Raw genomic sequence first — 54,640 nt, 5'->3', positions numbered from 1 at the left:
GGCTCCAGGCGCCGCCGTGCCGGGCCCGCAGCCGCAAGCGCCCCCGCCCGCCGGGACGGCCGCCATCCCCTCCGGTTCCAGCACCGCATCGGGCGGGATGACCCCGCATCAGCCGTCCACGGCCGGCCCGGAGGCCGCCGCCGCGCCGGATCAGGCAGGGACGGGCCTGCCTGGTTCGGCCGCCACAGCCAGCACGGAATCGGAACCGCGGGAAACACCGTCAGCTGAACCGCAGCCCTCCGCGGCGCCGTCCCCCGCGGCCGGCCCGGACAGGGCCCCCGCAGCCCAGGGGACCGTCACGGCCTACTTCGTGCTGTTGGACGACGGCGGCAACAACGGAGTGCGGTTCGGCTGCAATGACAGCCTGATTGGGGTGGACCAGGCACGGCCGGCGGGCAAGGATCCGTTGCCGGCCGCCATGAATGCCCTTCTGGGGGCTGGCAGCGGAGCCGCTGTTTCGGCATCGGAGGTCCCGCCCGGCGGCGAAATTTACAACGCACTGGCGGGATCGCGGCTCAGGTTCCTGTCCGGCAGCTTCGACGGCACCGCCGTGACCGTCTATCTCTCGGGGGCAGTGAGCCTGGGCGGCGTGTGCGATATTCCGCGCCTGGAAGCCCAACTCACCCAAACGGCACTGGCCGCGGTGGGTGCCGTCAGGGCTCAGGTCTACCTCAATGGGCGGCCGCTGGCAGAGGTACTGCGGCTGGAAGGTGCCGGCGCAGGATGAGGTGGCGCCCAGTACTTCCTGGAACAACAAGTGTTGCTTTTCAGGCAACGCTCAGTTGTATCCTGAGCGTGTGAGCCACGAAACAATGGACGCGGCAGCCGCGTCCCTTCCAGCCGAAGCCATTGACGCCATCGAGCGGGCGGCCACCTCGGCCCACCGCCATGAAGAGCTGTTTTCCGAGCGTGCCGCCAACATCCGGCAGTCGGCGGTGCGTGACGTCTTCGACATCTCGCTGCGCCCCGGCCTGGTGTCCCTGGCCGGCGGAAGTCCCTACCTGCAGTCGCTCCCCCTTGACCGCCTGGCGGAAACAGCGTCCCGGATCATCGCCGAGGATGGGCTCACCGCCCTGCAGTACGGCGCCGGCCAGGGCACGGAGGAGCTTCGCGCGCAGATCTGCGAGGTCATGGCGGCCGAAGGGATCACGGATGCGGCGCCGCAGAATGTGGTGATCACGGCCGGCTCCCAGTCAGCACAGGACGTCGCCACCAAGCTGTTCTGCAACCCCGGCGACGTTGCCCTGGTGGAGGACCCCACGTACGTCGGGGCCCTGAACACGTTTGAGGCGTACCAGGTGCAGGTGGAGACCGTGGCCATGGACCAGGACGGCCTGGTCCCCGAGCTCCTCGAAGCCCGTATCGCCGCCCTCCAGCTGGCTGGCAAAAGCATCAAGTTCCTGTACACCATCCCCAGCTTCAACAACCCTTCCGGCATTACCCTCGCCGCGGACCGGCGCCAGGCGATCGTGGATATATGCCGAAACGCGAATATTCTCATCATCGAGGACAACCCGTACGGCCTGCTGCGGTTCGACGGCGAGCCGCTGGCCCCGCTGCGCGCTGCCAACCCGGACGACGTCATCTACATGGGTTCGTTCTCAAAGATCTTCGCGCCTGGCCTGCGGATCGGCTGGGCGCTGGTGCCGGAGCACCTGCAGCGGCGGTATTACCTCGCGGCGGAGGCCGTCACCCTTTGCCCGCCGGCCCTGAACCAGATGCTCGTCTCCGCCTACCTGCGCGACTACGACTGGAAGGGCCAGATCTCCACTTACCGCGGCCTGTATGCCGAACGGTGCCGGGCCATGCTGGCGGCGCTGTCCGAGTACATGCCGGAGGGCACCTCCTGGACCAGCCCGGAGGGGGGCTTTTTCGTTTGGGTAACGCTGCCCGAAGGCGTGGACACCTACCCCCTGTTGCACAAGGCGATCGACGCCGGGGTGGTCTTCATTCCGGGAGCCGCCTTCACGCCGTCGGACGAGCCTTCCAACAAACTGCGCCTCGCGTTCAGCGCCGTCCCGCCGGATGCCATCCGCGAAGGGGTGCGCCGCCTGGCGCCGGTACTGCAGGAAGCGATGGCCGCGCGGTAGCGTTGGGCACATTAGTGCCGTCAGGAACCAAGCAAAGGAGCATTTCATGAGCGGAACCATCGTTGTAGGCGTCGACGGGAGCGGTACGGCCAAGAAGGCCGCGGAGTCGGCCCGGGACCTGGCAGCAGCGCTGGGCGCCACGCTCCACGTCGTCTCGGCCTTCGACAGCGACCGCACGGAAGTCTTCGGCAGTGGCAGTGACCAGTGGATCGTGTCCGACGCGGACGGGGCCGAGCACGTGGCCCGGACGGTGGCCGAGTCCCTGGGCGGGCAGATCAAGGTGACCTACTCGGCTGCGCGCGGCCGCCCGGCAGACGCCCTCATCAAGGAAGCCCTCCGCATGGACGCGAAGATCATCGTGGTGGGGAACCGGCGCATGCAGGGCATCGGCCGGGTGCTGGGCAGCGTGGCCAACAGCGTGGCGCACAACGCCCCCTGCGATGTGTACATCGCGAACACGTACGACGCCGACTAGGAGTTGCGCCCGACACTCCCCGTGGTGGCACAGATCGCTGCGGGGGGTGGGCGTTCTCACGCCCGGAACACGCTTTCAGCTATGGGCGAAACGATAAAATTGAGGGAGCCCCCAAAGGTGCGGACGACGACAACCCACCACTAGAGGGGACCCCTTGATCACTCTTCAGCGCCGCCAGCTCGTAGGCCACGACATCCTCCTGGCCCGCCACGGAAACCACATCTGCTCCATGCGCGTGGACCGCGGCAACGGCAAGGTAGTTGCACTGCTGGATGATGGCACCACCGACTCGGCGCCGAACCTGATCGCACCGGACCTCAACCTCCCCCGCACGATCCGAAGCGTCGTGCGCGAGGACTGGAAGCTGCTCTCCATCATGACGGGCGCCGCCACGGCCTGGGCCGCACTCATGGTGGGCGCCGCCGTCGTTATCGCATCCTCCATGGGCGACTCCGCAGCCGTAGAGATGATGTACGCCTACCCGGCCTACTAGCAGTTCCGGCGGCACCACCGCCTTAGGGCACCAGCCAAAGCCTCAGCAGCCACCAGATTCCGGCCATCACCACACCGCCGAAGAGCGAGCCTGCCACCACCTGCGCAAGGGTATGGGCGCGCAGGACCACCCGCGACCAGCCGACCGCCGGGATAAGCAGCAGCAGCGATGTCCACGCGGCCCCGAGCATCAGGACCGCGACGACTGCCGAACAGGAGATGGCGGCAGCGTGCCCGCTGATCTTCCAGAATGGGCTGACGGCTGCCAGCACCACCACTCCCCCCACCACGGCCAGCACCATGGCGATGACGCTCGCCGGCGCGCCGGTTGCCGCCAGGACCAGCAATCCCGCAAGGATGGATGCCAGCGCCATGAGCAGCACAGGAAGGCGCTGGCGACGGTCGCTGACGTGGTGGTCCGTGACCTTTCCCAGCCGGACAAGGAGCAGCAGCAGGAGCAGCGGCAGCACGCAGACAAACAGGGCGGCCAGCGCCCCGTAGGCCATGGTGGCGGGAAAGCCGTCCTGGACCAGCGGGCTGATCAGCAGCTGGACGGTCACCACCACCGGCGGCTGGAACGCCTCGGTCAGCCACCGGGCGGTTTTGTTCTTCACCCGGATGGCGCGGCCGGACCCCGCCACGCCAGTCCCTGCCTCCGCCCCCGCCTCAGTCAAGGAGCAGCGCGGGTTCTTCCAGGATGGCCGCGACGTCGGCCATGAACCTGGCCGACAGGTCGCCGTCCACCACGCGGTGGTCGAAGGAGCCGCCCAGGGTGGTGATCCAGCGCGGGATGACCTCTCCGTCCAGGACCCACGGCTTCTGCTTGATGGTGCCGAAGGCGACGATGGCCACCTCGCCCGGGTTGATGATGGGCGTGCCGGTATCGATCCCCAGGGCGCCGATGTTGGTGATGGTCAACGTGCCGCCCTGCATCTCGGCCGGCTGCGTCTTTCCCGCACGTGCCGTGGTGGCCAGGTTGTTCAGTGCCAGCGCAAGTTCCTTCAGGGACAGGTCCTGCGCATCCTTGATGTTGGGCACCATCAGGCCGCGGGGCGTTGCCGCGGCAATGCCCAGGTTCATGAAGTGCTTGACCTGGATCTCGGCAGCCCCGCTGCCGTCACTGCTTTCAACCCACGAGGCATTGACGCTGGGGTTCCGGGCGGCCGCCCAGATGACAGCCTTGGCCAGGATGAGGAGCGGCGAGACCCTGATGCCTTCGAAGTCCCGTGAGGCCTTGAGCCGCTTGACGAATTCCATGGTCCGGCTGGCATCCACATCCACGAAGATGCTGACGTGGGGGGCTGCGAAGGCCGAGTCCACCATGGCCTTCGCGGTAGCCTTGCGCACGCCCTTGACCGGGATACTCTCGATCCGCTGGTCCTGCGGCTTTCCGGCCTTGCCCCAGAAGCCGTCCGCCTTGTCCAGTTCGGCGTCGCGCTGGGCCTGGTAGCTCACCAGGTCCTCGCGGGTTACCTCGCCCCGGGAGCCGGTGGCCACGACGTCGGCGAGGTCGATGCCGAGGTCCCGGGCGATCTTGCGGACGGGAGGTTTGGCGAGAACGCGGTTGACCAGCCCGGTAATGGTGCCACCCAGCGTGGGCCGGGTGTCCACGACGGCGGCCTGGCCCGTCTGGGCCGTGGCGGCGGCCGGGCGGCCGGTCACCTCTGCCGGGGTATGCGGCTGCACCGGCTCCACTTCGGGAGCGTTGACCGTGAGCGCGTCGGCTGGCTTGGCCGCCTGCACCGTCCGGGTGACGCGCGGGCGCCGTTTGACGGCGTCGGCCTTGGGTCCCGAACCCACCAGCGGACCACCGGCCGGGGCACTGCCCTGCGCGCCGGCGTCGTTCGTGCCGTTGTCCTGGGCGTCGTCGGGAAGCTTGCCATACAGGGGCTGTACGGGCGCAACTGCTTGTTCCGGCTGTGCCGGAGCTTCCGGCGCCCGGACGTCAGCGGGCGTGGGGTCGCCGGCGACGTCATCGCTGACGCTGATGATGGCCGTCCCGACGTCGATGGTCACCCCTTCCGGCACGAGAAGTTCGGTGACGGTTCCGGCGAACGGTGACGGGAGCTCGACGATCGACTTTGCGGTTTCAATTTCGCACAGGACGTCGTTGATGGCGACGGCGTCGCCCGGTTTGACCTTCCAGGAAACAACTTCCGCTTCCGTGAGGCCTTCGCCGACGTCCGGCAGGTTGAATTTATTCAGCGTCATGGTGTCCTCAGTAGGAGAGGGCGCGGTCCAGCGCCTCCAGGATGCGGTCGATGTCCGGAAGATAGTCTTCCTCCACCTTGGCAACGGGGTAGGGCATGTGGAAGCCGCCCACCCGGATGACGGGGGCTTCGAGGGAATGGAAGGCACGCTCGCTGATGCGGGCCGCGATCTCGCCGCCGATGCCGCCGAAGGTGGGGGCCTCGTGGGCCACGATCAACCGGCCGGTCTTTTCGACGGATGCGGTGACGGTGTCGAAATCCAGCGGCGAAATGGAGCGAAGGTCGATGACTTCCACGCTGTGGCCGTCTTCCCGGGCGGCGTTGGCGGCCGCAAGTGCCACGGGAACCAGGGGACCGTAGGCCACGATGGTGGCATCGGTTCCCTCTCGCAGGATGTGTGCCTTGAAGGGATCACCGGAGGGGCCGGGAGCTGCGGTGTCCACGTCGCCTTTGAGCCAGTAGCGGCGCTTGGGCTCGAAGATGATCACCGGATCCTGGCACTGCACGGCCTGCTGGACCATCCAGTAGGCGTCGTGCGGGTTGGACGGGGTGATGATGCGCAGCCCGGCCGTGTGGGCAAACAGTGCCTCTGGTGATTCTGAGTGGTGTTCCACCGAGCCGATGCCGCCGCCGTAGGGAATACGGATGACCACCGGGACAGTGAGGTTGCCGTGGCTGCGGGCATGCATCTTGGCCAGCTGGGTGGTGATCTGGTTGAAGCCTGGGAACACAAAGCCGTCGAACTGGATCTCGCAGACCGGGCTGTACCCCCGCAGGGCCAGGCCGATCGCGGTGCCGATGATGCCGGACTCAGCCAGCGGGGTGTCCACCACCCGGTCGGGGCCGAATTCGCCGATGAGCCCGTCGGTGACGCGGTAGACGCCGCCCAGGGGGCCGATGTCCTCGCCCATCAGCAGCGACTTGGGGTTGGCGGCCAGGGTGGCGCGAAGGCCCTCGTTGATGGCCTTGGCGATGGTCATGGTGGTCATCAGTGGCCTGCCTTTGCTGCTGCACCGTGCTGGTCGGACGGTTCGTCGCCTCCGGCGAATCCTGCGCTGTATTCCTCGAACCACGCCAGTTCCTCAGCCACCAGAGGGTGCGCTTCAGCGTAGACGTTGGCGAATGCGGCCCTGATGTCCGGGTCCACAAGGTCATGGGCGGTGCGGCGCACGTACGCGGCGAGCTCGTCACCGTCGGCCTTGACCTGGGCAAAGTAGGCGTCGTCGGCCAGGCCTTCGGCGCGGAGGTACTTCTCAAGGCGCACCAGCGGGTCCTTGGCGCGCCAGGCGTCCTCCTCGTCGGATCCGCGGTATTTGGTGGGATCGTCGGCAGTGGTGTGAGCACCCACCCGGTAGGTGAACGCCTCAATGAGGACCGGTCCCTTACCCTGGCGGGCATGCTCCAGCGCCCACTCGGTGACGGCGTGCACGGCGATAACGTCGTTGCCGTCCACCCGGATCCCGGGGAAGCCGTAGCCCTTGGCACGGTTGGACAGCGGTACGCGGGTCTGCACGTTGGTGGGGACCGAGATGGCCCAGTGGTTGTTTTGGCAGAAGAACACCACGGGCGCGTTGTACGACGAGGCGAAGACCATGGACTCGTGGACGTCGCCCTCGGAGCTGGCACCGTCACCGAAGTAGGCGATGACCGCAGCGTCCGGCTGGTTTCCTGCGTTGCCCGCGGCGGCAGCGAGTTTCTGGTCCCGCTGGATGCCCATCGCATAGCCGACCGCATGCAGCGTCTGCGCGGCCAGGACCAGCGTGTAGAGGTGGAAGTTCGTGTCCTTGGGGTTCCAACCTCCGTTGGACACGCCGCGGAACTGGCGGAGCAGTTCGGCGAGGTCCACGTCGCGGGTCAGCGCCACGCCGTGCTCGCGGTAGGTGGGGAAAATGTAGTCCTGCGGCTGGCTGGCCCGGCCGGAACCGATCTGGGCGGCCTCCTGGCCCGTAAGCGGGACCCAGAGTGCAAGCTGGCCCTGCCGCTGCAGGGCTGTTGCCTCAACGTCGAAACGCCGGATCCTGGCCATATCCGCGTACAGTCCACGCAGGTCTTCAGGGGTGAGCTTGTCCGCGTAGCTGCTGTACACAGGGTCTGCGCCGAGTTTTCCGTCGGGGCCCAGCAACTGAACCATCTGTGCCGGGGGTTGGCCCATGACGGCTTCCGCGTCAGCTTCCCGCTGGTCGTCAACCGCTGTTCCGTCGAACTCGGTGGAAGGCAGATGTGTGCCCATACCGTCTCCTTGCTTCCCGCATGCGGATGCATTGCAATGTCGCTGGGATATATGCCTCACAAGGAATACATTCCCGAAACGGCATATACAATGGCTTACTGATCCTAACTTTATCTTCAGTAGGTTGGCGCAGGCCTACTTGTTAAGTGCTAGGAACCCCGGGGCGCCTTTGTATAGTTCGCACACAGCTCCAGCAACCGGGTATTGGCTTCCTCCTCGCCGATGCTGACCCGGACGCCTTCCCCCGGGAATGCCCGGACCGACAAGGCGCGGGCTCCTGCCTTCTCTGCAAAGTCAGCACTGGCCTCCCCCAGATCCAGCCACACAAAATTTCCTTGCGCATCGGGGACAGCCCAGCCGAGGTCCCGCAGTGCGCCCACTACGCGGTCCCGCTCGTCCACCAGGCTTTGTACCCTTCCTACAACCTGGTCGAAATTCTGCAGCGAAACAATCGCGGCTGATTCGGCTATTTGCGACACCGCGAAAGGGGTGGCAGCCACTCTAAGGTGCTGCGTCAGTGCGGGGTTGGCAACGCTGTAACCCACCCGGAGGCCAGCCAGCCCGTGGGCCTTGGAGAAGGTCCGCAGCACCACCACGTTGGGGTATTTGCGGTACAGGGCGATGCCATCCACGGCGTCAGTGTCCCGGACGAACTCCTGGTAAGCCTCGTCGATGACCACCACCACGTTGGACGGCACTGTCCGGATGAAGGCCTCGGTTTCGGCGGTGGTCAGGGCAGGCCCGGTGGGGTTGTTGGGCGTGCACAGGAGGATCACCTTGGTCCGTGCGCTGACCGCCGCCGCCATGGCCTCGAGGTCGTGGCGCCCGTCGGCGGTGACCGGGACGCGAACGCTTTCAGCCCCGGCGAGGCCTACGCTGATGGGGTAGGCCTCGAAGGAACGCCAGGCGTAAATGACTTCGTCGGCCTTGCCGTCGTCGTTCTGGCCGGCAAAGGCAGCCAGGATCTGGTTGAGGGCGCCCAGGCTGCCCGCCCCTGTGACGATGTCCGCCGCGGGAACCTGCAGGAATTCCGCGAGCGCCGCCCGGAGCCTGCTGCTGAGCGGGTCCGGGTAACGGTTGAAGTCTGTTTGCTGTGCGATGGCTTCCAGGACCGCCGGCAGCGGCGGCAGGGGATTCTCATTCGAGGACAGTTTGTAACTGGCCAGTCCGTCGACGGCGGCGGGCGGCTTTCCGGCAGCGTAGCGGGGCAGCCTGCCCACCACCGGTCGCGGATCGATGCCGCCGGCCGTGGTTTCAGAGGAAGTCATGAAAACTAGCCTACTGCTGCGGATGTTCACGGCTTCGGGGCAGGAACCCGGGGTGCCGGCCGGCCCGCTGAACCCACGGGACCCGGTCCGACACCCCTTCATCTCGCCTTACGCCGGCTGCCCGACATTCAGGGCGGTACTGTCGGCCTTGCTTCCAGCCAGCTGGGGCGCCCACGCATCTGCCCCCTGCAGGTACGCTCCGGCAGCGAAATCCTCCGCGAGGCGGGGATCCAGCTGCGGCCGGTCAGGGGTTGCCCGTGATCCGGGGCCATTGTTGTTGAACTCGGAGAACCGGGCCTCCCGCCACGAAAAGCCGCTCATGTCCGTCCACGGCGTTCCGGAGATGTGCGCTCCCAGCCACGAGTCTCGGACCAGCACCTGGGCGATGGCCTCCGGATCTCCGCCCGGATGCCATGGCCGGCCCAGGTGGACGGATCCGGACGCCGCATCCGAGACGAACCGGCACTCGGTGAACAGGTAACCGTGCTTGATCCCGATATTGACGCTGCCGGCGGAGACGTATCCGTTGTTGGTGCTGGACCCGCGGTCCAGGGAGCGGATCCGGCAACCGGAGAACACGGCAGTTCCCCGGCCAAAGATAAAGTCCACGTCACCTTCAACGTAGGAGTCCGCGAAGTAGGAGCGCGCCTGCACACCGCGTGCGGGGGAATCCACCAGCAGCGTGTCCTGGTTGCCCAGGCAGCGGATATTGCGTAGGACGGCCCGGTCCCCGGCCAGGAACAGTGCCACGGCCTGCCGGTTCTTCATTTCGGGGTTGGCAGCTTCGTCGAAGTCGTTGCTGAACGTCAGGTTCACTGCCATGAAATCCGGGCCGTCAATCCGCACGCTGGTGCTTCCGCCGGTGCCATAAGGTCCCGTGCCATCGGGCTTCGGGGTGCCGGACGCATTGTTGTAGACCAGCACCACGTCTTCCGGCGCCTGCCCGCGTCCGATGAACGACACCCTCGGTTTGTTGGCCGGTACCCGGATCAGCTCACGGTACGTCCCGGGCGCAATCCTGATTTCCGTGCGCCGGCCGCTGTTCGCCGGCGCTGCATCGACGGCGGCCTGGACAGTGGCGAACTGTCCGCCGTTCCCTACGGTGAGGACCAGGGGTTTGTCCACCGGGCGTTCGCTGGGCCAATAGATGGCTGAGAGCGGGTCCAGTGTCCCGCCGGGCTCCCGGAACCATCCCGGGGGTGCTGCCGGCTGTGCCTGAAGTCCTGCGACAACAAGCTGTGCCACTGCCAAGGCACCCTGCGCCTGGAAGTGGGTGTTGTCCGTGACGCCGTTCGGGTACTGCGGGTACTGGCCGGGGGCGGCATGCAGGAAGTGCGAGGTGGTTCCCTCCGGCCCGAGCTTCTGCCAGAGCTCCTTCGAGGATGCCGTCAGGTCAACCAGGGGAACTCCGCGGGAGGCAGCGAGTTCCTTGATCGCCTGGGGATAGGCGCCATGGGTGTCCTGTGCAACGCCCAGGGCACTGAAGCGGCGCCGTTCCACGGGGGTGACCAGGACGGCTTTGGCGCCTGCGGCGGATGCGGCGTCGAGGTACCGGCCCAGATACTCCTTGAACGTGGTTTGCGGATCGGTGCCGCGTGACGGATCCTCCACCTTTTCGTCGTTGTGGCCGAAGGAGATGAGCAGATAGTCGCCCGGTTGCAGCGCCTCCGCCACCTCGCCCAGCATGCCGGCGTCGGCATAGCTTTTCGAGGAGGCGCCGGACCAGGCGTAGTCGAACACCGTCGCCTGCGGCCCGAGCAGCAGCGGCAGGGCCTGGCCCCAGCCGGCGCGGGGACGTTCAGAGTGCTGGTAGGCGGAGGAGGTGGAATCCCCCACTACGAAAATCACCGGTTTCCTGTTGGGCTGCGCCCGGGCGGGGCGGCCGGCTGCGTGTGCGGCCGGCGTCGTTCCGGCCAGGACTGCCGCAGCCGTAAGGGCGCCGGTTGCAGCCGAAGCGAGCACGGTGCGCCGGCTGGGCGTGTATCCCCGCATCAACGCTTCTCCCCTGCTGTGTAGATGGGACCCACGTTGTTCTTCAGCAGGGCCGGCACCGCCTGCGCCGGGTGAACCTTGGTCCGCAAGGCGGGAGTCCACGATCCGTCCGCCACCAGCTGCTTATCAGCGGTTGCGGCGGCGTTGTAGGCGGCCAGGAGATCTACGCGCTTTCCGTTGACCGTGTTGTCCACAGTGGTGATGGCTTGGCCCTTGAAGTGCCTGATCAGCGAGGACGCCGGAATGTCCTGGGGCAGGGTGAAGGCATTGGCCTCGGCATAAATGTGTGATTCGACGCCCGCGCCAAAGGTGTACGTGTAGGGCGTCGGCGAGCCGGCCGACGTCGTGAAGTGGTTGTTGTAGACATCCACCTGGCCGTAGCGGACCCTCGGGGCGCGCTGGCCGACGTCCTCGAAGGAGTTGTGGTGGATGGTGACGCGCAGCTTGCCCACGTCGCCGCGGCTGGTCGAGTCGGTGGATCCGATCAGCAGGAGCTTGTCATGGTCGGAGAAGCGGTTGTAGGACATGGTGACCAGGTCTGAGCCGTTGGTGACGTCCACTGCTCCGTCATGGACCTGGTACGGGCGTCCGAAGTACGAGGGCTGGTTGATGTCCAGGTTGGGGGCGTCAGTGAAGTGTGAGTGGTCAACCCAGACATTCGTTGATCCGTTGATGACTTGGAGGAGGTCGTATTCGCTGTTCCAGTTGCCGTGGTCGCCGTCAGTGGGGTCCCAGGAGGGGAAGCAGTCAGCCGAATCCCGGACGGTGAGGTTCCTGAAGATCACGTTGTTGGACCGGTTGATGCGCAGGGCCGCGCCGGTAATGCTGCTGTCCGGGGCGGCTCCGACGATGGTGGTGTTGCTGGGGATGTCCCACCGGATGACCGCTGCCTGGTTGGCGGCGGCCTTGCGCCGGGCATTTTCCTGCTCCCCGGCCGGTTCCTGGCCAGTCCCGTACCGGACGGGGTCGTAGTCGTAGAGGTACTGCTCGAGGGAGAAGCCCGTTCCTGCCGCATAGTCCTCGCAGTTCAGAGCCCGGCCATCCGCCGTTGAGTTTGCCGGGATATCCCCGTGCACCCGGATGATCCGGGGTTCGGCTCCGGTCGCCGCGAGCGCCGCCACCAGTTCAGCCCGGTTGTGGACATCGAAGACCCTGTCCGCCGTGGCGTCGGCACCGCCCGTAGTCCCGGTACCGGCCGATGCCCAGCCATCCCGGCTTTGGAGCACCTGGCGTTCAAGCGGCACCTGGGCGGTCTGGGCAGTTGCGGACGATTGTGATGAGGGTGGTGTGGCATTGGCCTGGACCGGCAGGCAGATGGCGGCCGCTGTGGCCACGGCAGCCGCCGCTGCCATAGGACGTGTGATGCGCATGTGCTCTCTTCCTCCATTGGAATGAACCGCGCTTTCGCTGCCGACGTCACTGTGCGGCATGTCAGAAAGCGGTTTCTCTAGTGTGTGAAACCGCTTTCTGATCTGTCAATAGGGTTGACAGAATTGAATAATCCTGAAGTCAGGCCACCAGCGCGTCCGGGGGCAAGGTTTGCCATGATGTCCCAAGGCTGTTGTGGAAGCATGGGGCCATGGGTTCCTTCATTCTTCGGGTCATCTTCAACGCAGCCGCCCTGTGGGTAGCAAGCTGGATTCTGCCCGGCATGGACATCACCAGCACTGCAACCTCCGATGCCGTGGCACGGACCGGTATCTCGCAGGACACCGAGACCATCGGGATAGTTCTGGCTTACCTGTTCATCGGCCTCATTTTCGGCGTGGTGAACGCCTTGGTGCGGCCGCTGGTGAGCCTCCTCGCCCTCCCGATCACTATCCTGACGCTGGGGTTGTTCGCGATCGTCATCAACGCCGCCATGCTCTACCTCACAGCTTGGATCAGCGATTACACGCCCGTGCACCTCACCATCGATTCCTTCTTCTGGACGGCCATCCTGGCCGCGATCATCATCTCCCTGGTGTCGCTGGTGGCCGGGCTGGTGCCGGGCAGCCGCCGCTGAAGTTCCCCGCTACCGCTCACGGGCGACCTTGCTGAAAGGTTGCTTTGGGGGCGGCGCCATGCGGCCGTCCACCCAAGTACCGGAAGAGGCTGAAACAGGTATCCGGCAGGTGCCGTGCCCCGGCCGGTTGCCGAAACTCCAGTACCCGCTACCCATGACCGCCCGCAGTCACCGCTCCTAGGCTGCCAACGGGGCCGGCGACAGGCCCCGTGGCTGTCAGTTCCGGATACCGGGGGGCAAAGAATGAAGGCATCGAGAATCCTGGCCGCTGCCTGCCTGCTGCTGGCGTGGCAGGCAGGCCCGGCCCACGCAGATTCCGGAGCGGTGCCGTCGCCCCAGGAGTCAGCCGTCCTGGGCAACGACATTTCCTGGCCCCAATGCGGCGGCCAGCTTCCGGCACCGCCTGCATTTGCCGTGGTGGGCATCAACGGCGGCCGGCCGACGACGGCGAACCCCTGCCTCGCGGAGCAGCTGGCCTGGGCCGACCGCAGCTCCGAGGCAGCGGCGGGAGTCAAGTCTGCCGTCTACGTCAACACCGCCACCACAGGGCCGGTGGGTTCCCTGTGGTGGCCTGCAAACAACACTGTGATGGGCGCGGACATCGGCAACCCCTACGGGATGTGCGATGGCACCGCTTCCCCCGCATGCGCCTACGTCCATGGCTATGCGATGGCGTACATCGACGCCGGAAGCCTCGCCGGGGCAGGAGTCGGTGCGTCCGGCCGCATGTGGTGGCTGGATGTGGAGACCGGGAACAGCTGGCTGTCCGACAAGCCCGCCAACACCGCGGAGCTGGAGGGCATGACCGCCTACCTGCAGGGCGCCGGGGTGGAAGTGGGCATATATTCCACCGGCTACCAGTTCGCCGAAATTGTGGGTGAGGTGGGCCCCCACAGCAACCTCTACACCCTGAAGAGCTGGCTGGCGGGTGCTGAATCCACTTCCACCGCGGCGGATCTTTGCGGGGCCGCTCCCCTCACCTCCGGCGGCGTCGTCGCACTCACGCAGTTCACCGCCGGCAACCTCGATTACAACTTCCGTTGCCCGGTAGCCCAGCCGGCGCCTCCACCACCACCGGCGCTCGCTCCGCCGGCAGCCCCGCAGCCTCCCCCCGCGCCCGCGAAGACCCGCTCCATCCGCTACGCCGAGATACCCGCCGCCCAGATCGCTTGAACGCCGGCTAGCGCCCGCCAAGGTGGCGCTCGTGGGTGCGGGGATCCGGCGGCGAAAGGGTAGTGGAGGGGCCCTTGGCCCGCGTCAGGGAATAGCGCGTGGCCGTTGCCGCTCCCCCGGCACCGAGCACACCGCCCAGGACCGCCGTGGAGTGCACGAGGGACGGATCATCGCTCGCTGCCACCAGCCGGGCGGCGTCCTGGTACCCGCCCAGGCGGTGCCCGGGGCCAAGGCCCTTGTCCCCGCCGGGTTCAATCGGGGTGTCCACCGATACGGTCACCCGGTTGCGGGTTTCGGGGTTGGCGGCACCGTCACTACCGGGAACCCAGTCCGCCTGATGCTCAAGGTGCAGCGACTCCACGTCCTCACGGGTACTGATCCCCGCCACCGGAGACCCGGCGGTGAGGACGTACTTCACGTCATACTGCTCCAACACCCGGGGATCGGCGGCCACGTTCATGGCATGGATGCCGCCCTGGCTGTAACCCACAGCAACCACGGAAGCGCCCTTTTCTGCTCCGGCTTCCTCGAGCGCCGCGAGGACAGCCTCATTCACCTCCCGGGAGTTGTACAGCATGGACTCCACGATGCCCGCCTCATCAAAGGGGTTGTCCCCGCCGGCATCCTTTCCGGCAGACTGGGTCCCCGGAACAATGACCACGTAGGCCTTTTCGCCGCCGTTATCCACTTCCAGGACCTCCATGGCTCCGGTGCCGCGGACCTCCACTTCCTGTAGCCGCGCCAACAACCCGGCAGGCGACGTGTCAAGGTCCACCTGGATTGCTTCCTGCTTCCGCAGCGTGATCTGCCGCGGAATGAACCCTGCTACCAAAGCCATCGAGGCATCCCGGATCCAGGGTGCATGTTCGTTCACAGCCTGCACCTGGGGTGCCGCCAACTTCAGCATGGCAATGACGTTCTCGGTGACCCGCCGGTCCGGAACGCCGGTAGCGGCCATCGTGCCCCACGAAAGACCGGTCTCCGTCATGGCGGCGAACCCGAGTGCTTTCCCCATGTTGGCCCGCCACTCAGCATCCTGGTAATCCCGCATGCAGGCACGGACCTGGCTGCTGATCCGCTGCAGCTCCACCCGGCTGGACTGGACCCGCCACTGGCCGTCCCGCACGGCCGCGATATGCCCGGAAGCGGACCAGGGCGGCTGCCGGTCAGCCCAGCAGAGCTGGTCCAGGATCCGCCCGGCCTCCTGTTCCACTGCGGCCAGGTCCCCGGCCAGGGCCTCGAGCTTTTCGGCGCCGGCAGTCAGCTCCTCAAGCTGGACCGCGATGCCGCCGCTGCCACCCCGAATGCTCAGGTGGCCGTCCCGCGATGCGCCGGACAGCCTGACGGGCTCCGGATAGGCCTCATCCGCCAAATCCATCAGGGCACCCTGCAAGCACTGGCTGCCGCCGCCACACTGTCCTCAGCGTGCCTCGCGACGGCAGCCCTCGCCACCTCCAGGGCATCGACAGCGTGGCGCAGTGCAGCGCCCTGCCTGCCCACCGTGTCCCGGTACGCCCGCCCGGCCGGCGATTGCCAGTCGAGCATCTGGATGTCCCGCAGACCGGCCAGGGCTTCCTCGACGCGCGCTCCGCACTGTGCAAGACGGTTCACGAGGGGCAACAAATCAGCGGCAACGTGCTCGGCGGCGCCCGCCAGTCCGTCCCCAAGGATGTTTCCCATGTGACCTCTTTCCCGGGGCATCCCGGATCTGTTGCGTACCTGCTGACGGTGCCACGCTACGGAATACGGCGCACTAGCCTAAGTGCCGCCGTCGGCCATGTGGATAAGTAACGTAAGCGGCCCACTTAAGGCGCCACCGGAGTTCATGAAAGAATCAGCACATGCCTGAAACTGCCGCCACAGCTGATACCCGCACGCCCTCAGGACGCCTGGCCCTTGCCGCGTCCACGGAAAAAATCGCCCTGGGCCCCCTGGACGGCCGGTACCAGCCGGCAGTGGCCCCGCTGGTCGACTACCTGTCCGAGGCAGCGCTCAACCGGGACCGCGTGGCCGTCGAAGTTGAATGGCTGATCCACCTGACCAGCAACAACGTCCTGCCCGGCGCCGGCCCGCTGTCGGCCGAACAGCAGCAGCAGCTGCGCGCCGTCGTCACCGAATTCGACGCCGCATCCGTGTCAGAACTGGCCGAAATCGAAGCCGTGACGGTGCACGACGTGAAGGCCGTGGAGTACTACATCGGCCGCCGCCTCCCCGCCATCGGCATCGAAAACCTGACCGCCATGGTCCACTTCGGCTGCACGTCCGAGGACATCAACAACCTTTCTTACGCGCTTGGCGTCAAGGGGGCTGTGGAGGACGTGTGGCTGCCCGCAGCCCGCGCCCTGGTGGCACAGATCAGCACGATGGCCGAGGACAACCGCGCCGTGCCCATGCTGTCCCGCACCCACGGCCAGCCGGCCACCCCCACCACGCTCGGCAAGGAACTCGCGGTCATCGCACACCGCCTGAACCGCCAGCTGGACCGCATCGCCAAGACCGAATACCTGGGCAAGATCAACGGTGCCACCGGCACCTACGCCGCGCACGTGGCCTCCGTTCCCGGGGCTGACTGGCAGCAGGTCTCCAAGTCGTTCGTCGAAGGCCTGGGGCTGACCTGGAACCCGCTCACCACGCAGATCGAAAGCCACGACTGGCAGGCCGAGCTGTACGCCGATGTGGCGCGCTTCAACCGCATCCTGCACAACGTCTGCACAGACATCTGGAGCTACATCTCCATCGGCTACTTCGCGCAGATCCCGGTGGCGGGCGCAACCGGATCGTCCACCATGCCGCACAAGGTCAACCCCATCCGCTTCGAAAACGCCGAGGCAAACCTGGAAATCTCCTCCGGCCTGCTGGACGTCCTGGGCTCCACCCTGGTCACCTCCCGCTGGCAGCGGGACCTCACCGATTCCTCCAGCCAGCGCAACATCGGCGTGGCATTCGGCCACTCCCTCCTGGCCATCTCCAACGTTGCCAAGGGCCTGGAGCGCCTTGACGTAGCCGAGGACGTTCTCGCCGGGGACCTGGACACCAACTGGGAAGTCCTGGGCGAGGCGATCCAGATGGTGATGCGCGCAGAAGCGATTGCCGGCGTCGAAGGCATGGAAAACCCCTACGAGCGGCTCAAGGACCTCACCCGCGGCAACCGCGTGGACGCGGCCCGGATGCAGGAATTCGTGCAGGGCCTGGGCCTGTCCGCCGACGCCGAGGCCCGGCTGCTGGCCCTGACGCCCGGCAAGTACACAGGCATCGCGGACCAGCTGGTGGACCACCTGAAGTAGTCCCGCACCCAAGACGCGGACAACGCACGACGGCGGCGCCGGGCCCGGCAGGGTCCGGCGCCTTTCGTCTCTCCGCGGCGTTCCGTCCGGGCCGGGTGCCCGTTTCGGCGGCACCGCGGCGGAGTGCGAAACTGGAGGGCATGAAGCTTCTGCTCATCCGCCACGGAGAGACTCCCGGAAACGTCCTCGGCCAACTGGACACCGCCCATCCCGGCCCCGGCCTGACCGAACTGGGCGAACGGCAAGCGGAGGCCATGGCGCGGTCGCTGGTTAATGAACCCATTCGGGCGCTCTTCGCCTCCACGTTGGTCCGTACGCAGATTACTGCGGCGCCGCTGGGCAGGCTTCACGGACTGGAGGTCACGGTGCTGGACGGGCTCCACGAGATCGAAGCCGGGTCGCTGGAGAAACTGACGGACCACGAGTCGCATAAGCGGTACATGGGCACGGTGATCTCCTGGGCCGCTGGCGACCTGGACACCCGGATGCCCGCAGGACCCGACGGCCACTCATTCTTCGAGCGGTTCGACGCCGCGATTGCGAGGGTCATCGAAAGGACTGGCGGCCAGGGGGACACGGTGGCGGTGGTGAGCCATGGTGCAGCCATCAGGACCTGGGCAGGGCTCCGCGCCGAGGGCATCGATCATGAGTTTGCGGCCAAGCATGTGCTGGCCAACACGGGAATCGTGGCGCTGGAGGGCAACCCGGACAGTGGCTGGAAACTGATCCACTGGGCAGGAAGCCCGGTGGGCGGGCTGGCCCTGGCCGATCCCACAGCCGAAGATCCCACAGGGCAGGACGTCAGCGGCCCGTAACCCCGGCGCAGTTCCGGTGCCCTGGGATGCTACCGGGGAACTGCGCTCCGTGCCGCGGCCGTTGCCAGCCGAAGCCGCGGGGCCCGCAGAACCGGTGAGGCGGCCGAAGCCGGAGGAACCAGCCGCGCGGCCATCGCGGATGCAGCATCCGCCGCCGGGCGTTCACCGCTTTCCATTGCCGTCAGCGAGCTCAGGAAGTGGTGCCACCGCGGCCCGAGGGACTCGGGTATGTGCGGACTCCTGAGCGTCCTTGCCACGAGCGACTCCACCGCAGTTCCCGGGAATGCCTTGGATCCGGTCAGCAGTTCCAGCAGTACCAGGCCCATGGCATAGACGTCCCAGGCAGGATCGGACACACCGCCCGCAGCCTGTTCCGGGCTCATGTAATGGACTGTTCCGGACGAGATTCCCGGCTCCGGCGCGGTGCCCGAAACCGCCGCGATGCCGAAATCGACGACCCGGACCGGGCTGCGCCGGAGGCCGCTCAGCATGAGGTTGCCCGGCTTGATGTCCCGGTGCACCAGCCCCGCGGCGTGCAGGTGGGCAAGGCCGCTGAAGATGCTGCGCGCCCACACCGCCACGGTGTCGGCACCGTGGCTTTCGGTTCGCACAGTTTCCGAGAGGCTGGTTCCCAGCGCCAGTTCCTCAATCAGGAAGGCATGCCCCGGGCGATAGGTGCCGGCCGGCATGACTCCCTGATCGATGAACCTGACGATGGACGGGTGGCGCAGCGACGCGAGCACCCTTGCCTCGTTGTGGATGCGCCGATGGTGCTTGTCCGAGATGTCGGCCGCCACCTTGACGGCTACGTCCGGACCTCCCGCCACGTCCACGGCCCGGAAGACTTCGGCCATGGAACCGCGGCCCAACCGCTCCCGGAGCAGGAAGCGGCCGGCGATCACCGGGACGCCTGAATGGATCCGCCGCACGGTGCCCAGGCATCAAGCTGGAAACCGCACTGGCAGCGCCACACCGGTGGGAGTTTTACCGGCACGAATTCGTCCGGGTCGAACGAGTACCCCATGGCTGCCCGCCCCACTGCGGGCGTCACCAGCTCCATGGGCGTGCCGCAGTGGAATGTCTGCTCTGCTCCCCCTGCAGAGGCCTTCTCAAAAGTGATCAACGCGCTCACTACTCCATATGGCAGTATTCTCGGGCTGATCCTAAGCATACATATAACTAGAGCAACTAGCTAGTTTAGCTAGATAATTTGTGGTGCTCTGCGTCCACGACGCCAATGGCGTCCGCCATCCGCTGCAGGAATGCGACAACAATCCTGGCTTCCTCGGCGCTGAGCGACTCCGCGACGGTCATCATCCGCCGGTGCATGGCACCGAGAGTTTCCCGGACCTCCGTGTCCGACTCAACAGTGGGGACGACAACCACGGAGCGCCGGTCCGACGGGTGGGCTTCGCGGCGGACATGCCCGCTGGACACCAGCCTGTCGATCAGGGACGTCGTTGACGCGCTGGTGATACCCAGGAACTGGCTAAGATCCTTGGGAACTACCGTCTTGCCGGAGGCCTGCGCGCGCAGGAGGTACCGGAGGGCGAGGATGTCGGTTTCGCCCATGCCCATGGAGTCGCGGGTGGACCTGCGGATGATGGTCTCCGCCGCCCGGTAATCCCGCAGCGACTTGAGGACCGCCGCTCCGTAGTCCAGCTGCCCGTCCGGCCCGTACCAGTAGCCGGAGCCCTCGTTGCTTATAGAAGCCATACCTATATCTTAGGCCAACTGCTAACTAGACAGCCAAGCTAGTTGCGGGTGCAGCCTCCGCCGACGGCACATGACGTTATCCGGACCCTTACCGGCCAGAAACACCCGCGTAACCCACCGCTCCTAGCCTTGATCTGCATAACCCTTCGGCGAATCGAGGCCTACATGCAGACCAATCCGCGGCTGAACATCAGGCAGGTTGCCTGGTCCCACCCTGTAGGCGCAGACCTTCGGCGGGCGCAGCAGGCAGAACTCGACGCCCGCTTTGGTACTGCAGACCACGAACCCGGCCCTCCGCCGTCGGAAGCTGACTGCGCCGTCTTCCTCGTGGCGTACGACAAGGGGTCCGGCCAGCCAGTGGGCTGCGGCGGGCTGCGTCTGCTGGACGCCTCTACCGCTGAAATCAAGCGGCTCTATGTGGTTCCGTACACACGCGGCTCCGGCGTGGCCAGTTCGGTCCTCGCGGCCCTGGAGGCGGAGGCCTACAAGCAGGGCATCACCCGCATTAAGGCCGAGGCAGGCTCCGCCCAATCGGACGGGCGCAACTTCTACCAGAACTCCGGGTTCGAGCCGGTGCCCAACTTCGGCCCCTACATTGGCGTCAAGCACTCATCCTGTTATGCAAAGAGCATCGACTCGCACAGCGCAGCCCATACGGCCATGGCATAACGCTGAAACGTGCGGCGTCACACTGCATGCGGTCCTGCCTGCCTCGGCTAACCTCGGCCTATGGAATCAGCAGACATCACCTTCCGCACCCGCAAATGGGTCCGGCCAGAAGACCTCAACGCCAACGGGACGCTGTTCGGCGGAAGCCTGCTGAAGTGGATCGATGAGGAAGCCGCCATCTACGCCATCCTGCAACTTGGCAATGGCCGGGCCGTCACGAAGTACATCTCGGAAATCAACTTCGTGAGCTCGGCCGTCCAGGGCGACCTGATTGAAATGGGCCTGACCGCCACGAAATTTGGCCGGACCTCGCTGACCATGCGGGCGGAAGTGCGCAACATGATCACCCGGCAGAGCATCCTGACCATCGAGGAAATTGTCTTCGTCAACCTCAATAGCGCCGGCACGCCGGAACCGCACGGATACACCGAAATCACTTACGACCGGGACAGGATCCCCACCCACCACCTGACCGAAACCCTGCAGCAGGACTGACGCTTCACCCCGCGTTCACTCCCAGACCACCAGGCGTTCTCATCACTGGACCAACTTAGGCAGCCGGGCTGTTTATCGAATCGATAGCAATAGCGGCCCCGCATTCCGCATGCCCGGCTATAGGCTGTGCGGACATGCTCCGGTTCCAGTGGAGAAATGAGTCCTGATCGTGCGTAAATTACAGACCTTGGTTGCCGCCGCCGTCGCCGTCACCCTACTTGCCGGATGCGGCGGAGAAGCCTCACCCGGAGCCTCGGGTGGGGCTTCTTCCGCCCCGGCCGGAGGATCCGGCGACACCCTGGTGGTGTACACCAACTCCAACGGCGAAGGCCGCGGGGACTGGCTGACCCAGAAGGCGGGCGAAGCCGGGTTCAAGATAGAGATTGTGGGGGCCGGCGGCGCCGACGCCACCAACAAGCTCATCGCCGAGAAGAACAACCCCATTGCCGACGTAGCCTTCGGACTGAACAACATGTACTTCTCCCAGGTCAAGGCGGCGGACGCGCTGGAACCCTATGAGCCTGCATGGGCCGGTGAGGTGGACACCCAGTTGGCGGATGGCGAGACGTATTGGCCGCTGGTGAAGCAGGCCATCCTGCTGGGCTACAACTCCGACAAGTTCTCCAGGGATGCTGCGCCGAAGGACTGGACGGACCTGTGGACCAAGGATGAGTTCAAGGCCCGCTACGAGCGGGTCACCGGCCTTGGCACCGCCACCGCCCAACTCGTCTTTGCCGGCATCCTCAGCCGGTACCGTGACGATTCCGGCGATCTCGGAATCTCCGACGAAGGCTGGAAGCAGGTGGAACAGTACTTCCAGAACGGCAGCCCCGCCGTGGCCAAGACCGATCTTTTCGCCCGCATCGCCTCGGGCGAGGTGGATATGGGGCAGATGCCGTCCTCGATCATTGCCGACCGGGAAAAGTCCTTCAAGGTCAGTGTGGAAACGGTCATACCTTCCGTTGGCGTACCCCTCGCGGTGGAGCAGATCGCCCTCGTCAAGGGCACCAAGAAGAAGGAGCAGGCCCAGAAGTTCATTGACTGGTTCGGCAGTGCCGACGTCCAGGGCCAGTTTGCCAAGCAGTTCAATTCCATGCCGGTGAACAAGTCAGCCCAGGCACAGGCCAACCCCGAGGTGGTGGACTTCTTCGCAGACCTCAAGCAGCAGGACATCGACTGGGAGTTCGTCCAGGAAAACATGGGCGCCTGGGTGGAGAAGATCGAACTCGAGTACATGACATAGGCCTGCGCCAACCTTCCGTCTCCGCCCGAGTTCCACAGACAGGTTTGCCATGATCCGCTTGGACAGCATCAAAGTTTCCTTCGGCGACTTCACCGCCATCCCGCACCTGGACCTGCACGTCCGGCCCGGCGAGTTCTTCACGCTGCTGGGGCCCTCCGGATGTGGAAAGACGACGGCGCTGCGCACCCTGGCCGGTTTCATCCAGCCGGCCGGGGGAACAGTCACGGTGGACGGAACGGATGTCACCCGCCTTCCCAGCGACAAGCGGCAGGTGGGCATGGTGTTCCAGAACTATGCCCTGTTCCCCAGCATGAGCGTGTGGGAAAACATCGCCTTTGGACTCCGGGTCCGGAAGGAAAAGGGCGCGGACAGCGACCGGATGGTCCGGGACATTGCCCGCCGGGTGGAACTCAGCGACGAACAGCTGGCCAAGAACGTCGCCGAGCTCTCCGGCGGGCAGCAACAGCGGGTGGCTGTTGCCCGGGCCCTCGTCCTGCGGCCCAAGATCCTGCTGCTGGACGAGCCGCTGTCCAACCTGGACGCCAAGCTCCGCCACCAGCTCCGGCAGCAGCTCAAGGACCTGCAAAGCGAGTTCGGCATCACTACGGTCTACGTCACCCACGACCAGGACGAGGCGCTGGCCATGAGTGACAGGGTAGCGGTCTTCAACAAGGGCGAAGTGGAGCAGGTGGGCACACCGCAGGAGATCTATGACCACGCCGCCACGGAATTCGTCTGCAATTTCATTGGTGACAGCTCCACCCTGACGCCCGAATTCGTGGCGCAGGTCAACGCTGCGTCCGGTGCCCGACTCAGCACCGAGGCCAACTCCTACCTGCGGGTGGAAAAGGCGTCCCTGGATGCGCCAGCAGGAGGCGGCGCCGCCGTCGGACTTCCCGCAAAGGTGCTGTCCCGGACCTACCATGGCCTGCACAGCAGGTACGTGGTCCGCAGCCATGGCGCGGACATCCGGCTGCTGGTGCGCGAGGATGGCGGCGCCCACCCCGAACCGGGATCGGAAACCACCGTGTACGTGCGGCCGGACCACATCCTGCAATACCACCCCGAAACGGGCGCGGCCCTTCAGGAGCAGGACCGGCTGGAGCAGGACCAGGCGGTCGTCCTGCCATGAGCGGAACTCCGGTCCGCGCGATGGTCCGCTCCCCGTTTGTCCTGGTGGTGGGCGTCGTCCTCACCTGGTTTATTGCGGCGTTCCTGGTGTGGCCCAACATCAACGTCCTGATTGCCACTTTCTTCCCTGACGGAAGTTTCTCGGGGCGGGCGGCGGAAAAGCTGTTCTCCTCGCAGCGCGCCATGAAGGCACTCGGTAACAGCTTCCTGCTGGCGGTGGCCCTCTCCATCACGGTTAACGCGGTAGGAATCTTCATTGTGCTGGTGACGTACTACTTCAGGATCCGGGGCTCGCGGATCCTGTTCCTGGGCTACGCCACCACCTTCATCTACGGCGGCATCGTGCTGGCGGCTGGCTACAAGTTCATCTATGGGGACAAGGGAATCGTCACCTCGCTGCTGCTGCAGGTGTTCCCCTCCATGGACCCCGCCTGGTTCTCTGGCTTCTTCGCCGTGCTGGTGGTCATGACGTTTGCCACCACCACCAACCACATGCTGTTCGTGGCCAATGCGCTGAAGGGGGTGGACTACCAAACCATTGAAGCGGCGAAGAACCTGGGGGCCTCGACGTGGACCATCCTGCGGCGGATCGTCCTGCCCATGCTGAAGCCCACGCTGTTCGCCGTGACCATCCTGTCCTTCCTGACCGGGCTCGGTGCCCTGAGTGCGCCGCAGGTCCTGGGTGGCCGGGAATTCCAGACCATCACGCCGATGATCCTGACGTTCACCAACAGCCCCACGTCGCGTGACCTCGCGGCCCTGCTGGCCGTCATCCTGGGCCTGGCCACGATGGTGATGCTGGCCGTGATGTCCCGGCTGGAGAAGGGCGGCACGTACTTCTCGGTATCCAAGGTGTCCTCGGAGCTGCAGAAACAGGACATCACCAACCCGGTGGCCAACGCGGCCGTGCATGCAGTGGCCTACCTGCTGTTCGCGGTATACACGCTGCCGGTCCTGCTCATTGTGCTGTACTCCTTCGCGGACGGCGCCGCCATCCAGACCGGGCAGCTCTCACCCGGCAGCCTGACCCTGGACAACTATGTCCGGGTGCTGACGCAGCCGGCCGGTTTGCGGCCCTTCGTCGTCAGCGTGGTGTACAGCGCGCTGGCTGCTGTGATCGCGGTGGGCGGCCTGCTGTTCGTGGCCCGGCTGCTGCAGAAGTACCGGAACTGGGTGGCGTCAGTCTTTGAGTACCTGCTGCACATCCCCTGGATCCTGCCGTCTGCGTTGTTGGCGCTGGGCCTGATCATCAGCTACGACCACCCGAACCCGCTGGTGGGTGGGGCGGTGCTAACCGGCACCACAGTAATCCTGCTGATCGCGTTCGTCACCGTGAAGATCCCTTTCACGCTGCGGATGCTGAAGGCGTCGTTCGCCTCGGTGAATTCCTCGCTGGAGGAAGCCGCCGCCATCATGGGCGCCAAGACTCTGTACGTGTTCCGCCGGATCCTGTTGCCCCTGGTGCTCCCGGCGGCAGCGGCCATCACCGCCCTGAACTTCAACAGCCTCCTGGACGATTACGACACCGCCATCTTCCTGGCCCACCCGCTGGTCCAGCCGCTGGGCCTGGTCATCAAGGCGAACACGGACGGCGCTGAGGGCACCGAAGGCATCGCGAACACGTTCGTGTACACCGTGCTGCTGATGGTCATCACCGGCGTCACCATGTACCTCGTTTATGGCCGGTCCGGGCGCCGCCGCAGCCGGAAACGGCTGCCGGAAGTTCCACCGCAGGGCATCGAGGCCGCCGATGTGCCGTCTGCCGCCGGGCCAGCCGTGTCCGGCGCCAGCAGCAAGGTTCCGGCCGCCCCCGCCCGGTGACCAGGACTGACGCTTCACCCCGCAGAACCGCGGACGACGGCGGCGCTCCGGTTCCGCCGTCGGGCCAGGCCAAGCAACCGGTCCCGGAAGGGCTGCGCACCTTCCGCGAGCGCGATGCGCCCATTGCCGACGACGGCGGCGCGAGGAATGTCGTACGGCTCACATGTCCCGCATATGACATGACAATCCGACATGCTGTCTGGCAGACTGACGCGTTCGTCCTTATTGGGGGGACCTTGACGAAAGAGGTAACGGACGTGAACCGCTTAGTGGATGAACGCTTTAGATTTAAAAAGGCTGCGGTTCGAGCAGCGTTTGGATTCGGAGTTGCGGCGTTGATTGCGGTGTCTTCATATTCCGCAGGTGCCCGTAATGCTGGCCCGTCAGCCGAGGGCTCTCAAGCTGGTGTGGTCACTACGGCGCTTGTTGGAAGTTCGGCCGGCGTAGGTAAAGGGGCCAGTGCCTCCCAAGTCAGCGATTCCAAGGGTGTTCCTATCTCCGTGGTGATCAAGCAAGCAAAAAAGAAGGATGCAGCGGGTTTTGCGACCAGGCTTGAGACGTTAAAGTCCAGCCCGGAGTTCTCAGGCTTCCTGATTGCCCAGGCCGGTTCCGTTGAGGCTGGAGGCGGCGAAGGTCTCGCTGCGGCTTTGACCCAGGAACAGGTTGATAGTTTCGTTGCCAGCATTCGCGGTAAGTCCTTCGAACTTGTCACTGGCACGGATGGGCAGCAGTCGGTGGCATTGACTTCCAAGAAGCAGCCGAAGCAGTCACCCGACGTCCAGCGGACATCAACTGCAAACGCTGAGCCAACCATTACGACGGCTGGGTGGTCTGGGCCATCATGCTGGCAGGGGTGGTTCGCGGCTGGCGGGTACGCTGCGGCCACCGGCGCTATCTGCGGCGCCGTCGGGGCAATGAGCGCAGGCATCGGCGGCGCTGCTTGCGGCGCAGGCGCCTGGGCCTTCGGAACAGGCATCAATTGGAACGATGCATGCAGGTAACCGACGAAAGGACGAGTAAATGACCCAGGGTGAACCTCTCATGACACCGCGGACGTTTGCCGGTCGAGCATACGTATATCTCGCATTTACAGGTGGGTTGTGGTCTGCTCAGTGGCTTTTGTTCTGGGCAACCAATGGAATCGTGCCCGAACCGACGCTGTTCGGGCTCTTTATGCTTGCGCTAATCTCCCTGTTTTGGTTCTTCATGCCACCGAGGCCCTGGTTTGGCCGCGGAAAGCCAGGCAAGAGCTAGTACAACGGCGGCCTATCTGTTGGGTTAGCGCCCGACGGGTTGGCCGCCCGCAGTCTCGTCCGATGGACGGTTGCGCAGAAGAGCGTTGTTCTTTCGACTGGTGCTTGGTGAGCACGGCGAGCACTGACAGCCACGTCCCGACCCGGCGTCGTACTATTCCTTCGGTTCGGCCAGCCTAGCCTCGGCCCGGCCAGCCGGTGTAGGCCTCGGCGAGGTAGGCCATGCCATGGCGTGAAGAAACCACCGAATTGAGTTCGCCCAACTGTCGGGCGCGGGAGAAATCGTCCGCGTCGGCGGGAGTGTGCAGCATGGTGGTCATCCAGTAGGAGAACTGCTGGGCCTTCCAGACCCGCTCCAGGGCGCGGTCGCTGTACGCGTCGAGGAGCCGGTCCGAGCCGGAGTTGTAGTGACTGTCCAGCCCCTCGAACAGGACCTTGACGTCATGGATGGCCAGGTTGAGGCCCTTGGCGCCGGTGGGCGGGACGGTGTGCGCGGCGTCGCCGGCGAGGAACAGGTTGCCGTGACGCATGGGCGTGTGGACGAAGCTGCGGAATGGCAGCACCATCTTCTCGATGACCGGGCCTTCCTTGAGCTCGAAGCCATTGCCGTTGACCCGGCTGCGGAACTCGGCCCAGATCCGGTCATCGTCCCACTCGGCCACGTTTTCCTTGGGGTCGCACTGGAAGTACATCCGCTGGACGGCCTCGGTCCGCTGGCTGATGAGCGCGAAGCCATTGGCGGAGTTGGCGTAGATCAGTTCGTCCGAGCTGCGCGGGGCTTCGGCCAGGATGCCGAACCAAGCGAACGGGTACTCGTGGAAGAACCACTTGCGGTTGGCCTCGGGGATCTGGAAGCGGCAGTGGCTGCGTGAACCGTCAGCGCCCACCAGGAAGTCCGCCTGGATCTCGAATTCGGCGCCGTCGGCGTCCGTGAACCACACCTTGGGCTTGCCTTCGAGGTCATGGACGGAGGTGTCCGTGACGCTGTACCGGACGTCGCCGCCGTCGTGCGTCCTGCGTGCGGCAAGGTCGGTGAAAACGTCGGTCTGCGGGTAAAGCCATACGGACTCGCCCACCAGGTCCTTGAAGTCGATGCGGTGGCTCTCGCCGTTGAAGCGCAATTCAATCCCGTCGTGCCGGTCGCCGTGGGTCAGGACCCGGTCTGAAACCCCACTGTCCACCATGAGGTTGACGGTGCCGTGCTCCAGGATGCCGGCACGGACGGTGCGGGCGATCTCATCATGGCTGCGGACCTCGATCACAATGGATTCAATGCCGGCCTTGGCCAACAGGTGGGACAGCATGAGTCCTGCCGGGCCGGCACCCATGATGGCGACCTGGGTGGTGATGGTTTTCCGTGCCATTGCTGCGTCTCGCTTCGTTGCGGGCCCGGGGGCCAGAGGATTGCTTGGCACCCAGTGTGGGCCACTCCGGGTGACCGGCGTTACAGTGATTCCGTTGAATGGTTCAGGAATCCGCGAGGCGGCGGGCGATGCCCCGTGCGGCGGTCTGCAGCGCGGGCACCAACGCCTGCAGCCGCATCTCCTGGAGCGGAACCACGACGCCGAGCGAGGCCACGGCACGCTGGCGGCGGTTGAGGACGGGCACGGCAATGCCCCAGGTGTCCGGATCAACCACGCCCTTGAGCTGGGCGAAGCCCTGGTTCGAGGTTTCGGCCAACAGGGCCCGGACGTCACCCGCGGTGAGTTTCCCGTCGGGGTCGGAGAACTGGGCCAGGTAACTGGCCTGCAGCGCCTTCTCCCGGTGCGCCATCAGCGCCAGCCCGGCGGAGGAGATGTGGATGGGCATCCTGCCGGCCACCTGCGCCCGGTTGATCGCCGATCCGCGCCGCGACAACCGCTCTACAAACAGCACCTCCCAGCCATCCAGCACCGCGAGGTTCACGTTCTGGTTCAGGACGTGCTGGATGTCCTCCATGAACGGCATGGCCGCCTGCCGCAGTGCCAAGGCCGGGGAGGCGCGGTTTACCAGCGCCCAAAGCCGGAGGCCCGGCCGGACCATGCCGCCGGGTTCGGTTTCGAGCAGGCCGTGGCCCGCGAGCTGGCCCACCAGCCGGTGCGTGGTGGTCAGCGGCAGCCCGGCCCTTGCGGCCAGGTCGGAAAGCTGCAGGGCGCCAGCGTCCTGCGGAAAGGCGGAGATCAGCCGGACTATCCGGTCCACCACCGAATCCCCCGACTGTGAGTTAGCCACCGCCACACCTTCCGTTCAATGGGAAGACCAGCCTACCGCGGCAGGGCCCCAGGACGTCCGGGCCGCTAAGGGCCGGCCGCGGATGGGAGGCGGTCAGGCCGGCGTCGTACCCTGTGCAGGGCCCGGCCTGAGGCGGCGCCACGCCGCGGGAGCCAGCACCACGGCAATGCCCACGGCGGCACCGATGACGGTTTCGATGATGCGGTCGCGCAGCAGTGCCGACGGCGAGGCGGGGACCACCAGGAGGGTGGAGATGAGGGCCAAGGGAGTCACGAAGACCTGCGCCAGCAAATACTGGCGGATGATGAACATCTCCGCACCGAACTGGCAGAGGGCCATCACCAGCACGGTCTGCCACGGCTCCAGCCCCAGCAGCAGGACCGCCGCCAGGACCAGCAGGCCAAGAACGGTGCCGATGATTCGCTGGACGCCGCGCCGGATCCGGTGCCGGGTGGTGTGGCCCACCAGGGGCACCACCGCGGCCACCATGGCCCAGTAGTTGTGCCCGAATCCCAGCTGCTGCCCGGCCCAGGTTGCCAGCGAGCCCGCCAGCCCTGCCGCCACCAGGTAGCCGAGGCCCTCAAGCCAGGCGGTCCGCTTCTCCGCCGGCGTGCGCCGGATGCGGGGCGGCCAGGTCCACGGGGTGCGGTGGCTGGGCAGGATCCGGGACGAAAAGCCGATCAGCAGGCACAGCACGGTGGTGAGTACCGCAACCAGCATGCCCTGCCACAGTGGAGGCTGGTTGGGGATGGACGCGATGGCCGCGAAGGCAAAGATGTGGAACAGGGAGCCGCCCGGGCGCAGCCGCAGCCAGGAAATAGCCACGGAGCAGCCACCGGCAACGAGTGTGGTGGCCAGCACCAGGAGCCAAGTGGTGGTGCTCCGGTCCAGGCCGAACACTGTTTCCATCCTGGCGGACAGGGCAGCCAGGAACATGACCAGCAGCATCAGGAGCCCGGCCCGGAGCTGCAGGACGAAGCGGGCCCCGTGCGGTTCGCCGCGGCCGTAGATCCCGGTGAAGGCCCCGAAAGAGGCGAAGATGGCCACGTCCAGGCGGCCGATCAGCACCAGGGTGATCAGCGGAACGAAGACGCCCACAGCGCACCGGAGGGCCGGGTGGTGGTCCTTGTTGCCGGGACCAATGCTGAACATCTCAGCAAGCATCTTCACGTGGGCAGCGCCTTTCCTGCGGTATCCGGTTGTCCTGATGGGCGGCCGGCCGCACTGATGTTCCCAATAGATCCTATGGCGCCAGCCCCCGAACCCACCCATTAAATTCCCTTGAATGGAATCGGCAGGCAACGCAGCAGAAACAGCACGCACGAATGCTTGGCTCATGAAGCACGCACCGCGGGCCACACCCGCCGCCGAACTCAGCTGCGAGGTCTGCGGACAGATGCCCGATCCGCCCAAGGCCCGCCTGACCGCCGCCAATGTGGCCGTCATGCTGCCCATCGAGCTGCTGGTCCACGCCCTGGTGGTGGAAACCCACCTGCCCTATGTGGCCAAAGTGCTGGTGCTCACGCTGACGGCCACCGTGCTGGTGATCTGGGTGGCCGAGCCGTCCGCTGCCCGGATCCTGCGCGGCTGGCTGCACGCTCCGGCACTGCGCCGCCACCGCAAACTGGAAGCCGCGCCGGCTCTCTGGCGGGCGCGAACGGTCCTGCAGGACCAGCCCGGTGCGCTGGAAAAGGTCACGGGCGCCTTGGCCCGGAACGGCATCAACATCCTGGGCATCCACGTCCATCCGGTCCCGGGTGGGGTGCTGGATGAGTTTGTACTGTCTGCACCGGGCGCCATGGATGAGCGCGAGCTGCTGGCAGCGTTGCACGACGGCGGCGGCAGCCGAGCGCACGTGTGGCCCACCACCGCGCTGGCTATGGCCGACGGCCAAACGAAGGCGCTGAGCCTCGCCGCCAGGATTGCCGACGCCCCGGACGAACTTCCCCTCGCCGTGGCTGAACTGCTGGGCGCACGGATCGTGCCGCCGTCGGACGTTCCCGGCACGGCGGCCGACGACGGCACCCGCCTGAAGATCCCCACCGCGTGGCACGGCCCGGTGGTTTTCTCCCGCCCCGGGGAACCGTTCACGCCCGCCGAATCGGCCAGGGCGCACCGGCTGGCCGAACTCGCGGAGATCCTGGCGCACAAGTCCGCCACTGCCAGCCCCAACTAGGTAGCGCGAAGTGCCCTTCTGACGGTTCAAAACGGCACTTGGCGCTGCTCAGGTGGGGGTTACATCCGGAGGGTGAGGGCGCCCGGCTCCATGGTCATCAGGACGTGCTTGCCTTCGCCCTCGTGGTCGCCGTCCAGCTGGTAGTTGTCCGCGTGTTCGAGGGTGATTTCCACGGCCTTGCCCTGGAAGTACTCCACGGCGGTGTCCCGGTTCCGGCCCTTGCCGATGATGCCGGCCAGCACTGAGAGCCAGCCCAGCTTGCCGTGGTGCGGGGCCAGCACGGCAATGTCCAGCAGCCCGTCGTCCACCTTGGCCTCGGGGAAGATCTCCAGGCCGCCCTGGACCTTTCCGCAGTTGCCCACCATCACGCTGCGGACGCCGCGGTGCACCACGGTCTCGCCATCAATCACCACGGTGGCCTTGACCGGCTTGCCGGGCAGGTTGCGGATGCCGGCGTCCACATAGGCCAGCCAGCCAACCTTGTCCTTCAGGTCCTCGTTGGTGTCCGCCATGATGGTGGCGTCGTAGCCGACGCCGGCCATCACCAGGAAGATCTGTTCCTTGTCCGGATCATTGCGCACCGCGCGGACCACGTCGATCTTGCGTTCGGTGCCGCTCAGTGCCGCCGCCATGGCGCCGTCGTAATCCGTGACATCCATGCCGAGGTTGCGGGCCAGCAGGTTCCCGGTTCCCAGCGGAAGGAGTCCCATGGGCACGTCCCCGCCGGCGAGGACCTCGGCCACGCACCGGACGGTCCCGTCTCCCCCGGCGGCGATGACGATGTCCGCTCCCTGAGCCAGGGCTTCCTTCGCCTGGCCCACGCCCGGGTCCTCCTTGGTGGTTTCCAGCCAGATGGCTTCGCCCCAACCGTTTTCCACACAGTGCTTGGCCACCAGGCCGCGCACATCGAACTCCACCGGCTTGGCCGGATTGACGATGATGGCGGCGCGTCTGGGTGAAGTGGAGCTGTTGGCAGTCATGGCGTCCTTCAGTGGCGGAATGGAAAGCAAGCTTCTGAGAGAAGAGTAGCCTGCCCGCCGCCGCCTTCCGGCCAAACCCGGTTAGAGGGCCTTGACCGCCCCCAGCACCTGGGCGAGCGAATCCTTGGCATCCCCGAAAAGCAGGGAGGTCTGCGGCTCGTACAGCAGTTCGTTTTCGATGCCGGCGAAGCCAGGGCGCATGGAGCGCTTGAGGAACACCACCTGGCGGGCGGCGGAGACTTCAAGGATGGGCATGCCGTAAATCGGTGAGCCGGAGGACGTCTTGGCTGCGGGATTCACAACGTCGTTGGCGCCCACCACCAGGGCCACATCCGCAGTCTTGAACTCGGGGTTGATCTCCACCATTTCCTTGAGCGACTCGTAGGGCACGTTGGCCTCGGCCAGGAGCACGTTCATGTGACCGGGCATCCGGCCCGCCACGGGGTGGATGGCAAAGTCCACCTCGATCCCCCGGGCTTCCAGCGCCTGCGCCAGTTCCGCCGCCGTGTGCTGCCCCTGCGCCACCGCGAGGCCGTAGCCGGGGACGATAATCACCCGCTGCGCATAACGCAGGAGTACCGCCACGTCCTCAGGCGTGGACGAGCGCACCGGGCGGTCGCTCACGGCGGTGGATCCCGCCGTCGAGCCTCCCCGGAAGGCGCCGAACAGGATGCCCGCGACGCTGCGGCCCATGGCCGCCGCCATGGCGCGGGTGAGGATGGTGCCGGAGGCGCCCACCAGGGTGCCGGCCACCACCAGCAGTACATTGCCCAGCACGAGGCCGGATGCCGCGACGGCCAGGCCGGTGAAGGCGTTCAGCAGCGAAATCACGATAGGGACGTCCGCACCGCCCACGGGCAGCACCAGCAGGACGCCGGCCGCGAGGCCCAGGACCAGCAGCAGCACCGCGAGCACCGTAGACCCGGTGATGACAACCGCAACGCCGGCCGCCACTGATGCCAGCAGCACTGCAGTCATCACCACGGGCAGGCCGGGGAACAGCACCGGCCGGGTGGTCATCAGTTCCTGCAGCTTGGCGAACGTCACCCCGGAGCCGGCAAAGGAGACGGCGCCCACCAGGAGCGTGAAGACGATGGCGAGCCGCACCCAGGGACCGTCCGCATGGGGCAGTTCCAGGAGCGCCACCAGCGCCGCCGCACCGCCGCCCACGCCGTTGAACAGAGCCACCAGCTGGGGCATCTGCGTCATCTTCACGCGCCGGGCCACCGGGGCGGCCACCGCGGATCCGACGGCGATGGCGGCCAGGATCCAGGGGATGTTCTCCAGCCTCGCGGACAGGAAAACGGTGACCACAGCGATCAGGGCACCGAAGGCGCCGATCAGGTTGCCGCGGCGCGCGGTCCGCGGTGAACTGAGGCCGCGCAGCGCCAGGATGAAGAAAACCGCAGCGGCCAGGTAGAGCAGGGCGGTCCAAGCGGGGTCGAGGATACTCATTTCCCGTCCGCCTTTGGGGCGGCACCCGACTGCGGGGCGCCTGACTGGGCGGGGCCCGTACGCGGAATCTCCTTCTTGGCGTGGAACATGTGCAGCATCCGGTCCGTGACCACGAAGCCGCCCACCAGGTTGGCCGTGGCCAGGACGACGGCGAGCAGTGCCACCGCGAGGACCCACGGGTCCGCTGCCTGGCCGGCCACGATGATGGCACCCACCAGGATGATGCCGTGGATGGCGTTGGCGCCGGACATCAGCGGCGTGTGCAGGGTGCTGGAGACCTTGGACACCACCTCGAATCCCACAAAGACGGCCAGGACCGTGATGGTCAGCAGGCTCATTCCGTCCATCACAGAACCCCTTCCTGCCGGGCCCGGGCTGTTTCGCCGAGCAGTTCCGCCGTGGGACCGTGCCGCACCTGGCCGTCATGGGTGAGGCACGCTCCGGCCACCACCTCGTCCCCGAAGTCCAGGACGAGTTTGCCGTCCCTGACCATCAGCGCCAGGAGGTTGGCGACGTTCTTGGCATAGAGGCGGGAGGCGTCGAAGGCCATGGTGGATGCGGGGTCCTTCAGTCCCACCAGGGTCACGTGGCCGGAGCCGTCGGCGGTAGGCACGGCGACATCCTCGCCCGGGACCGCTCCCTCCACATTGCCGCCGGACTCCGCGGCGAGGTCGACGACGACGGACCCGGCCCGCATGCCCTGCACCATCTCGCGGGTCACCAGGAGCGGTGCGCGCCTTCCCGGGACGGCCGCCGTCGTAATGAGAACGTCCGACTCCGCCACGTGCGGCGCGAGCAACTGCCGCTGCCGGGTGCCGGCGTCGGAACTGAGCTGGCGGGCGTAGCCGCCGGCAGCTTCTGCGGTTTCCAGGTCCAGGCGGATGAAGGTGCCTCCCATGGACGCGACCTCGTCCGCGGAGGCGGGCCGGATGTCATTGGCGGACACCCGCGCGCCAAGCCGTTTGGCCGTGCCGATCGCCTGCAGCCCGGCAACGCCGGCTCCGAGCACCAGGACGCGGGCGGGCGGGACCGTGCCGGCGGCGGTCATGTAGAGGGGGAAGAACCTGGGCAGCCGGATGGCGGCTTCCAGCACGCAGCGGTAGCCGGCCACCAGGGCCTGGGAGCTGAGCGCGTCCATGGACTGGGCGCGGGAGATGCGCGGCACCAGCTCCAGGGCGAAGGACGTGGCGCCGGCCCGGGCGAGTGCCTGCACCGTGGGCAGTTCGGACGACGGCGACGCGAGCCCCACGGTGACCGCTCCCGTTTTCAGTGCGGCGGCCGTGTGCGGGTCCAGGGGGCGGACGTGCGCCAGGATGTCCACGGCGCTGGTGTCCAGTTCAGGGACGACGGCGGCGCCCGCCTCCGTGTAGTCCCGGTCCGGGTGCCCCGCGGCGTCGCCCGCGCCCGCCTCGACCAGTACCTCCAGGCCCATTCCGGCCAGCTGTTTCACCGTGTCCGGGGTGGCGGCCACGCGCCGTTCGCCCTCCCGGCGTTCCCGCGGAATGCCCAGTTTCACCCGCACGCTCCCTTCCTGCCGCGTCCGGCAGTCTTGCGGCAGCCACTCTGCTGCGCACAGTTGGGTTGAGTCTAGGACGGGCGCTGCTGCGGCGGGAGTGGCAGGACCCGGATGGATGGCAAAGAGTTACCTCACCCCGGAGTTTTCGGACAGATAACGCGAGCTAGACACTCCGGAGGTCGTGATATCTGCCCAAAAACTCTTTGGGAACGGGTCAGCCGCGGGCGGTGAGGTCCGCGGAGATGAGCTTGGCGGTGGCCGCGATCTCCTGCGCCACCGAAGCCAGGTAGGCTTCCGGGTCCTCCCGCGCTGCCACGGACTGGGCCTGCAGCGACACGTTGACCGCAGCCACCACCTTGGCTCCGTCAAACACCGGTGCCGCCACGGACATCAGGCCCGGTTCCAGTTCCTGGTCCAGCAGGCACCAGCCCTGCGTTCGGACGGTTTCCAGCACCGCCAGCAGTTCCGGGACGGTGGCCAGGGCCCGGGGTGTGAGCGGCCGGATGTCCGCTGCGGCGAGGTACTCCTTGAGCCCGGCGGCCGGCAGGTTAGCCAGGAGCACCCGTCCCATGGAGGTGGCGTAGGCCGGGAACCGTGTGCCCACGGTGATGCCCACGTTCATGATGCGGCGGGTGGTCACCCGGGCGATGTAGGCAATGTCCACGCCGTCCAGGACAGCCGCCGACGTCGACTCCCCCAGTTTCAGGGACAGCTCCTCAAGGTGCGGCTGGGCCAGCTGCGGCAGCGAGAGCCCGGAGAGGTAGGCGTAGCCAAGCTGCAGCACCTGTGCCGTCAGGGCGAACGTCTTGCCGTCTGTGCGGACGTAGCCCAGCTCCACCAGGGTGTGCAGGAACCGGCGTGCGGTGGCCCGGGTCAGGCGGGTTTGGCCCGCCACCTCGCTGAGGGTCATGACCGGGCGGTCGGCGTCAAAGGCGCGGATCACTGCCAGGCCGCGTGCCAGCGACTGGACATACTGGTCGCTGGCCTGCGGTGGCTGGGTGTCCGTGCGGACGGCGTCGGTCATGGTTACCAATCCTAGGGGCGGCGGGCGCGGCGGGTTTAGAAGGGCTCAACCACCGACGGCGGCGGGCGCTGCCTTGAGGGGGACGGGCACCAGTTCCTGGAGCTCTTCGAGGGTGCAGCCGAAGGTTTCGCGGACGGTGACGCCATCCGGGCCGGTGAGGAAGACGCCTTTGTCGGTGTAAACGCGGGTGACGCAGCCGACGCCTGTGAGCGGGTAGGTGCAGGACTCCACGATCTTGGACGCGCCTTCGCGGGTCAGCAGGGTCATCATGACGAAGACGTCCTTGGCGCCGGTGGCGAGGTCCATGGCGCCGCCGACGGCGGGAATCGCCCCGGGTGCCCCGGTGTGCCAGTTGGCGAGGTCCCCGGTGGCGGAAACCTGGAAGGCGCCCAGGACGCAGATGTCCAGGTGGCCGCCGCGCATGATGGCAAAGGAGTCCGCGTGATGGAAGTAGGACGCACCGGGGAGTTCGGTGACGGGGATCTTGCCGGCATTGATGAGGTCGCCGTCGATCTCGTCGCCCTCGGCGGCCGGGCCCATGCCCAGCATGCCGTTCTCGGTGTGGAGGGTGATGTTTTGTTCGTCGGTGAGGTAGTTGGACACCAGGGTGGGCTGGCCGATGCCCAGGTTCACGAATGAGCCCGGGGCGATGTCCTTGGCCACCAGCCGGGCCAGGTCGTCCCGGCCCAGGGGCGTATCTGATGTCTTGATGCTGGTTTCGGTGAGGCTCATCTCAGGCCACCTTTCCGTTCGTGGCACCGGCACCGCTGCCGGACACCTGGACGATGCTGTTGACGTAGATCCCCGGGGTAACGATGTTTTCCGGGTCGAGCCCGCCGGTGGGGACGATCTCGGACACCTGCACGATGGTGTGCGTCGCGGCCGCCGCCATGATGGGGCCGAAGTTCCGGGCGGTCTTGCGGTACACCAGGTTGCCCTTCCCGTCAGCCTTCAGGGCTTTGATCAGGGCGACGTCGGCGTGAATGGGGGTTTCGAAGACCTGGCCGCGGCCGTCGATGATCCGGGTTTCCTTGCCCTCGGCGAGCATGGTGCCGTAGCCGGTGGGGGTGAAGAACCCGCCGATCCCGGCGCCGGCGGCCCGGATGCGTTCGGCCAGGTTGCCCTGCGGGACCAGTTCGAGTTCGATCTCGCCGGCCTTGTACTTTGCGTCGAAGTGCCAGGAATCGGACTGCCGCGGGAAGGAGCAGATCATCTTCTTCACCCGGCCTTCCCTGATCAGCAGCGCCAGGCCCTGGTCGCCCTGGCCGGCGTTATTGTTCACCACGGTCAGGTCCGTGGCGCCGCATTCGAGCAGCGCGTCGATCAGTTCGAACGGCTGCCCGGCGTTGCCGAACCCGCCGATCATCACGGTGGAGCCGTCCTTGATGCCGGCGACGGCGTCCTGGACCGAATCTACGAAGTTCAGCATTACTGGTCCTTTGTGTTGGTTCCGGCGGCGGTCATGTTCTCAAGGACAACGGCCAGGCCCTGGCCCACGCCGATGCAGATCGCGGCGACACCCCAGCGTTCCCCGGAGGCCTGCAGGGACCGGGCCAGGGTGCCCAGGATCCGGGTCCCGGACGCCCCGAGCGGGTGGCCCATGGCGATTGCCCCGCCGTGCCGGTTCACGATCCCGGGGTCGATGCCCCAGGCGTTGATGCAGGCCAGGGACTGCGCGGCGAACGCTTCGTTAAGTTCGACGGCGCCCACCTGCTCCCAGCCGATACCCGCCTTCGCGAGGGCCTTGTTCGCGGCCTCCACGGGGGCGTAGCCGAAGTACTGGGGATCGTTAGCGTGTGCGCCGCGCCCGGCGATCCGGGCCAGCGGGTCCAGACCCAGCAGCCCGGCGGCAGCCTCACTGCCCACCCAGGCCGCGGAGGCGCCGTCGGACAATGGAGACGCGTTGCCCGCGGTGACCGTGCCGCTCTCCGTACGGAACACGGTCTTCAGCCCGGCGAGCTTCTCCGCCGACGAGCCGGGGCGGATGCCTTCGTCGCGGACCAGGTCGGTGCCCGGGACCGGTGTGACGAGGTTGTCGTAGAACCCCTCGTCCCAGGCTGCGGCGGACAAGTTGTGCGACGCGGCTGCGAACTCGTCCTGCGCCTCCCGGGTCACGCCGTACTTCTCGCGGAGCCGCTCGGTGGCCTCGCCCAGGGAGATGGTCCAGTCCTTTGGCATCGCCTTGTTGACCAGGCGCCAGCCCAGCGTGGTGGAGGCCAGCGTCATGTCCCCGGCCGGGTAGGGCTTCTCGGTCTTGGGCAGCACCCACGGGGCGCGGGACATCGACTCCGCCCCGCCCACCAGAATGAGGTCCGCGTCGCCGGCATTGATCTGCCGGGACGCGATGATCGCCGCGTCCAGCGACGAGCCGCAGAGCCGGTTCACCGTGGTGCCAGGGATGGACACCGGGAGCCCGGCCAAAAGCGTGCCCATCCGGGCGATGTTGCGGTTCTCTTCGCCGGCGCCGTTGGCGTTGCCGAACACCACCTCATCGATCCGCTCCGGATCAAGTCCCGGTGCGCGGTGCACGGATTCCTTGATCACGTGCGCGGCAAGGTCATCCGGACGGACCGCGGCAAGGCCGGAGCCGAACTTGCCGAACGGGGTGCGCACGGCGTCGTACACAAAAGCCTGGTTCATGGTTCCTCTGCATCTTTGTCTGTGCTGCCCCAACTGGGTAGCAATTGATGTCGTTTTGGGGCCTCATAACGACATCTGCTGCTACCTAGTTGGGTGGGGGTGGGGCGGTGGTGCTGTCTGTTGCTGCATTGTCCAGGTCGCGGAACACCTGCTGCGCGGTCTTGAAGGCCGTGTTGGCGGAGGGGACACCGCAATAGATGGCGGTCTGCAGCAGGATTTCCTTGATCTCGTCGCGGCTGAGTCCGTTCCGGAGGGCCGCCCGGATGTGCATGGCGAGCTCCTCCCAGTGGCCGTGGGCCACCATGGCGGTGATGGTGACGGCGGAGCGCATCTGCCGGGTCAGGCCGGGCCTGGTCCAGATCCCACCCCAGGCGATGCGGGTGATCATGTCCTGGAAATCGTCGGTGAATTCGTCCTTGTTGGCGTTGGCCCGGTCCACGTGTTCGTCGCTGAGGACTTCGCGCCGGACGGCCATGCCGCCGTCGTAAATGTCCTGGCTGGTGGCGCCTGGCTGGACCACGCCGTTGCGCCTCGGATCGAGGCCGCTCACTTGGCTGCCACCCGTGCTTCGGCCCAGCTGATCAGCCCGCGCATCAGCTCCGCCACGTGGGCCGGGGCTTCGGCGGGCGCCAGGTGCGCGACGCCTTCGAGGGTGACGGCGGTGGCGGTGCCGCCACCGCCCGTGATTCCCGTGGCGACTTCCTCGGCCATGGCAGGCGTGGCGACGCCGTCAACCGCGCCGGCGATCACCTGCGTGGGGACGCGGATGCTGCCGAGTTCCGCCCGGACGTCGAACGCCGCGAGCGCTTCGCAGCAGAACGCGTAGCTGAAACGGTCGGCGTCGCGCAGGGCGTGCAGGAGGCGGCTGCTCAATTCCGGCTGGCTGTCCATGAAGCCGGGGGCGAACCAACGCTCGGCGGAACCCTGGATCATCACCGGGGTGCCCTGCGTCCGGACGGTTTCGGCACGTTCCAGCCAGCCTTCGGGCGTCCCGATCTTGGCACCGCTGTTCTGCACGGACAGGCTTTTCAGCCGTGCACCGTGCTTGATGCCCAACTGCAGGCCCACCGCGCCGCCGAGGGAGACGCCCGCGTAGTGGAAGTTCCCGCCGGGGGCAATGGAGTCCGCCAGGTCCACCACGGCGTCCGCGAGGGCAGCGACGTTGAACGCTTCGGTGGCCGCGGGTGAGACACCGTGGCCGGGCAGGTCCCAGGCCACCACGTCATAGTCACCGCCGAGCAGGGACGCGGCCCTGTTCCACAGGATGGAGGAGGTGCCCAAGGAAGGGCCCACCAGCAGGAGGGGGTGCTCGCCCAGAGCTCGTTGGGGGGACAGCAGCGCTGCCTTCAGTGCCGGGTTAGCCACGGGAAGCTCCATTCGCGTCGGTAGGGGTAACAAATTCGGGGAAAGCCGCCAGGATGCGGCCGAAAATTTCTACCGCCTGGCCCAAGTAGCTGGCGGGGTCCAGGAGTTCCTCCAGCCGGGCATCGGGAACGACGGCGGCCGGGACGGCTTCACGGAGCAGCTTGCGGTAGGTGGCGGCCTGCTCGGCCGGGGGCGCCTGGAGGGTCCGGTCCACCACCTGTTGCAGTTGCTGCTTACCGTTGCGACCGCCCTGCTCAGTGAGCAGCGGAGCCACGGCGGCGCTGACGCCCTCAGCCAGCAGCAGCGGGCCGGACAGGTCAAGGTTCCTGCGCATGGCGTCAGGGAACACCTGCAGACCTTCGGCGAGTTCGCGGATGTGGCCCGCGGCGCCGAGGGCCAGGGCCAGCAGCTGGCGGAGTGCAGGCCATTCGGTGTGCCAGGCGCCGTCGGGCCGCTCATCGTTGAAGTTGGCCGCAGCAAGGTGCAGCTGGGCGGCGAGCTGTGGTGCCTGCAGCGCGGCGCTGCGGACCAGGACGGACAGCACGGGGTTCTGCTTCTGCGGCATGGCGGAGGACACTCCCCGGCCAGCGGCACGCGGCTCGGCGAGCTCGGCCACCTCGGGGCGGCTGAGGAACAGGACGTCGGCTGCGACCTTGCCGCAGGCGTCCAGGACCGACGCCAGGGCGTGGCCCAGCGAGGTGACCGCCAGGCGGTTGGTGTGCCACGGAGCCGCGGCCGGGGCCAGGCCCAGCTGGACTGCCAGGGCATCGGCGAGGGTGAACGGCGTGGCAGGGGTGCCTTCCGTCAGCACGGTTCCGGCAGCAAGGGTTCCCGCCGCACCGCCGAACTGGACCGGGAACTCCAGGGCCTCCAACTGCCGGCCCGCGGCAGCCAGGCCCTGGAACCACTGCGCAGCCCGCAGCCCGAACGTAAAGGGAAGCGAATGCTGCGTCAGGCTCCTTCCCACGCACAGCGTGTCCGCATGTTGTCCGGCCAAGGCGGCGAGCGCGGTCGTGGTGGCCTTCAGGTCCGCCAGCACCGCGTGGACAGTGTTCCTGGCCAGCAGCATCAGGGCCGTATCCAGCACGTCCTGGCTGGTCAACGAGGTGTGGATGGCTTTTCCGGCGCCAGTACCCGCGGTGTCCAGCCCTGCCACAGTCTTGCGGAGGTCCGCCAGCAGCGGGATAACCGGGTTCCCGCCGCCCTGGGCGCGCCTGGCGATGTCCGCCACGTCGTAGCGGCCGGCCTCAGCAGCGGAGGCCACGACGGCGGCGGACCCGGCAGGTGCCAGGCCTGCGTGTTCCAGCACGGCGGCCCAGCCCGATTCGACGGCGAGGATGGCCGCCAGCACGGCCCGGTCCCCCGTCAGCGCCGCCACCAGCGGCGACGCCGAGACAGGGGTGAGCAGGCCGGCGTCGGCCTCTTCGGCGAAGGCGCGCAAATCTCCCATAGCGGCGGCGTGGGTCACTGGAAGTCCAGGAAGACTGTCTCGCCCTCACCCTGGAGGCGGATGTCGAAAGTGAGGCCGCCGTCGGCGTCGCGGCGGGCGATCAGCGTTTTGCGCCGCTCGGGATCTAACGAGGACAGCAACGGGTCATTGGCCAGAGCCTCTTCGTTGTCGGGGAGGTAGATGCGGGTGAACAGCCGGTTGGTCAGACCGCGGGCGAAGATTGCCACGGAGATGAAAGGTGCGGCCGCTGCTTTTCCAGGAACGGGCTTGGTGGGGCCGGGATTCACTGTGGTGAAGGTGTAGACGCCGGAGTTGCCCACGGCGCCGCGGCCCCAGCCGGTGAACGTGTAGCCGTCGCGGACCAGCGAGCCGGTGCGCTGGACCACGTTGCCGTCGGCGTCAGGCTGCCAGATTTCCAGGATGGCGTCCGGGATGGCCTGGCCGGCGCCGTCGTAGACGGTGCCCTGCAGGCGGATGGATCCGGGTGAACCGGGGGCCAGCAGCTCGTTGTCCTTCTCGAAGGGGAGCGCGTAGCCGTAGAACGGGCCCACCGTCTGGCCGGGGGTGGGAACGAGTTTGGTGGAGTTGCTCATGTGCGTAGTCCTCTGCCTATTCGTTGTCGTCGTCGCCGGCGTCGCCGTATGCTTCGTTTTCAGTCCAGGTCCGCTTGGCCCCGGTCAGGACGATGTCCCAGTTGTAGCCAAGGGCCCATTCGGGCTCGGTGAGGCTGTGGTCGTAGCTGGCCACCAGCCGGTCACGGGCGTCCTGGTCCACGATGGTCTGGTAAATCGGGTCCAGCGGGAAGAGCTGGTCGCCGGGGAAATACATCTGCGTGATGATGCGCTGGGTGAACTCGGTTCCGAACAGCGAGAAGTGGATGTGGGCCGGACGCCAGGCGTTCAGGTGGTTCTTCCACGGGTAGGCGCCGGGCTTGATGGTGGTGAAGCGGTAGGAGCCGTCCGGGCCAGTGATGCAGCGGCCGATTCCCGTGAAATTGGGGTCGATGGGTGCCGGGTGCTGGTCGCGCTTGTGGATGTAGCGGCCGGAAGCGTTCGCCTGCCAGATTTCCACGAGTTGCCCGGCCACCGGGCGGCCGTCGCCGTCCAGGACGCGCCCGGCCACGATGATCCGTTCGCCCTGGGGTTCGCCGTTGTGCTGGATGGTCAGGTCCGATTCCAGCGCGTGCACGTCCTGGTGCCCGAACGCCGGGGAGTACAGCTCGATGGTTTCCGGGTCCGTGTGGTGCAGGCTCTTGGTGGGGTGGCGCAGGATGCTGCTGCGGTACGGCGGGTAGTCCAGGCGGGGCTGGGTTTCCGGCTGGGCACCGTCCTTGAGTGCGCGCCGGTAGGCCTCGCCGATGGAGCTGATCTCGGCGCTGAGGTCAGCCTGGGTTTCGATGGCCTTGTCCAGCGGCAGGTGCGCCGCCTTGGGCTCGGCAGGCGGTACGGACTCGTCCGATTCAAGCTGGGCGTTGGTCTCTTCCGGCACGTCCGGCTCCTTTCTGGGTATGTTCTCTGGTGCGTTGGGTCTGTCAGCGGTGCAGCGAGTCGTACTGGACGGCGTGGCGCACCGGGGCGTTGGGGGCGCCGTAGCCGTTGTAGCTTCCGCGGCGTTCCACCATTTCGAAGAAGACGCTGCCCACGGTTGCCGTATAGAAGTGCAGGAACTCGCCGTCAGCGTCCCGGTCGTACAGGAGGTTCAGCTCCCGGAGCGTAGCCAGGAAGTCCGGGGCGAGGTCGAACCGGGCGTCCAGGTCCTCGTAGTAGTTGGCGGGGATCTGGAGGAAGTCCAGGCCGCGATCCCGGGCGGCGCGCGCGGTCGCCACGAGGTCGTCCACGGCGAAGGCGATGTGCTCCTGGTAGGTCTTCGGGGCGTGGCCCTGCTGCACGGGGGCGAGGTTCAGGACCAGCCGGACCGCGCCGTCGGCGGTTTCCATCACCTGCGAACGGACCAGTCCGCTGGGGCTGGGAACCTCGGCGAACGGCTGCGGTTCCAGCGCGAGGGCGCTGGTGTAGAAGAGCACGGCCTCGTCGAAGTGCTGCCACGGCTGGGCCAGGTTCACGTGGTCGATCACCGCATTGTGCGCGGAACGGGCGTGCTCCAGGCCCTCCCCGAATTCGTGTGTCCACGCGGCGGTTCCGTCCGGGCTGCCCTGGCAGAGGAAGATTTCCGTGGAGTCCGGCGCGGAAATGCCCTGGAAGACCTCTTCGTCGGCCTGGACCTTGCGGGCCACCACAGGGGCCTTGAGCTGCTGGGCCCGGGCGGAGGCAATCACGGGGGAATCGACGTCGAACCCCAGGGCGGCGATGCACGGCTCCGCGTGCTGCGCGGCCTGTTCGTTGATGATCACCCGGGCCTGGCCCATGGTCCACAGCTGGACGTCCTTGGTCCGGTGGCGGCCTTCGAAGCCGAAGCCGAGCTGGCCCAGGAGCTTCTCCAGCTGGGCGGTATCGTCCGCCTTGACCTCGGCGAAGTTGAAGCCCGCGGGCTCGTTGACCTTGGGCAGGGTGGCCAGTTCCATGGGATAACGACGGCGGTGCGCACCACCGGCCGCCGGGGCACCTTCCGGAGCGTTTCCGGCGTTGTCCGCGAGCCACTTGGCGCTCTGTTCCTCCAGCCAGATAAGCGAGCGCATGGCATCAACGGCCGTGCGCTCCACATCGGACTGCCGGAAGACGTCGTTGAAGACCTCCAGCGAGACCGGGCCGGTGTAGCCGGCGCGGACCACGTGGCCCATGAACTTGGCGAGCGCGAACTGCCCTTCGCCCGGGAACACCCGGTAATGGCGGCTCCAGGACAGGACGTCCATGGACAGTTTGGGGGCATCGGCCACTTGGACGAAGAAGATCTTCTCCGGGTTGATCTGCTCGATGGGCGCTGTGTCCCAGTCGCGGGACAGGATGTGGAAGGAATCCAGGCAGGTGCCCAGGTTGGGGTGGTCCACCATCTCCACCAGGCGGTAGGCGTGTTCGTAGTCGTTGACGTACTTGCCCCAGGCCAGCGCCTCATAGGCCACCTTGACGCCGTGGTCGCCGGCCAGGCCGGCAAGCTGTGCGAGCTGTTCGGCGCGGACGGCGTCGTCGTCGATGGTGGCTGTGGCAACGTTGGAGCAGACCAGGATGGTGTCCATGCCCAGGCGGGACATGAGCTTGAACTTGGCCTCGGCGCGGCGAAGGTTGGCCTTGAGCAGGTCCGGGGTGACGCCGTCGAAATCGCGGAACGGCTGATAGAGATCCAGGCCCAGGCCCAGGTCTGCGGCCATTGTCCGTACGTTTTCGGGGCTGAGCGGCGAGGTGACCAGGTCCTGTTCGAAGATCTCGATGCCGTCGAAGCCCGCAATGGCGCAGGCCTGCATCTTTTCCTTCAAGGTGCCGGAAAGGCAGACGGTGGCGATACCGGTACGCATCAGGCGGCCACCTCTTCGGCGGCCACGAGCTCCAGGAAGTGCGAGCGCATCCGTTCCGGGTCGGCGTCGAGGCCGGTGAAGATGCGGAAGGCGTCGGCGGCCTGGCCCACTGCCATGCGGCCGCCGTCCAGGACCTCGCAGCCCTTGGCGCGGGCGCCGCGGACCAGTTCGGTGTCGATGGGCCGGTAGACAATGTCCGCCACCCAGTGCCGGGGCTCGAGCAGCTCCAGGTCCAGCGGAACGCCGGGGTGCGCGGCCATGCCCACCGGGGTGCAGTGCACCAGGCCGTCGGCCAGCGGCATCAGCTGCGGCAGCTCCGCCGTCGAACGCGCCGTCACGGTGCTGTCCGGGAAGAAGCCGGACAGCTCTTCAGCGCGGGCGGCGGCGCGTTCGGCATCCATGTCCACCAGGTCGAGGGTTGTCACTCCCGCGCTGAGCAGGGCGTAGGCGACGGCGGACCCGGCACCTCCCGCGCCGAGCTGCACCACGCGGTCCAGCCGGGCGCCGGGGAGGCCTGCGGCCAGGGCCGCGGCGAAACCGGAGAAGTCGGTGTTGTGGCCGATGAAGCGGCCGTCGCGGATAACCACGGTGTTGACGGCGCCGAGCCGGCGGGCGTCAGGGCTCACCTCATCCAAGTGCTGCAGGACCAGCTGCTTGCAGGGATGCGTGATGTTCAGGCCATTGAAGCCCAGCATGCGGGCGCTCCGGAGGACCTCACCCACGGAATCACCCGCCAGGCCAAGTTCGAGGAGGTCGATGGGGCGGTACAGGTAACGCAGGCCCTGCACGTCCCCTTCGCGTTCATGCATGGGCGGGGTGAGCGATGGCGTCACGCCATCTCCGACCAGTCCCACCAGGTAGGACTCAGTTCGTTGGCTCATCCGTGCAGCTCCTTTGGTAACGGCACCGGGCCGCGGGGCGGCATGCCGGTGACAGGGATTACAGTACAGCAATTGTTCATTCTGCGCACTAGTGTTCGTCTAGCGAACAAACGCGGAATGGCGAAGGTGGTTTTACCGCTGCGGAAGCCGCGCGGCCAGCTCGGCCGCGGCATCCTGCAGGAGCGCGACGCGCGCCTTCAGCTCATCCAGGGTCATCCGGAAGACCGGCGCCGCCGTCGCCAGCGACGCAAAGGCGTGCCCCTGGCTGTTAAGCAGCGGCACCGCGACGGCGCGCATGCCAATCTCGTTTTCCTCATCCATCACGGCGTAGCCCTGGCGGCGCACCTGGTCAATCTCCCGCCGGAAGGCCTCACGGTCCGTGATGGACTTTTCCGTCAGTCGCTCAAGCGGCAGCTCGGCGAGGAGCTTTTCGCGCTCGGCGTCCTCAGCGAAAGCCACCAGGGCTTTTCCGACGGCGGTGGCGGACAGTGAGCCCAGGTGGCCTGGATCGCTGGTCACCCTGAACATCTGCGGGCCATCCACTTTGTTGACCGTCAGATGGTGGTGTCCGTCCCGGACGCTGAGGATAGTGGCCTCGCCGGTCTGCTCCGTGACCCGGCGAAGGACCGGCAGGGCGGCTCCAGCGAAACCGTGGTGGTTGGAAACTCGCTGGCCCAGCTGGAAGATCCGCAAGCCCAGGTGGTACCGCCGGCCATCCGGCTCGTAGTCCACGAAGCCGTCCCGCGCCAGGGAGCCGAGGAGCCGGTAGGTGGTACTGAAGGGCAGCTCCGCCCTGCGGGAGATCTCGGCGGCACTGGCCCCGCGGGGCTCATCCCCCAGCAGCACCAGCAGGCCAAGGGCCTTGCCCACCATGTCGGTCCGCTCGGCGCCCTTCCGGCCCGCACCCTTGCCCGCCTCCGCGGAATCACCCTGCACTTCAGGGCCTCCAGAAAGGTCCCCCTCGCCCGCCGGATCATCCTGGACGTCATCGGCCATTGTGGCTTGATTCACACTCATGCTTCGATGTTGCCACAATGTGAGAGCTATTTCTAGATGGTGATTATTTTCTTGACAAGTGACAGCCCTCACAGCCATCATTGCTGTATCGCACAAGTAGCTCTCACCATGTGGCTACTCGCTCGGGTCTTGAGAGGACTCCGGCCGCATCGCGCCCCGCCCGCACCCAGGCCGCGGCGGCTGCGACTCCTGAATCATCCGCGACAATGTCGTCACACAAAGGAACTCCATGAGCCAGACACTTCCTTCCGCCGGAGCGGGGACCGCCACGCATGCCGGAACCCCCAAGAAAGCGGCACTCGCCAGCTTCCTGGGCAGCGCGGTCGAATACTACGACTTCTTCATCTTCGGTTCGGCTGCTGCACTGATCTTCCCCACGGTCTTCTTCCCCAGCGCGGACGCGAACGCCGCCATCATGTCCTTCGCCACCTTCGGCTTCGCGTACGTGGCACGTCCCGTGGGCGCCGTCATCTTGGGCCACTTCGGCGACCGGGTGGGCCGGCGGAAGGTCCTCATGTTTACGCTCATCCTGATGGGCGCCTCCACCTTCCTCATCGGCTGCCTGCCTGACTTCAACACCGTGGGCTGGTGGGCTCCCGCACTGCTGGTGCTGGCCCGCCTCTGCCAGGGCCTCTCCGCAGCGGGCGAGCAGGCCGGCGCCTCCTCCATGACCCTCGAGCACGCCCCGGACAACCGCCGATCGTTCTTTACCTCCTGGACCCTGACGGGCACGCAGGGCGGCCAGATCCTGGCGGCCCTGGTGTTCATCCCCGTGCTCGCCCTCCCGGATGAGATCAAGTTCGGCATCGGCTGGCGCATCCCGTTCTGGCTCAGCGCCGTAGTGGTCATTGTGGCGTTCTTCATCCGCCGCACCCTGCACGAACCGCCCGCCTTCGAGGAAGCCCAGAAGTCCGCCCAGATCTCCAAGCTCCCCGTTGCGGACCTGCTCAAGGGCCACTGGCGCGACGTCCTCCGCGTGATCTGCTGCGCGTTCATCGCCGCCGTGTCCACCGTGTTCGGCACCCTGGCCATCAGCTACGCCAAGACCGTTGCCGGCGTGGACGGCACCACCACGCTGTGGCTCGTGGTGGGCGCCAACCTGGTGGCCCTGGGCACCCAGCCGCTGTTCGGCATGCTGGCGGACAAGATCGGCCGCAAGCCCGTCTACATCTACGGCGCCCTGTCCAGCGCGGTTCTCACCCCGCTGTTCCTGCTGAGCCTCGAATCCGGCAGCGTACCCCTGATGTTCCTGGCCGCGATCGGCATGTTCTCCTGCGGTTACGCCGCCGCCAACGCCGTCTGGCCGTCCTTCTACGCCGAAATGTTCAGCACCAAGGTCCGCTTCTCCGGCCTGGCCATCGGCACCCAGTTGGGCTTCCTGATGGCAGGCTTCGCTCCGGCAATCGTGGCCGCGATGGGTGGCATCAAGCCCGGCGGCTGGGTGCAGATCAGCATCTTCACGGCCGTCATCGCCGGCATCGCCGCCATCTCGGCGCTGACGGCGAAGGAGTCCTACAAGATCCCCACCAAGCAGCTCGGCCTCAAGTAGCCGTCCCGAGCGTACGTTCCTTCCCGGTTACTGACCGGGCACAGGCCCGCCACCTCCCGCAAAAGCCAGGAGGTGGCGGGCTTTTTCATGCCGCCGGCAGCGCGTGGGCGCCGGTAACCGGGAAGGAACGCACGACGGCGGCCCGGGCCCAGGTGCCCGGCTGCCGGCCCGGGTTCTGCGGGGTTACGCCTTGCCGGTGTCCAGCACGGAGGCGAGGTCGAAGTTCACCGGTTCCTCCAGCTGGGCGTAGGTGCAGGATTCCGGGTCCCGGTCCGGCCGCCACCTGTTGAACTGGGCGGTGTGGCGGAACCGCTCCCCCTCCATGTGGTCGTAGCGGACCTCCACCACCAGCTCAGGCCGGAGCGGCACGAAGGACAGGTCCTTGCCGGCACTCCAGCGGCTGCCCTCGGCGTTGCGGGGCGTCCGTTCCCCGTCCTCCTGCTTCGCCCAGGCCCACGGGTGGTTGTCGAAATCGGTCACCAGCGGCTGCAGCTCCTGGAAGAGCTCCTGCCGGCGCTTCATGGGGAAGGCACCGATGACGCCCACGCTGGCCAGGCCGCCGTCGTCCTTGTACAGGCCCAGGAGCAGCGACCCGATGACGTCCGGCCCGCTCTTGTGCAGGCGGTAGCCGGCCACCACGCAATCGGCGGTCCGCTCGTGCTTGATCTTGAACATGGTCCGCTTGTCCGGCTCGTAGGTCCCGTCGAGGCGCTTGGCCACCAGGCCGTCCAGCCCGGCACCTTCAAACTGCTCGAACCACTGGCCTGCCGTGTCCTTGTCCGTGGTGGCGGCGGTGAGGTGGACCGGGGCCTTGCTGGCGGCGAGCGTCTTTTCCAGGGCCGCCCTGCGTTCGGCGAAAGGCCTGCCGGTGTAGTCGTCATCACCCAGGGCCAGCAGGTCAAAGGCCACGAACGAGGCCGGGGTCTGCTCGGACAGGAGTTTCACCCGGCTGGCGGCGGGATGGATGCGCTGCTGGAGGGTGTCGAAATCGAGACGGTCACCGGAGGCACCGATCAGGATGATCTCGCCGTCCACCACGCAGCGCTCCGGAAGGTTTTCCTTCAACGCGGCCACCAGTTCGGGGAAGTAGCGGGTCATCGGCTTCTCGTTGCGGCTGCCGATCTCCAGGTCATCGCCGTCGCGGAAAATGATGGACCGGAAGCCGTCCCATTTGGGTTCGTAGCTGAGGTCGCTGCCCTTGGGGATGCCGTCGATGCCGCTGACGGATTTGGCGAGCATGGGCGGCACGGGCGGCATCACGGGAAGTTCCATGTGCCCATTCTTGCCCGGCAGGTGCTGCGGACGGTACCCCCGGGACGTGCGGCGCGGCCCGGCCCTGCCGGATGGAGCCAAGCTCAGCCTGCCAGGAGCCAGACGATCAGCACCAGCACGGGGGCAGCTGCCGCCGTCGAAATGAGGATGGTCTCCCGCGCCACCGCAATGCCGCGGCCGTACCTGCTGGCGAAGAGGAAAACGTTCTGGGCGGGAGGCAGGGCCGCCATGAGCACCACGCCCAGGAGCATGTGCGTCTCCAGGTTGAAGAGGAAACGGCCGACGACGTAAGCCACCCCGGGCATGACAGCGGACTTTAGCGCGGTGGCAGTGAGGATTTCGGCCGTGTGCCCGCCGCTGCGGAGCATCCGCGTGCCGCGCAGGGACATTCCGAAGGCCAGCAACACCACCGGAACCGCTGCTCCGCCCAGAAGCGTCAACGGTGCAAGGACTGGTTCGGGAAGTTTGACGTGGAAGGCTGCCAGGACGGCTCCGAGGAGGGTGGCGATGATCATCGGGTTCCGGAACGGCTGCGTGAGCATGAGCCGCGGCGAAAACCTGCCCGCTGCCGAAAGGTCCAGGACCGTCAGGACCAGGGGCGCCAGCAGGAGCAGCTGGACCAGCAGCACCGGGGCCACCGGAGTGGCGTCGCCCAGGGCGTAGAGCGTGATGGGAATGCCGATGTTGTTGGCGTTGACATAGGAGCTGGCCATGGCTCCCACGGCGGTGTCCGCCATGGGACGGCGGAACCAGATCCGGCTGGCCGTGACGTAGAGCAGGGCAGTGACGGTGGCCGTGATGAGGGCCAGCGGGACGTACGCGGAGAACACCACCGAGATGTCGGATTCCAGCACCACGGTGAAGAGAAGCACCGGGTTGGTGATAAAGAAGGCAATTTTGGTCAGTGCGGAGACCGTGTGTTCATCGCCCAGTCCGCACCGCGCGGCCACATATCCCACAGCAATCACGACGCCGATCACCGCCAGCCCCACCAGCACGCCGCCCATAGGGGTACTTCCTTTCCGGTCCGCGTTCCTGCCCCGTGCAGTTCCAGCGGTATTACAAGTACCCAACTTATCGGTCAAGTAGTTTCCGTCCTGCATCCGCCACCCCATCTCCTCGACACGGACAGGCACGGAAGGGTAGACATGAGCGATGGCTACGGTGCGTCCGGCGGAAGAGGGGGACTTGCCCGGAATCCTCCACATAGACCGGCAAAGCGGCCGGAATCCTTCGGCGGCGGAGGCCCTGGCAGCTGCGCTGGCCGACCCGACCCGGCTCGTCCTGGTCGCGGAATCCGGAGGCGAGGTGCTGGGCTGGGGCAAGACCCACTACTGGGCCTATCCGGACGGCCCCGCACCTGCCGGCCACTACCTGGGCGGCGTAACCGTCCTACCCTCCCAGCGCCGCCGGGGCGTGGGTGCCGCCCTCACCTCGGCGCGCCTGCACTGGATTTGGGCCCGGACGCCGGATGCCTGGTACGTGGTCAACACCGGGAACACCGCGTCAATCACCCTGCACAGCGCGTGGGGTTTCGCCGAAGTGGCCCGCGGACCGCGGTTCCACACCACCACGTTCGACGGCGGCCTGGGACTTCTCCTGCGGGCGCACCGGCCCGGGCGGGGACCCGCGCCGGAACCGGCCACCCGTCGTCGTGCTTTGTGAAAAAATCAACCATGCGCGCCATGCAACACTCCAGCAAACTCCAGAACGTCCGGTACGAACTCCGCGGACCCATCCTCCAGGCAGCCAAGAACATGGAGGCCGAGGGCCACCGGATCCTGAAGATGAACCTGGGTGACACCGCCCCGTTCGGCCTGGAGACTCCCGAGTCCGTGGTGGTGGACATGATCCACCACCTGCGCGGCGCCCAGGGGTACAGCGATTCGAAGGGGATCTTCTCCGCCCGGACAGCGATTTCGCAGTATTACCAAACACGCGGCCTGATGAACATCGGCGTGGAGGACATCTTCATCGGCAACGGCGTCAGCGAGCTGATTTCCATGTGTCTGCAGGCGTTCATGGAGAACGGCGACGAGATACTGGTGCCGGCGCCGGACTACCCGCTGTGGACCGCCGCCGTGACGCTGACCGGTGGCACGCCGGTCCACTACCTCTGCGACGAGGCCGATAACTGGTGGCCCAACATGGCCGACGTCGAGGCAAGGATCACCAGCCGCACCAAGGGCATCGTGATCATCAACCCGAACAACCCCACGGGCGCCGTCTACCCGCGCCGCATCCTGGAGCAGTTCGCCGACCTGGCCCGAAAGCACAATCTGGTCCTGTTCTCCGACGAGATCTACGAGAAAGTCCTTTACGGGGATGCTGTGCACATCCACACCGCCGCCGTGGCCGAGGACGTCTGCTGCCTGACGTTCAGTGGCCTGTCCAAGGCCTACCGGATGCCCGGCTACCGGGCCGGCTGGGTGGCCGTCACCGGACCCCTCGCGGCGACCGCCGCCTACCGGGAAGGCTTGGAACTGCTCGCATCCCTGCGCCTGTGCCCCAACGTCCCCGCGCAGCACGCCATCCAGACCTGCCTGGGCGGCTACCAGAGCATCGAAGCCCTGGTGCGGCCGGGCGGGCGGCTCCGCGAACAGCGCGACCTCGCCTACAAACTCCTGACCGCCATCCCGGGCATCACCTGTGTTCCCGCGGCCGGGGCCATGTACCTGTTCCCCCGCCTGGACCCGGAGCTGTACCCGATCGCCAGCGACGAACAGTTCGTCATTGACCTGCTCAAGGACCAGAAGATCCTGGTGTCGCACGGCACGGCCTTCAACTGGCCCACGCCGGACCATTTCCGGTTTGTGATCCTCCCGTCCGTCCTGGACATCGAGGAAGCGGTCCGCCGAATCTCGACGTTCCTGGCGAGCTACCGCAACCGCGAAGCGGCGTAAGGGCTGGGGGACTAGGGACGTCCCTTGGCCTCTGCGGCCCTGGCCAGCCGCTCCGCCTCAGCCACGATCAGCCCGTGGATCGGCGGCGGCACGGCGGCACCGCGCCTCCCGCTGCCCTCCTGCTCGCGAATCTCCACGGCCAGTGCGCTCATCAGATCTGCGTCCTCGGAGGTCGCCAAGTCGCTGCCGATGAGCTGGACCAGCACCTTCAGGCCGGCAAGCCGGCGCTGCGGGTCGCTTCCGTCCAATGCTGCGTCAATGGCCCATTGCGCCCGCGTCCACCACTGGTCACGCCGGTCCGCCCGGTCCCGCTGCCGGTACGCCAGGTAGGCAACAAGCACGACGCCGAACGTAGCCACGGGTGCCAGCGATGCCGCTCCCAGCACCACGGCCCAGATCCCCTGCAGAATCTCCATGGCACCACCATAGGCGCGGCCCCGACATTTACAGGCCCGGCGCCAAGAACTAACCGGCAGCTAACCGCGGGGAAACGGGCACGCAACATTCGCGGCCCACACTGGTGAATGCAGGCAAGAGCCGGCACCAGCTCCAGCCAGGAGGCCCCGATGTTGAAGAAAGCGACCACCCATGTAACCAGAGTCCGCACCCTGGACCAGCTTCACCGCGGCGACGAAATCGAAGCCCGGCTGTCCGTGGGGCCCTCCTACGACGACGTGGTGATCCGCCGCGGCAGCGTCCAGGAAACAGCGCCAGGAATCGGCGTCGTCTGGATCATGGACCGGATCACGGGCCTCCGCAAAGCCATCAATACGGACGAGTGCACGGTCTGGCGCCTCGCCTGACTGCGTTTTCACGCACGACGGCGGCACACCGGTGGCGCGGCGACGGGCGCAGTCAGTAAGGACTGCCCGCTGCCGCGGCCCGTCAGCCGCCCGCCACCGACTGGATCACCAGCACCTCCTGGCCCGGGGACACCTCGGTATCCAGCCCCTGCAGGCGCCGCACCTCGTCACCGTCCACATAGACATTCACGAAGCGGCGCAGCGCACCTGTTTCATCCCGGAGCCGCCGGGCCAGCACAGCGAACCCGGCGGTGACCGAATCGAGGAGCTGCCCAACAGTCACCGGCCCGTCGGCGGGCGCAGTCAGTACGGACTGCCCGCCGGCCAGGGGCTGGAGGACACTGGGGAGCACCACAGTAATGTCAGGCACCGGCCACCACTGCCGCCCGGACACACAGGACGTCGGGAAGGTGCGCTATCACCTCTGAGAACGTCTCCCCCTCGTCGGCGCTGGCATATACCGTCCCGCCGCGGGTCCCGAAGTAAACGCCGGCCGGCTCTGCGGTGTCCACCGACGCGGCGTCCCGCAGCACACTGTTGTACTCCTTGCCGGGCAGGCCGTTGCTGAGCCGCTTCCACGAGCTTCCCGCGTCGTCCGTCCGGTGGACTGCAAGGTCCCCGTCCGGCGGGATGCGTTCGCCGTCGGCTTTCAGCGGAACCACCCACGCAGTTCCTTCCCGGCGGGGGTGCGTCAGCATGACAAACCCGAAGTCCGCAGGCAGGCCGTCAGCGATCGACGTCCAGGTGTCCGCGTTGTCGTCCGTGCGGTACACGCCGTGGTGGTTCTGGGCGTACAGGCGGCCCTCCACGGCGGAATCAGCCGCGATCTTATGGACGCACTGGCCAAACTCGGGGTTGGGATCCGGCATGAAGTACGCCGAGATTCCCTTGTTGCGGGGCTCCCAGGAGGCACCGCCGTCGAGCGACCGGTAAACGCCGCCGGTGCTCATGGCGATGTGGACGGTTTCCCCGGCGGGATCGACCACGATGGAATGTGCTGCCGCACCGCCGTAGCCGGCGCCCCAGTCGCTGCGGTGCGGATGGTCCCAGAGGCCGCGGTTCAGTTCGAAGTGCTCTCCGCCGTCGGTGGATTTCCACACCGAGATGGGTTCGGCGCCGGCCCAGACCACCCCCGGCCGGGACTCGGCGTCCGGATAGATCTGCCAGACCCGCTCTACGGCGGCCCCCGTGTCCTCCGGGAACCTGATGGCCCCTTGTTCGGGTTCGGACCAGGTTGCGCCCAGGTCATCCGAGTGGGCCACGGTGGGTCCCCAGTGTTCGCTGCGGACTCCCACCATGATGCGGGTGCGGCCGCCCCGGGTGTCGATCCCGACGCTGGGAATCTCAGCCATCAGGAAGTGGGGGCCGGTGAAGGACCATTCGCGCCTGTCCTGGCTGGTAGCCAGCCACAGGCCTTTCTTGGTCCCGATCGCTAAGACAAAATTCTCTGCGGTTGCCATGCCCACCATGCAACCACCGCGGTGTGCAGGCTGCAACGGTTTTGGCGCACGGGAAAAGGAGCGTTGGCTTCCCCGCCCCCCTAGTTGTACTCAGTCAGTAGGTTGTTTGCACCTGCTGGTGGGTGGTTTGCCTCCGAGGCTGCTGTGGGGCCGGTGGTTGTTGTAGAAGT

At 66.8% G+C, this 54,640-nt stretch carries 55 protein-coding genes; 19 read left to right on the top strand and 36 right to left on the bottom strand.

Translation table 11 applies throughout. From position 1 onward, the window contains the following. The 4 genes from UC32_RS21030 to UC32_RS18735 form a co-directional block, all read left to right on the top strand. Nucleotides 1–727: hypothetical protein (locus tag UC32_RS21030; RefSeq protein ID WP_235423707.1), on the top strand; the 727-nt coding region annotated here is incomplete at its 5' end. A 70-nt stretch (nt 728–797) separates the two neighbouring features. Next, on the top strand, nt 798–2,090 hold the full coding sequence (locus tag UC32_RS18745) for an aminotransferase-like domain-containing protein (protein ID WP_045732677.1): 1,293 nt from the start codon (nt 798–800) through the stop codon (nt 2,088–2,090). A 46-nt stretch (nt 2,091–2,136) separates the two neighbouring features. Continuing rightward, a complete protein-coding gene (locus tag UC32_RS18740; RefSeq protein WP_045732676.1) occupies nt 2,137–2,565 on the top strand; it encodes a universal stress protein in 429 nt (142 codons plus the stop codon). A 154-nt stretch (nt 2,566–2,719) separates the two neighbouring features. After that, nucleotides 2,720–3,058, top strand: a complete 339-nt coding sequence (locus UC32_RS18735; protein WP_052690615.1) for a hypothetical protein — start codon at nt 2,720–2,722, stop codon at nt 3,056–3,058. A 22-nt stretch (nt 3,059–3,080) separates the two neighbouring features. On the opposite strand, the gene UC32_RS18730 is transcribed toward UC32_RS18735, so the two are convergent. The 7 genes from UC32_RS18730 to UC32_RS18700 form a co-directional block, all read right to left on the bottom strand. Next, entirely contained in the window at nt 3,081–3,698 is a 618-nt protein-coding gene (locus tag UC32_RS18730) for a phosphatase PAP2 family protein (RefSeq protein ID WP_200896416.1), read from the bottom strand. Nucleotides 3,699–3,723: 25 nt separating this feature from the next. After that, the gene (locus UC32_RS18725; protein WP_045732675.1) at nt 3,724–5,268 is read right to left on the bottom strand and encodes a dihydrolipoamide acetyltransferase family protein; all 1,545 of its coding nucleotides are present in this window, start codon (nt 5,266–5,268) and stop codon (nt 3,724–3,726) included. A gap of 7 nt (nt 5,269–5,275) precedes the next feature. Further along, nucleotides 5,276–6,256: an alpha-ketoacid dehydrogenase subunit beta gene (locus UC32_RS18720; RefSeq protein ID WP_045732674.1), complete on the bottom strand. Its 981-nt coding sequence runs from the start codon at nt 6,254–6,256 to the stop codon at nt 5,276–5,278. Continuing rightward, a complete protein-coding gene (pdhA, locus tag UC32_RS18715; RefSeq protein WP_045732673.1) occupies nt 6,256–7,497 on the bottom strand; it encodes a pyruvate dehydrogenase (acetyl-transferring) E1 component subunit alpha in 1,242 nt (413 codons plus the stop codon). The genes UC32_RS18720 and pdhA overlap by 1 nt, the downstream gene beginning before the upstream one ends. A 149-nt stretch (nt 7,498–7,646) precedes the next feature. After that, complete coding sequence (locus UC32_RS18710) at nt 7,647–8,765, bottom strand: histidinol-phosphate transaminase (protein ID WP_200896415.1); 1,119 nt, start codon at nt 8,763–8,765, stop codon at nt 7,647–7,649. A gap of 108 nt (nt 8,766–8,873) precedes the next feature. Then, a complete protein-coding gene (locus tag UC32_RS18705; protein ID WP_045732671.1) occupies nt 8,874–10,757 on the bottom strand; it encodes a pectinesterase family protein in 1,884 nt (627 codons plus the stop codon). Beyond that, nucleotides 10,757–12,127 carry a pectate lyase family protein gene (locus tag UC32_RS18700; RefSeq protein WP_052690614.1) on the bottom strand — a complete coding sequence of 457 codons (1,371 nt, stop codon included), beginning with the start codon at nt 12,125–12,127 and terminating at the stop codon, nt 10,757–10,759. Before UC32_RS18700 ends, UC32_RS18705 begins: the two co-directional genes overlap by 1 nt. A gap of 209 nt (nt 12,128–12,336) precedes the next feature. On the opposite strand from UC32_RS18700, the gene UC32_RS18695 reads away from it, so the two are divergent. Continuing rightward, complete coding sequence (locus tag UC32_RS18695; protein ID WP_045732669.1) at nt 12,337–12,762, top strand: phage holin family protein; 426 nt, start codon at nt 12,337–12,339, stop codon at nt 12,760–12,762. A gap of 243 nt (nt 12,763–13,005) precedes the next feature. Beyond that, a complete protein-coding gene (locus UC32_RS18690; RefSeq protein ID WP_045732668.1) occupies nt 13,006–13,935 on the top strand; it encodes a glycoside hydrolase family 25 domain-containing protein in 930 nt (309 codons plus the stop codon). Nucleotides 13,936–13,942: 7 nt separating this feature from the next. Here UC32_RS18690 and UC32_RS18685 read toward each other — a convergent pair whose 3' ends face one another. Both UC32_RS18685 and UC32_RS18680 read right to left on the bottom strand, forming a co-directional pair. Continuing rightward, nucleotides 13,943–15,313, bottom strand: a complete 1,371-nt coding sequence (locus tag UC32_RS18685; RefSeq protein WP_045732667.1) for an alpha/beta hydrolase — start codon at nt 15,311–15,313, stop codon at nt 13,943–13,945. Then, nucleotides 15,313–15,615 (bottom strand): hypothetical protein, encoded by a 303-nt coding sequence (locus tag UC32_RS18680; protein ID WP_045732666.1) that lies wholly within the window; start codon nt 15,613–15,615, stop codon nt 15,313–15,315. The genes UC32_RS18685 and UC32_RS18680 overlap by 1 nt, the downstream gene beginning before the upstream one ends. Before the next feature lie 161 nt (nt 15,616–15,776). Here UC32_RS18680 and purB point away from each other — a divergent pair, with 161 nt between their 5' ends. Next, the gene (gene purB / locus UC32_RS18675) at nt 15,777–17,219 is read left to right on the top strand and encodes an adenylosuccinate lyase (RefSeq protein WP_045732665.1); all 1,443 of its coding nucleotides are present in this window, start codon (nt 15,777–15,779) and stop codon (nt 17,217–17,219) included. 140 nt (nt 17,220–17,359) lie between these two features. Next, entirely contained in the window at nt 17,360–18,034 is a 675-nt protein-coding gene (locus UC32_RS18670; RefSeq protein WP_045732664.1) for a histidine phosphatase family protein, read from the top strand. 29 nt (nt 18,035–18,063) lie between these two features. Here UC32_RS18670 and UC32_RS18665 read toward each other — a convergent pair whose 3' ends face one another. The 3 genes from UC32_RS18665 to UC32_RS18655 form a co-directional block, all read right to left on the bottom strand. After that, nucleotides 18,064–18,936 (bottom strand): serine/threonine-protein kinase, encoded by an 873-nt coding sequence (locus UC32_RS18665; protein ID WP_045732663.1) that lies wholly within the window; start codon nt 18,934–18,936, stop codon nt 18,064–18,066. Further along, nucleotides 18,933–19,166: a hypothetical protein gene (locus UC32_RS20855; protein WP_082072218.1), complete on the bottom strand. Its 234-nt coding sequence runs from the start codon at nt 19,164–19,166 to the stop codon at nt 18,933–18,935. Before UC32_RS20855 ends, UC32_RS18665 begins: the two co-directional genes overlap by 4 nt. A 65-nt stretch (nt 19,167–19,231) precedes the next feature. Continuing rightward, nucleotides 19,232–19,750 (bottom strand): MarR family winged helix-turn-helix transcriptional regulator, encoded by a 519-nt coding sequence (locus UC32_RS18655; protein ID WP_045732662.1) that lies wholly within the window; start codon nt 19,748–19,750, stop codon nt 19,232–19,234. 165 nt (nt 19,751–19,915) lie between these two features. Between UC32_RS18655 and UC32_RS18650 the strand changes: the two genes are divergently transcribed. From UC32_RS18650 to UC32_RS18625, 6 genes are all read left to right on the top strand, one after another. After that, the gene (locus tag UC32_RS18650) at nt 19,916–20,419 is read left to right on the top strand and encodes a GNAT family N-acetyltransferase (protein WP_045732661.1); all 504 of its coding nucleotides are present in this window, start codon (nt 19,916–19,918) and stop codon (nt 20,417–20,419) included. A gap of 60 nt (nt 20,420–20,479) precedes the next feature. Then, on the top strand, nt 20,480–20,914 hold the full coding sequence (locus UC32_RS18645; RefSeq protein WP_082072216.1) for an acyl-CoA thioesterase: 435 nt from the start codon (nt 20,480–20,482) through the stop codon (nt 20,912–20,914). Nucleotides 20,915–21,083: 169 nt separating this feature from the next. Beyond that, nucleotides 21,084–22,157 carry an extracellular solute-binding protein gene (locus UC32_RS18640; protein ID WP_045732660.1) on the top strand — a complete coding sequence of 358 codons (1,074 nt, stop codon included), beginning with the start codon at nt 21,084–21,086 and terminating at the stop codon, nt 22,155–22,157. A 49-nt stretch (nt 22,158–22,206) separates the two neighbouring features. Further along, the gene (locus UC32_RS18635) at nt 22,207–23,289 is read left to right on the top strand and encodes an ABC transporter ATP-binding protein (RefSeq protein ID WP_045732659.1); all 1,083 of its coding nucleotides are present in this window, start codon (nt 22,207–22,209) and stop codon (nt 23,287–23,289) included. Beyond that, the gene (locus UC32_RS18630; protein ID WP_045732658.1) at nt 23,286–25,109 is read left to right on the top strand and encodes an ABC transporter permease; all 1,824 of its coding nucleotides are present in this window, start codon (nt 23,286–23,288) and stop codon (nt 25,107–25,109) included. The genes UC32_RS18635 and UC32_RS18630 overlap by 4 nt, the downstream gene beginning before the upstream one ends. A 236-nt stretch (nt 25,110–25,345) precedes the next feature. Then, on the top strand, nt 25,346–26,110 hold the full coding sequence (locus UC32_RS18625) for a hypothetical protein (RefSeq protein WP_152642665.1): 765 nt from the start codon (nt 25,346–25,348) through the stop codon (nt 26,108–26,110). Between the two features lie 428 nt (nt 26,111–26,538). On the opposite strand, the gene UC32_RS18620 is transcribed toward UC32_RS18625, so the two are convergent. The 3 genes from UC32_RS18620 to UC32_RS18610 all read right to left on the bottom strand — a co-directional run bounded on the left by UC32_RS18620 (nt 26,539) and on the right by UC32_RS18610 (nt 29,743). Beyond that, nucleotides 26,539–27,726, bottom strand: a complete 1,188-nt coding sequence (locus UC32_RS18620; RefSeq protein ID WP_045732656.1) for a 4-hydroxybenzoate 3-monooxygenase — start codon at nt 27,724–27,726, stop codon at nt 26,539–26,541. A 103-nt stretch (nt 27,727–27,829) separates the two neighbouring features. After that, nucleotides 27,830–28,573 (bottom strand): IclR family transcriptional regulator, encoded by a 744-nt coding sequence (locus UC32_RS18615; RefSeq protein ID WP_045732681.1) that lies wholly within the window; start codon nt 28,571–28,573, stop codon nt 27,830–27,832. A 93-nt stretch (nt 28,574–28,666) separates the two neighbouring features. Further along, nucleotides 28,667–29,743, bottom strand: coding sequence for an FUSC family protein (locus UC32_RS18610; RefSeq protein WP_045732655.1), 1,077 nt, complete (start codon nt 29,741–29,743; stop codon nt 28,667–28,669). 166 nt (nt 29,744–29,909) lie between these two features. Here UC32_RS18610 and UC32_RS18605 point away from each other — a divergent pair, with 166 nt between their 5' ends. Continuing rightward, a complete protein-coding gene (locus UC32_RS18605; protein WP_045732654.1) occupies nt 29,910–30,749 on the top strand; it encodes an ACT domain-containing protein in 840 nt (279 codons plus the stop codon). A 59-nt stretch (nt 30,750–30,808) separates the two neighbouring features. Here the strand turns inward: UC32_RS18605 and UC32_RS18600 are convergent, their stop codons facing one another. The 16 genes from UC32_RS18600 to UC32_RS18525 all read right to left on the bottom strand — a co-directional run bounded on the left by UC32_RS18600 (nt 30,809) and on the right by UC32_RS18525 (nt 46,483). Beyond that, nucleotides 30,809–31,729, bottom strand: coding sequence for a diacylglycerol/lipid kinase family protein (locus UC32_RS18600; protein ID WP_045732653.1), 921 nt, complete (start codon nt 31,727–31,729; stop codon nt 30,809–30,811). An 81-nt stretch (nt 31,730–31,810) separates the two neighbouring features. Beyond that, nucleotides 31,811–33,184, bottom strand: coding sequence for an NAD(P)(+) transhydrogenase (Re/Si-specific) subunit beta (locus UC32_RS18595; protein ID WP_045732652.1), 1,374 nt, complete (start codon nt 33,182–33,184; stop codon nt 31,811–31,813). Then, the gene (locus tag UC32_RS18590; protein WP_045732651.1) at nt 33,181–33,531 is read right to left on the bottom strand and encodes an NAD(P) transhydrogenase subunit alpha part 2; all 351 of its coding nucleotides are present in this window, start codon (nt 33,529–33,531) and stop codon (nt 33,181–33,183) included. The genes UC32_RS18595 and UC32_RS18590 overlap by 4 nt, the downstream gene beginning before the upstream one ends. Continuing rightward, entirely contained in the window at nt 33,531–34,700 is a 1,170-nt protein-coding gene (locus UC32_RS18585; RefSeq protein WP_045732680.1) for a Re/Si-specific NAD(P)(+) transhydrogenase subunit alpha, read from the bottom strand. The genes UC32_RS18590 and UC32_RS18585 overlap by 1 nt, the downstream gene beginning before the upstream one ends. Before the next feature lie 214 nt (nt 34,701–34,914). Continuing rightward, on the bottom strand, nt 34,915–35,724 hold the full coding sequence (locus UC32_RS18580; RefSeq protein WP_045732650.1) for an IclR family transcriptional regulator domain-containing protein: 810 nt from the start codon (nt 35,722–35,724) through the stop codon (nt 34,915–34,917). 45 nt (nt 35,725–35,769) lie between these two features. Further along, a complete protein-coding gene (locus UC32_RS18575; RefSeq protein WP_045732649.1) occupies nt 35,770–36,456 on the bottom strand; it encodes a 3-oxoacid CoA-transferase subunit B in 687 nt (228 codons plus the stop codon). Between the two features lies 1 nt (nt 36,457). Continuing rightward, nucleotides 36,458–37,153, bottom strand: coding sequence for a 3-oxoacid CoA-transferase subunit A (locus UC32_RS18570; RefSeq protein WP_045732648.1), 696 nt, complete (start codon nt 37,151–37,153; stop codon nt 36,458–36,460). Continuing rightward, the gene (locus UC32_RS18565; RefSeq protein WP_045732647.1) at nt 37,153–38,364 is read right to left on the bottom strand and encodes a thiolase family protein; all 1,212 of its coding nucleotides are present in this window, start codon (nt 38,362–38,364) and stop codon (nt 37,153–37,155) included. The genes UC32_RS18570 and UC32_RS18565 overlap by 1 nt, the downstream gene beginning before the upstream one ends. An 85-nt stretch (nt 38,365–38,449) precedes the next feature. Next, nucleotides 38,450–38,914 carry a 4-carboxymuconolactone decarboxylase gene (pcaC, locus tag UC32_RS18560; protein WP_082072214.1) on the bottom strand — a complete coding sequence of 155 codons (465 nt, stop codon included), beginning with the start codon at nt 38,912–38,914 and terminating at the stop codon, nt 38,450–38,452. Continuing rightward, complete coding sequence (locus tag UC32_RS18555; RefSeq protein ID WP_045732645.1) at nt 38,911–39,729, bottom strand: alpha/beta fold hydrolase; 819 nt, start codon at nt 39,727–39,729, stop codon at nt 38,911–38,913. Before UC32_RS18555 ends, pcaC begins: the two co-directional genes overlap by 4 nt. Then, complete coding sequence (locus UC32_RS18550) at nt 39,722–41,179, bottom strand: lyase family protein (protein ID WP_045732644.1); 1,458 nt, start codon at nt 41,177–41,179, stop codon at nt 39,722–39,724. The genes UC32_RS18555 and UC32_RS18550 overlap by 8 nt, the downstream gene beginning before the upstream one ends. 14 nt (nt 41,180–41,193) lie before the next feature. Beyond that, nucleotides 41,194–41,772 carry a protocatechuate 3,4-dioxygenase subunit alpha gene (pcaG, locus tag UC32_RS18545; RefSeq protein WP_045732643.1) on the bottom strand — a complete coding sequence of 193 codons (579 nt, stop codon included), beginning with the start codon at nt 41,770–41,772 and terminating at the stop codon, nt 41,194–41,196. 16 nt (nt 41,773–41,788) lie between these two features. Next, entirely contained in the window at nt 41,789–42,667 is an 879-nt protein-coding gene (pcaH, locus tag UC32_RS18540) for a protocatechuate 3,4-dioxygenase subunit beta (RefSeq protein ID WP_045732642.1), read from the bottom strand. Nucleotides 42,668–42,710: 43 nt separating this feature from the next. After that, on the bottom strand, nt 42,711–44,585 hold the full coding sequence (locus tag UC32_RS18535; RefSeq protein ID WP_045732641.1) for a bifunctional sugar phosphate isomerase/epimerase/4-hydroxyphenylpyruvate dioxygenase family protein: 1,875 nt from the start codon (nt 44,583–44,585) through the stop codon (nt 42,711–42,713). Next, nucleotides 44,585–45,466, bottom strand: a complete 882-nt coding sequence (locus tag UC32_RS18530; RefSeq protein WP_045732640.1) for a shikimate dehydrogenase — start codon at nt 45,464–45,466, stop codon at nt 44,585–44,587. Before UC32_RS18530 ends, UC32_RS18535 begins: the two co-directional genes overlap by 1 nt. 132 nt (nt 45,467–45,598) lie before the next feature. Beyond that, the gene (locus UC32_RS18525; RefSeq protein WP_235423706.1) at nt 45,599–46,483 is read right to left on the bottom strand and encodes an IclR family transcriptional regulator; all 885 of its coding nucleotides are present in this window, start codon (nt 46,481–46,483) and stop codon (nt 45,599–45,601) included. Nucleotides 46,484–46,712: 229 nt separating this feature from the next. On the opposite strand from UC32_RS18525, the gene UC32_RS18520 reads away from it, so the two are divergent. Next, complete coding sequence (locus UC32_RS18520; RefSeq protein ID WP_045732639.1) at nt 46,713–48,032, top strand: MFS transporter; 1,320 nt, start codon at nt 46,713–46,715, stop codon at nt 48,030–48,032. 183 nt (nt 48,033–48,215) lie between these two features. Here the strand turns inward: UC32_RS18520 and UC32_RS18515 are convergent, their stop codons facing one another. After that, a complete protein-coding gene (locus UC32_RS18515; protein ID WP_045732638.1) occupies nt 48,216–49,304 on the bottom strand; it encodes an ATP-dependent DNA ligase in 1,089 nt (362 codons plus the stop codon). Between the two features lie 83 nt (nt 49,305–49,387). Continuing rightward, a complete protein-coding gene (locus tag UC32_RS18510; protein WP_045732637.1) occupies nt 49,388–50,311 on the bottom strand; it encodes an AEC family transporter in 924 nt (307 codons plus the stop codon). Between the two features lie 148 nt (nt 50,312–50,459). Here UC32_RS18510 and UC32_RS18505 point away from each other — a divergent pair, with 148 nt between their 5' ends. Together UC32_RS18505 and UC32_RS18500 are read left to right on the top strand one after the other, a co-directional pair. After that, nucleotides 50,460–50,969 (top strand): GNAT family N-acetyltransferase, encoded by a 510-nt coding sequence (locus UC32_RS18505; protein WP_045732636.1) that lies wholly within the window; start codon nt 50,460–50,462, stop codon nt 50,967–50,969. Between the two features lie 11 nt (nt 50,970–50,980). Next, the gene (locus UC32_RS18500) at nt 50,981–52,207 is read left to right on the top strand and encodes a pyridoxal phosphate-dependent aminotransferase (RefSeq protein ID WP_045732635.1); all 1,227 of its coding nucleotides are present in this window, start codon (nt 50,981–50,983) and stop codon (nt 52,205–52,207) included. Nucleotides 52,208–52,218: 11 nt separating this feature from the next. On the opposite strand, the gene UC32_RS20125 is transcribed toward UC32_RS18500, so the two are convergent. After that, nucleotides 52,219–52,623, bottom strand: a complete 405-nt coding sequence (locus UC32_RS20125) for a hypothetical protein (protein ID WP_052690613.1) — start codon at nt 52,621–52,623, stop codon at nt 52,219–52,221. 150 nt (nt 52,624–52,773) lie between these two features. Between UC32_RS20125 and UC32_RS18490 the strand changes: the two genes are divergently transcribed. Further along, on the top strand, nt 52,774–53,010 hold the full coding sequence (locus UC32_RS18490; RefSeq protein WP_045732634.1) for a hypothetical protein: 237 nt from the start codon (nt 52,774–52,776) through the stop codon (nt 53,008–53,010). 82 nt (nt 53,011–53,092) lie between these two features. On the opposite strand, the gene UC32_RS18485 is transcribed toward UC32_RS18490, so the two are convergent. Next, nucleotides 53,093–53,380 (bottom strand): MoaD/ThiS family protein, encoded by a 288-nt coding sequence (locus UC32_RS18485; protein WP_015939011.1) that lies wholly within the window; start codon nt 53,378–53,380, stop codon nt 53,093–53,095. Continuing rightward, entirely contained in the window at nt 53,373–54,479 is a 1,107-nt protein-coding gene (locus tag UC32_RS18480) for a WD40/YVTN/BNR-like repeat-containing protein (protein WP_045732633.1), read from the bottom strand. The genes UC32_RS18485 and UC32_RS18480 overlap by 8 nt, the downstream gene beginning before the upstream one ends. Between the last annotated feature and the right edge of the window lie 161 nt (nt 54,480–54,640).

This window comes from Pseudarthrobacter chlorophenolicus, assembly GCF_000962805.1.
In the GTDB taxonomy this organism is placed as follows: domain Bacteria; phylum Actinomycetota; class Actinomycetes; order Actinomycetales; family Micrococcaceae; genus Arthrobacter; species Arthrobacter chlorophenolicus_A.
The sequence above is the reverse complement of the archived record's forward strand: the minus strand, read 5'-3'. Positions and strand labels throughout refer to the sequence as shown.

Excerpts from the sequence above, each read along its gene's own strand:
- UC32_RS18740 (WP_045732676.1), top strand. The coding sequence starts at position 2,137 with ATGAGCGGAACCATCGTTGTAGGCGTCGACGGGAGCGGTACGGCCAAG.
- UC32_RS18725 (WP_045732675.1), bottom strand. The coding sequence starts at position 5,268 with ATGACGCTGAATAAATTCAACCTGCCGGACGTCGGCGAAGGCCTCACG.
- UC32_RS18720 (WP_045732674.1), bottom strand. The coding sequence starts at position 6,256 with ATGACCACCATGACCATCGCCAAGGCCATCAACGAGGGCCTTCGCGCC.
- pdhA (WP_045732673.1), bottom strand. The coding sequence starts at position 7,497 with ATGGGCACACATCTGCCTTCCACCGAGTTCGACGGAACAGCGGTTGAC.
- UC32_RS18710 (WP_200896415.1), bottom strand. The coding sequence starts at position 8,765 with ATGACTTCCTCTGAAACCACGGCCGGCGGCATCGATCCGCGACCGGTG.
- UC32_RS18705 (WP_045732671.1), bottom strand. The coding sequence starts at position 10,757 with ATGCGGGGATACACGCCCAGCCGGCGCACCGTGCTCGCTTCGGCTGCA.
- UC32_RS18700 (WP_052690614.1), bottom strand. The coding sequence starts at position 12,127 with ATGCGCATCACACGTCCTATGGCAGCGGCGGCTGCCGTGGCCACAGCG.
- UC32_RS18695 (WP_045732669.1), top strand. The coding sequence starts at position 12,337 with ATGGGTTCCTTCATTCTTCGGGTCATCTTCAACGCAGCCGCCCTGTGG.
- UC32_RS18690 (WP_045732668.1), top strand. The coding sequence starts at position 13,006 with ATGAAGGCATCGAGAATCCTGGCCGCTGCCTGCCTGCTGCTGGCGTGG.
- UC32_RS18685 (WP_045732667.1), bottom strand. The coding sequence starts at position 15,313 with ATGGATTTGGCGGATGAGGCCTATCCGGAGCCCGTCAGGCTGTCCGGC.
- UC32_RS18680 (WP_045732666.1), bottom strand. The coding sequence starts at position 15,615 with ATGGGAAACATCCTTGGGGACGGACTGGCGGGCGCCGCCGAGCACGTT.
- purB (WP_045732665.1), top strand. The coding sequence starts at position 15,777 with ATGCCTGAAACTGCCGCCACAGCTGATACCCGCACGCCCTCAGGACGC.
- UC32_RS18670 (WP_045732664.1), top strand. The coding sequence starts at position 17,360 with ATGAAGCTTCTGCTCATCCGCCACGGAGAGACTCCCGGAAACGTCCTC.
- UC32_RS18655 (WP_045732662.1), bottom strand. The coding sequence starts at position 19,750 with ATGGCTTCTATAAGCAACGAGGGCTCCGGCTACTGGTACGGGCCGGAC.
- UC32_RS18650 (WP_045732661.1), top strand. The coding sequence starts at position 19,916 with ATGCAGACCAATCCGCGGCTGAACATCAGGCAGGTTGCCTGGTCCCAC.
- UC32_RS18645 (WP_082072216.1), top strand. The coding sequence starts at position 20,480 with ATGGAATCAGCAGACATCACCTTCCGCACCCGCAAATGGGTCCGGCCA.
- UC32_RS18635 (WP_045732659.1), top strand. The coding sequence starts at position 22,207 with ATGATCCGCTTGGACAGCATCAAAGTTTCCTTCGGCGACTTCACCGCC.
- UC32_RS18630 (WP_045732658.1), top strand. The coding sequence starts at position 23,286 with ATGAGCGGAACTCCGGTCCGCGCGATGGTCCGCTCCCCGTTTGTCCTG.
- UC32_RS18620 (WP_045732656.1), bottom strand. The coding sequence starts at position 27,726 with ATGGCACGGAAAACCATCACCACCCAGGTCGCCATCATGGGTGCCGGC.
- UC32_RS18605 (WP_045732654.1), top strand. The coding sequence starts at position 29,910 with ATGAAGCACGCACCGCGGGCCACACCCGCCGCCGAACTCAGCTGCGAG.
- UC32_RS18600 (WP_045732653.1), bottom strand. The coding sequence starts at position 31,729 with ATGACTGCCAACAGCTCCACTTCACCCAGACGCGCCGCCATCATCGTC.
- UC32_RS18595 (WP_045732652.1), bottom strand. The coding sequence starts at position 33,184 with ATGAGTATCCTCGACCCCGCTTGGACCGCCCTGCTCTACCTGGCCGCT.
- UC32_RS18590 (WP_045732651.1), bottom strand. The coding sequence starts at position 33,531 with ATGGACGGAATGAGCCTGCTGACCATCACGGTCCTGGCCGTCTTTGTG.
- UC32_RS18580 (WP_045732650.1), bottom strand. The coding sequence starts at position 35,724 with ATGACCGACGCCGTCCGCACGGACACCCAGCCACCGCAGGCCAGCGAC.
- UC32_RS18575 (WP_045732649.1), bottom strand. The coding sequence starts at position 36,456 with ATGAGCCTCACCGAAACCAGCATCAAGACATCAGATACGCCCCTGGGC.
- UC32_RS18570 (WP_045732648.1), bottom strand. The coding sequence starts at position 37,153 with ATGCTGAACTTCGTAGATTCGGTCCAGGACGCCGTCGCCGGCATCAAG.
- UC32_RS18565 (WP_045732647.1), bottom strand. The coding sequence starts at position 38,364 with ATGAACCAGGCTTTTGTGTACGACGCCGTGCGCACCCCGTTCGGCAAG.
- UC32_RS18550 (WP_045732644.1), bottom strand. The coding sequence starts at position 41,179 with ATGGGAGATTTGCGCGCCTTCGCCGAAGAGGCCGACGCCGGCCTGCTC.
- pcaG (WP_045732643.1), bottom strand. The coding sequence starts at position 41,772 with ATGAGCAACTCCACCAAACTCGTTCCCACCCCCGGCCAGACGGTGGGC.
- UC32_RS18535 (WP_045732641.1), bottom strand. The coding sequence starts at position 44,585 with ATGCGTACCGGTATCGCCACCGTCTGCCTTTCCGGCACCTTGAAGGAA.
- UC32_RS18530 (WP_045732640.1), bottom strand. The coding sequence starts at position 45,466 with ATGAGCCAACGAACTGAGTCCTACCTGGTGGGACTGGTCGGAGATGGC.
- UC32_RS18525 (WP_235423706.1), bottom strand. The coding sequence starts at position 46,483 with ATGAGTGTGAATCAAGCCACAATGGCCGATGACGTCCAGGATGATCCG.
- UC32_RS18520 (WP_045732639.1), top strand. The coding sequence starts at position 46,713 with ATGAGCCAGACACTTCCTTCCGCCGGAGCGGGGACCGCCACGCATGCC.
- UC32_RS18515 (WP_045732638.1), bottom strand. The coding sequence starts at position 49,304 with ATGGAACTTCCCGTGATGCCGCCCGTGCCGCCCATGCTCGCCAAATCC.
- UC32_RS18510 (WP_045732637.1), bottom strand. The coding sequence starts at position 50,311 with ATGGGCGGCGTGCTGGTGGGGCTGGCGGTGATCGGCGTCGTGATTGCT.
- UC32_RS18505 (WP_045732636.1), top strand. The coding sequence starts at position 50,460 with ATGGCTACGGTGCGTCCGGCGGAAGAGGGGGACTTGCCCGGAATCCTC.
- UC32_RS18500 (WP_045732635.1), top strand. The coding sequence starts at position 50,981 with ATGCGCGCCATGCAACACTCCAGCAAACTCCAGAACGTCCGGTACGAA.
- UC32_RS20125 (WP_052690613.1), bottom strand. The coding sequence starts at position 52,623 with ATGGAGATTCTGCAGGGGATCTGGGCCGTGGTGCTGGGAGCGGCATCG.
- UC32_RS18490 (WP_045732634.1), top strand. The coding sequence starts at position 52,774 with ATGTTGAAGAAAGCGACCACCCATGTAACCAGAGTCCGCACCCTGGAC.
- UC32_RS18480 (WP_045732633.1), bottom strand. The coding sequence starts at position 54,479 with ATGGTGGGCATGGCAACCGCAGAGAATTTTGTCTTAGCGATCGGGACC.